We start from the raw sequence: 56,545 nt of genomic DNA, 5'->3' as shown, positions 1-56,545 counted from the left end.
TTTAATTATTAAAAAATTAATTACACAGGTGTTTTAATCCATGCAAAGCAAAGCAAAATCAACAAGTTAATGATAAGCCGGACTGCTTTCTTATTTACCTATAAAAGAAGAGGGATAGCCGCCCCCACCATCCGTTCCCCGGAAAACGCTCTCGCCACAAAAGCAGATGAAAATACTGCAAAAAACCGTTTTCTCGATATCGACACTGGAGTGACAAGCGACTTATCGATAAGTTCAAAAATAATCAATAAAATTGTAAAAATCGAATTTAACAACATCTTTACATAAGTTGACGCGGCATTTACGGAATAAAACGCCAAAAATATTCCATCAAGTGCATATTCCCATCTAATTCCCTCTACTGCCCCCATCCCCGCCGCTCCATTTGACGTCCATCACCAAACCTTGATAAGCCTTACGCACCGCTCCAACGAGGGCGGTAATGGAAGCAAACAATAAACAATCAGGAAGGATACTAGCGATGCTTAGGAAAAGCAGACTCTCTGCTGCCGTAGCGTTTGCCTTGGCGAGCGCGGCAGTTGTGGCCACCCCTGTCCTGGCCGAAGAGGGCCAGAACGTAGAAAAACTGCAAAAAATCAAGGTCACCGGCTCCCGGATCTCCCGGGTCGATGTGGAAGGCTCCACCCCGGTCGTCTCCGTGACCAAGGCGAAAATCGAGCAATCCGGTCAGCAGACCGTCGCCGATTACCTCAAGCAAGCCTCCTACAACTCCTTTGGCGGCGTCTCCCCTGCCTCCGGCAGCTCCTTCCAGTCCCAATCCACCGTCGGCCTGCGCGGCCTGGGTTCCGAGCGTACCCTGGTTCTGCTGAACGGCAAGCGGGTAGCGGGTTCCCCCACCATGGGCGGCACCTCCATCAACCTCAACACCATCCCCATGGCCGCCGTTGAGCGGGTCGAGGTCAACCTGGACGGCGGCTCCGCCATCTACGGTTCCGACGCCATTGGTGGCGTGATCAACGTGGTGCTCAAAGAGGGCTACGAAGGGCTGGACTTCCAGGGCCGCATTGGCTCCCCGAGCGAAGAGGGCGGCGACGAGAAGAGCGGCTCCATCGTGGCAGGGGTGGCCGGCGAGAAGGGCTCCCTGATGGCGGTCTACGAGCACGACAAGAAGGACGTCATCTACAGTCGCGATCGGGACTATCTTGCCAAGCAGGGCAACGACTCCCCCAGCCCCTACGGCCGCAACGTGGAGGGGATCACGGGTCTTGACGCCAACGGCGACCCCATCTGGAAATACGGCCCCCTGGCCGGCGCCACCAATGCCGACGGCTCATGCAAGGAGCCCTTCGTCGGCTTCGAGGGCGGCTGTAACTTCAACTACGGCCAGGTCGCGGCCACCACGGCCTCCCGCAGCCGTGACACCCTGTACGTAAACGGTCGCTACCACATCAACGACAACGTGGACTTCGTGCCGCAGATCATCGGCTCCCGGGTCGAGAGTTTCGGCCGCTTCGCCCCGGCCGCCGGTGCCTTCACCATTGACCCGGCCAACCCGAAGAACGCCCAGTTCTTCACCGACAACGGCCTGGATGCCGCCGCCACCCAGGGTCTGGGTGAGGCTGCCTACGCCTACTACCGCTTCAGCAACGTCGGTCCCCGTGACAACTATGTCACCGACACCACCGGCAGCATGAACCTCGGCTTCGAAGGCACCATCGCCACCGAAAGCGTCGGCGACATGCAGTGGAACGCCGGCTACATGTACTCCAAGACCGACAACAAGGAGAACGGCACCGGTTACGTGCTGAAGTCCGCCGCCCAGCAGGCGATCGCCGACGGCAAGTTCGTCGGTGGTGAGTTCGACCCCCAGAGCACGGCCTCCATGGCCGCCGACACCAGCCGCCGCGCCACCATGGACTTCTACCAGTGGTACGCCGGTGTCCAGTGGGACATGGGTGAACTGCCGGCCGGTCCGGTCAGCTGGTACGCCGGTGCCGAGTACAACGACTGGGTCTATGCCGACAAGTACGACGCCCAGTCCGAAGCAGGCAACATCATCGGCTCCGCAGGCAACTCCTCCGGTGGCGTGCGTGACGTGACTGCCGCCTACATCGAGTCCCTGGTGCCCATCACCGAGCAGATCGAGCTGAACGTGGCCGGTCGCTTCGACAAGTACAGCGACTTCGGCAGCGCCTTCTCCCCCAAGGCGAGCCTGCGTTACCAGCCGCTGGACAACCTGATGCTGCGCACCTCCTGGTCCCGTTCGTTCCGCGCCCCCAGCCTGAGCGATCTCTACTCGGCTGATTCCGAGTCCGCCGACTGGGCGAAGGATTACGTCTACTGCGAGGCCAACGGCATCTCCGCGGCAGACTGCCCGAACCGCCAGTACACCACCACCCGTACCTCCAACGAGGATCTGAAGGAAGAGACCGCGGACACCTGGAACTTCGGGGTGGCCTACAGCCCGGTGGATGACCTGAACCTCTCCCTGGACTACTACACCATCAAGATCGAGGACGTGATCCAGCTGAACTCCCTGCAGTCTCTCATCTATGACGAACTGAACAGCGGCAGCTCCAGCAGCATCACCCGCAACAGCCAGGGCAAGATCGGTAGCGCCATCGCTCCCATGGTCAACCTGGGGACCCTCGAGACCTCCGGCCTCGACCTGAAAGTGGATTACACCTACGACCTGAACTACGCCACCGTGCGTTATGACCTGGGCGGTACCTACATCCTGAAATACAAGGAAGGTCTGTACGCCGGTGGTCCCGTCATCGACAAGATCGGCCAAAACGGTCTGCCCCAGATGCGCTTCAGCTCCGGTGTGGGTGTCAACGTTCCCCAATGGTGGAACATGGATACCTACCTGAGCGCGAACTACATCGACTCCCAGAGCCAGGACTACATCGCCGATACCGGTGAGGAAGTGGGCCACATCGCGTCCCAGACCACCTGGAACCTGAACGTCGGCGTGGAAGCGCCCTGGAACGGCAAGATCCAGGTCGGCGTGAAGAACATGTTCAACGTGGGCCCGTCCCTCGAGAGCGATGGCTTCACCTATGACGACGAGCTCTACAGCATCGACGGTCGCATCTACTACCTCGACTACAGCCAGAAGTTCTAATCCACCAGCAAACCACAAGCCGGCCCGTTCGGGCCGGCTTTGCCCAAGGTCCCAAGGAAGTTACGGAGATAGGGTAATCCTATGAAAACAAGGACAATTACAATGAAGAAAGCGCTCCTCGGCAGCCTGATTTCGGCTGCCTTGCTGACCAGCTTCAATCTGAGTGCCGCCACCGCCGGTCAGGCCGTGGACGCTCAAGCCGCCACCGACAATGCATCCAAAGTTTCCCAGCAGAAGATCGACAGCTACGCCGAATCTGCCGAGTCTGCCCTGGCCCAGTACAAGGCCGCCCTGCGCCAGGTAGACAGCCTGCGCGCCTACAACGAGCAAGTGGGCAAGATGGTCGACTCCCAGAGCGCCGAACTCGCCTCCATGCAAAAGCAGATCGCCCAGATCGACCAGACCAGCACCGAAGTGGTGCCCTTGATGCTCAAGATGATCGACTCCCTCGAGCAGTTCGTCTCCCTGGACCTGCCGTTCCAGAAGGTGGAGCGTGAGGACCGCGTGGCGGCCCTGACCGATCTCATGAACCGGGCCGACGTCACCATCTCCGAGAAGTACCGCAAGATCCTCGAGGCCTACCAGATCGAGGAGGGCTTCAGCCGCACCATCGAAGCCTACAAGGCAAGCCTGGACAAGGATGGGGACGAGAAGACCTACGAGTTCCTGCGCGTAGGCCGCATCGCCCTGCTCTACCAGTCCCCGGATGGCAACGAGACCGGCATGTGGAACAAGAAGACCCGCCAGTGGGAAGTACTGCCCCAGGAGTATCGCAGTGCGGTTGAACAAGGCCTTCGCATCGCGAAGAAGCAGGCGCCCCCCGCCCTCATCAAGCTGCCGGTTCAAACTGCGGAGAAAGCATCATGAAAGGAATCAAACTTGCCATCGCCTCGCTGATCGCGGGCGCTACCCTGGTCACCCTGCCGGTGACCGCCGCCGAGAAGCCGGTGGATCTCAACGCCCTGCTCAATCAGGTCAAGGCCGCCAGCACCAGCGAATCCCAGCTCAACAAGGAGCGGGAAGCCCGCTTCCTGGCTGACAAGAACGAACAAGGGGCCCTGCTCGCCAAGGCCAAGGCGGATCTCGCCGCCGAAGTCGCCAGGGGCGAAAAGCTCAAGGCCACCTTCGATGCCAACGACAAGCAGCTCACCGAGCTGACCGAAACCCTGCGCCAGCGCTCCGGCAACATGGGCGAGATGTTTGGCGTGCTGCGCCAGTTCGCCGGTGAATTCAAGGGGATCTTCAATGCCTCCGCCCGCCGGGTCGAACATCCCGAGCAGACCGCCCTGCTGACTCGCCTGGCCGAGAGCAAGGAGCTGCCCTCCAGCGATGACCTGACCGCCTTCTGGACCACCACCCTCAGCCGCATGGTCGACGGTGGCAAGGTAAGCCAGATCCCGGCCACCGTGGTCTACGGCGAGGGCAACCAGGCCCAGAAGACCGTGACCCAGATAGGCGAGTTCAACACCGTCTCCGAAGGCAAGTACCTCACCTTCGTGCCGGAGACCGGCAAGTTCGAGCAACTCTCCCGCCAGCCCGAGAACGCGGTGCTGGAACCGGTCGCCAAGTTTGAACAGGGTGGCGGCAGCGTCGAACCCATCTTCATCGACCCGTCCCGCGGCGTGATCCTCTCCCTGCTGGTGCAGTCGCCAACCCTCAAAGAGCGCATCGATCAGGGCGGCTCCGTGGGTTACGTGATCCTGGCACTGGGGGTCATCGGCACCCTGCTGGCGCTGTTCTGCGGTGCCCGCCTCTCCCTCATCGGCGGATCCATGCGCAAGCAGCTCAAATCCGATCAGATCATCAAGGGCAACCCCATCGGCGAGATGCTGGGCGCCTACCAGGATCACCGGGGTGACAACATCGAGGATCTGGAGTCCAAGCTCGACGAGATCATCCTGCGCAACGTGCCCAAGTTCGAGAAGGGCATCAGCATCATCAAGCTGATCGCCTCGGTGGCACCGCTGCTGGGTCTGCTGGGTACCGTGGTCGGCATGATCGCCACCTTCCAGGCCATCACCCTGTTCGGTACCGGCGATCCCAAGCTGATGGCGGGTGGTATCTCCGAAGCCCTGGTCACCACCATGCAGGGTCTGGTCGTGGCCGTGCCCATGCTGTTCCTCTACACCATCGTGCAGACCCAGAGCCGCCGTCTGATCCAGGTACTGGAAGAGCAGAGCGCCGGTTTCGTTGCCCGTTATCAGGAACGTCTGCACGCCGCCAAAGCCGCAGCCTAAGGAGTCACCCATGTGGTTCTGGTTGATTGAAGAAGTCGAGTCGGTCCGCCGGTTTCTGGGATTGGGGGGCGACGTACTGGTCGCCCTGTTCTTCCTGACCCTGATGATGTGGGCCCTGCTGCTGGAGCGCTGGTTCTACTTCATGGCGGTCTATCCCCAGCAGGTGAAACAGACCAAGACGGCCTGGCTGGCCCGCACCGATCACCTCTCCTGGTCCGCCAGGCAGATCCGCCGCGAGCTGGTCTCCCAGGTCGCCATGGCGGTGGACAAGGGGATGCCGGTCATCAAGGTGCTGATCGCCCTTTGCCCGCTGATGGGGCTGCTCGGGACCGTGGTAGGCATGGTGCAGGTGTTCGATACCCTGGCCATCACCGGCACCGGCTCCCCCAGGGCGATGGCCTCGGGGATCTCCAAGGCGACGGTACCGACCATGGCGGGCATGATTGCCGCCCTTTCCGGCCTGTTTTTTGTCAGCCGGCTCGATCACAAGGCCAAGCTGGCCGTGCAGAAGCTGGAAGACAACCTGAAACACGGCTGATGCAGGATGCACATCCCCGGCCGGGCCATGCCCGCCGGGGCACAGAACAAGCAAGGAGTTTTTGCCATGAGAAAACGTCACAGCGACAGCGGTGCTGACGAGGCGGCCATCGATTTGACCCCCATGCTGGACATCGTGTTCATCATGCTGATCTTCTTCATCGTCACCACCTCGTTCGTCAAGGAGTCCGGCGTGGAGATCAACCGCCCGAGCGCCAGCACGGCCGAGACGGTGAAGAAGGGGAACATCATGGTCGCGGTCCGCGAGAACGGCCAGGTCTGGGTCGACAAGCGCATCGTCGAAGTGGGTGCCGTGCGTGCCAACATCGAGCGGCTGCGGGCGGAGAACCCGGAAAGCGCCGTGGTGATCCAGGCCGACAGCGAATCCCGTTCCGGTCTGGTGGTGCAGGTCATGGACCAGATCCGCATGGCCGGTGTCCAGAACATCTCCATCGCCGCCGACAAGAGCAGCTGATGCCGGAGCGAATGCCATGAGATACCTGATATCGTTAGCGGTCTCCTGCGTGGTGGTGTTCTTCCTGTTTCTGGGAATGAACAAGCTCATCACGCCGGATCACCGGGAGCTGACGGAGCGGGAGGACGTCACCATGACCGACTTCATCCGCCTCAAGCCTCAGGAGACCTTGCAAGAGAAACAACGGGAACTGCCCAAGCCGCCGCCCCCGAAACGCCCGCCGCCCCCGCCCGAGATGGAGGTGGCGAGCACGGACAGGCCGAAGATGGACAGCTCCCCCATGGACATGCCCAAACTCGACATCCCGGTCAACATCGGTGGCGGCAACGCCTTGGGTGCCTACAGCACCGGCGGCGGTGGCGGCGGCATGGGCGGCAACAACGGCGCCATCCCGATGGCGACCTTCGAGCCCATGATGCCCCGCAAGGCGGCCCTGGCCGGTCTTGCGTCCGGCAAGGTGCTGGTGGAGTTCACCGTCACCGAGCGCGGTACCGTGAGCAACATCCGCATCGTCAAGGAAGAGCCCCGCAGCTATGACCTCGGCAAGGCGGCGCGCCAGACCATCGCCAAGTGGACCTTCAAGCCGGCCATGGTGGACGGCAAGCCGCAGGCCAGTCGCATGCAGCAAGAGATCGAGTTTGCGACCAACTAAGGAGGGTGGCGATGAAAAAGTTACATACCCTGATCCTCGCCCCGGTGGCCATGGCGGTGCTGCTCAGCACCGCCACCTGGGCCGCCGAACAACCCGCCCTGTCTGACCGCGCCTACCGCGCGGTCAACAAGGCCCAGGCGTTGATCACCGAGAAGAAATACGGCGAGGCCAATGCCAAGCTGCAGGAGGCGCTGTCCGGCGCCGGCGAGCGGGTCTACGACAAGGGGGTCATTTTGCAGACCCTGGGCTTCGTGGCGGCGCAGCAGGAGAAGTACGGTCAGGCGACCAAGTACTTCGCCGACGCCATCGCCACCGGCGGCCTGCCGCCCCCGGTGGCCCAGCAGGTGCGCTACAACCTGGCCCAGCTCTACATGGCGGAGGGGAACTTCAAGGGTTCCATCAACACCATGAAGGAGTGGTTCGCAAACCTCGGCAAGGACGAGAAGCCGACCCCGCACGCCTACATCACCCTGGCCAACGCCCATGTGCAGCTCAAGCAGTACCGGGAAGCCATTCCGGCGGTGGACAACGCGATCAAGCTCTCCGCGGGCAAGGCGCCGGAGTCCTGGTACCTGCTGAAGATGGCGGCCCACTACGAGCTGAAACAGTACAAGCCGGCTACCGAGGTGCTGACCGCCCTGGTGGACCGCTACCCGGAGAAGAAGAAGTACTGGACCCAGCTCTCGGCCATGCACATGCAGGCGGGCAACGATGCCAAGGCCCTGGCGGCACTGGAAGGGGCCTACAACCTCGGCATGCTGACCGAGGCCAACGAGTTGCAGCGGCTCGCCAACTACCTCGCCTTCGCCGGCATTCCCCACCGCGCCGCCCGCGTGATGGAGAAAGCCATGAAGGAGGGGCAGATCGAGAGCACCGCGGCCAACTACAAGACGCTGGCCAACTACTGGCATCAGGCCAAGGAGCTGGACCCGGCCATCGACACCCTGGCCAAGTCCTACAAGCTGGCCCCCAATGCCGAGCTGCAGCTCAAGATGGCGCGCATGATGATCCAGAGCAAGCGCTACCAGGATCTGGTGGCCTTCGCCGCCAAGCCTGCCGCCAACGCCAGCGGCGAGCAGCGGGCGGATCTGAAGTTCCTGACCGGGGTCGCCTATTTTGAGCAGCAAAAGCCCAAGGAGGCGCTCTCCGCCTTCACTCAGGCCGCCCAGAATGGCAACGTCAGTGGTCGTGCTTCCCCCTGGATCAGCTTCTTGAAAGAGCAACAGGGCGGCGCCGTCACCCAATAAAGCTGCGCGGCCCGGCTGGCGGGGTGGGGATCTCCCCGACTCGGCATCCGGGCCGCGACACATCGACAAGGGGGTCACCCCGCAGATTGCCTTGGTGGCAATTGGCCGCTCTTCGGAGCGGTCTTTTTTTATGGCACCGCCCCTGCCCTTTTCCCCTCCTTCTCCTGATACAAGGCACAAAAAAATCCGGAGCCTGGGCTCCGGATTGGGTCATTGCCTTGCGAGAGAACAGGCCATGCAAAGTGCCGGCCTGCCGCTCAAACGGTCATCAGTAGCTGCACACCAGCTTCCAGCTGCCGTCGCCCACTCTGAGTTCGCTGCTGGTATAGCAGCCTGGACAACTCAGTAGCTGCATATCAGTTTCCAGCTGCCGTCGCCCGCCTTGGGCTCGCTGCTGGTCCACCAGTTGGCCTGCCACACCGCCTTGTCGTTGGTCATGCGGTCGTTGCCATTGGCGTGATCCCCGCGCGGCCAGGCCGGATAGGCATTGTAGTCCGCCGGGTTGACGTTCTGGCTGGCACAGGTGGTGCCACCGCTGCCGCCGTCACCACCGCCACTGCTGCCCAGCACCGCCTCGGCCAGGGCCGGGAAGTCGGACTTCAGGCCTATGGTCTGGCTGCCGGCAATCAGGCGCATGCCGCTCGGCACGCCGGCGGCCGGCAGGTAGTAGGTCATGGCCACTTCCACGTCGGTGCCCGGCGTCCAGGCTTTCCAGGCCGGCAGCGTCAGAGCCACCTTGTGGAAGTCCTTCTCATTGGCGATGCCGTCCGAGTTCTGGTTGCCACCGCTCTCCACCACTTTCAGTCCCATGCCGCTCTGGTCGGTGATGGTGTCTGAGGTGGAGGTGGGGACCAGGAACTCGATGCGGGTGCCGCCCGGAATGGTCTGGGTCGATTTGTTGGTGAGCTTGAGGGTCGGGTTGATCGGGTAGTTGGAGTCCCCTTCCTTGAAGCCGGAGAGGCTCACGCCGATGCCGAGCTGGGCAGCCGGAGCCGGCAGATCATTCTGCTTCAGGGCCGCCTTGTCGGCCTTGCTGAACTTCTCGTAGGCGAGGCTGGTGAGGGTGCTGCCCATCACGTACTCGTTCTTCGCGGCGTCGAAGTCATAGTCCCCCGCCATCTCCCAGAACATGACGCCCCCCAGGCCCCGCTTGACGATGTAGTCGAGCTTGTGACCCATGGACTCTTCATCTTCGGTGGAGAGGAACACCTTCTTCTGCTCGTTCCAGAGCCAGGGCGCATGAGCCTTGTCGTCGTAGTAGCGCACATACTGGCCTTGCATCACGTGGGCCGGGTTGTTGGGATCCAGACCCCAGGCCTGGCCGTAGCTCGGCAGGGTGGTGATGCCGAGGCTGGCCGCGTGCTCCAGGTTCTTGGCATGCCACATGGGCACGGCGCCGCCGCCAATCTCCTTGCCGTTCTTGTCAAGGTCATGCCAGATGTTGTCGATGCCCACCGCCCCGTTGCCGCACGGAATGGTGCTGCCACCGGTGCCAGGCTGGCAATCGCTCTGGCTCGGCAGCGCCGCCTTGCCACCCAGACCGTGGGTGCCACCGGTGACCCCCTGCCAGCCACGGGTGTAATAGGGCACCCCTATGTTGATCTTGCCCGCCGCCAGGGCACCACGGAAGTAGTGGGCCGCCCAGGCGGAGTTGAGATAGCCGATGCCGCCAAACTGGGCCTGGGTGTAGACACCCCACTGGGACAACTCGGGATCCGCCTTGTTGTCGAACAGGGCGGCGTTGTGACCGACGAAGTGGTTCCAGGCACCGTGGAAGTCATAGGTCATCAGGTTGACGTAGTCGAGGTACTGGGTGACCTGGAAGTTTTCCATGCCGCGCAGCAGGTAGGCCGAGGCCGGCGAGGCGATGGTCAGCATGTACTTGCGACCGTCCTCGGTGCCGGCGCTGTCGAGCTTGTTGCGCAGGGTCTTCATCAGCACTTCATAGTTCGCAAAGAGCTTGCCGCGACACTGGTTGGAGAGCGGGAAATCGTTGGGGTTGCCCGCATCCTTCATGGAGGTGGGGTACTCGTAGTCGATATCCACCCCATCGAAGCCGTACTGGCGGATGAAGCCCACGGCCGAGTCGGCAAAGGCGTTGATGCCGGCGGTGTTGACCGAGCAATCGCCCTTGGTGGTGGCGGCGTAGAAGCCGCGGGTATCGGCCCAGCCCCCGACGGAGATGAGGGTCTTCACGTCCGGGTACTGCTTCTTGTACTTGGACAGCAGGTTGAAGTGACCCTTGTAGGCAAACTCCGGATCCATCTCGGCGCCCGGCACCCCGTTCCAGGTCAGCTTGGTGGCGGCGTCATCCACCTTGATGGTGTGACTCTGCTCGTCCACCGCCGCGAAGGCGTAGTTGATGTGGGTGATCTTGTCCCAGGGAATGTCGCTCACCAGGTAGGCGGGCAGGCCGTTCTTGCCGGTGCGCCAGGAGGTGAAATACCCGATGACGCGGCGGCCGTGGTCATCCCCCATGCACTCGCTGCCGTCGGCGCGGTAGATCTGGCGCACGTCGCAGGAGAGGTTGCCGCCGGTGGGGGGCAGGGCCGCCTCTTCCACCTGCACGTCCACCTGGGCCGACTCGCCAGAGAGGTTGGTCTTGTCGGTCGCCACCAGCTTGAGGCCGGTCAGCCCCTTGTTCTGGGGCGTCCAGCTCAGCTGCCAGGGGGCGCTGGTGTCCTCGCCCACCTTCTGGCCATTCACGAAGAGCTCGACCTTGGCGACGTCGTCATTGGCGTCGGTGACATTGCCGCTCACGGTGAGGGCGCGGCCCAGGGTCACCCTGGCGCCGGCGGCGGGGCTTGCGATGCTCACCCTGGGCGCCTCCGGGGCCACCACGGCGGCGACCTTGAAGCTCGAATCCGCCTCGCTCAGCACCTTGCCGTCTTTATCCAGCGCCCGGGCCTTGAGGGCGTGATTGCCCGCACCGGCAGCAGACCAGCTGGCACTCCAGGGAGAAGCCGTGGCGGTGGCGACCAGGGTGCCGTCGATGAGGTATTCCACCCGGGCGAGCGCCGTGACCGGGCCGCTCAGCGTCACCGCCAGGGCCACACTGGCCCCCTCGCTGACGCTGGCACCCACGGCGGGGGAGCCGATGGCGACGACCAGGGCCGGCGGCGGCACCTCGCCACCATACAGCTTCCAGGCATCGGCCCAGACCACCCCCACCCCGGGGGCATAGTGATAGGGGGACGCGCCGCACCAACCGGAGTAAGGGAATTCCTTGCATTCATAGAGGGCGCCTGCGTTGCTGACGATGTCGCCAGCCTTGTAGGCGGTGCCGGCCTGATAGGCGGTGCCGGCCTGATAGGCGGGGTAAGCGGCCTGCGCCCAGGCAGGGACGGCCGCAAGGGCGACCAGCATGGCAAGCCTGCTGGGCCTCAAGATCTGTTGCATATTGTTATCTTCCTTGTTTTGTCTTGGCTTCAATACCGGGAAAAGCGCAATCGCAACAGGGAACAAGGGAGCGACAACAGGCCATGGACGGGCCACAAACCCTCAAGTCACCCTGGGTAACCCCGCTGTCTGGCCCGGATGGGACAGATCGGAGGCTTTGCGTCCCGGCATCACTGCCGGTTTGCCCTTTGCCTGGGTTCCGTGAGGAACGGCTCGAGTATAGGAAGCAAGTGACCACTGCTCAATCTTTATTCTCGAAGGAAAATATGTGAATGCTGGCCGCCTCACACTTTTCGCTCCCACCTGATGACAAATAGATCATCAATATCAAACTGTTAGCCACGTCAAAAAATGGCAGATGGGCTCCTTTGTCTCCTCATAATGTGCGTTGGTTCACTGGTCAGAGCTGCCAGAAATGTGACAATGCGCGCCCTTGGCCACGATGCCAAGGCTATGGAAACACTGGCAAGAATAAAAAAAGGAATACCCATGAAAGGAACACCTACCCTGCTGTCGCTGGCCGTGGCGCTCGCGCTCGCGTCCCCGTCTCTCTACGCCGCCGGCTTCAGTTGCCCGGCCGACAGTGCCCTCACCCCCATCCCCGCCATCCAGGGCAGCGGCGACAAGAGCCCCCTCGTCCCGGACGATCAGTTCGAAAGCGCCCAGAGCGTCTCGGTCAAGGCGGTGGTCTCGGGTCTGGGGGAAAGCCTCAACAAGGGCTTCTACCTGCTGGATGTGCAGGGGGACGGCAACCCCGAGACGTCGGACGGCATTTTCGTCTACCTCAATGACAAGAACTTCGCCAGCAAGTACCCGGACATCCAGCCGGGCGCCCTGGTCTGTCTGGAGGCCAAGGTCGAGGAGTATTACGGCCACACCCAGCTCAAGCCCCTGTTTGACGGCAGCACGCCGCGCCTGACGACCCTGGCCCAGGGCGACGCCCCGGCCGCCACGGCGCTGCGGGTACTGGAGGGGGAAACCCTGGCCCGGGCCCTGGAGCGTCACGAAGGGATGCGGGTGCGCCTTGACGCCGACAGCGCCCTCAAGATCAGCCGCAACTTCAGCTACGACTATGCCGCCCGGCGCAACAACCTGGTGCTCGCTCACGGCGCCCCGCTGATGAAGCCGACCCAGCTCCATGTGGCGAGCAGCCCCGAGGCCGTGGCGCTGGCCGAGGCCAACGCCAGCAACCGCGTCTTCCTCGAGTCGGACTTCAAGGCGGGGGACGGCAAGCTCCCCTGGCTGCCCGCCTGGGAGCCGGAGCAGGGTTACCTGCGCATCGGCGATGCCCCGGTCAATCTGGAGGCCATGGTCGGCTACAGCTACAACGAGTACCGCCTGATCGTGCCCCGGGATCAGACCATCACCGCGGGGGATCTGCTGCGCACCGGCGACAACGACCGCCAGAGCGCCCCGGCCCGGCTGGATGGCTCTGACCTTCGCATCGGCAGCTTCAACGTGCTCAACTACTTCACCAGCCACTCCAGCGTGGGGGGCGCCCTCAACGTGCTCTGCGCGGATCAGGCGGATGCGGACAGCGCCAAGGGCTGCAACCGCGGCGCCAAGAGCCTGGAGGAGTTCCAGTTGCAGCGCGCCAAAATCGTCAACGCCATCACCGAGATGGACGCCGACCTGCTCGGCCTGATGGAGATGGAGAACAACGGCTTTGACGAGCACGCCGCCCTCCACGATCTGGTGGAAAGCCTCAACGCCAGGCAGAAGGAGGCGAGCAAGCACTATGCCTTCGTCACCCTGCCCAAGGCCCTGCTCACGGAGGATCGCTTCTTTGGCGGCGACGCCATCATGGTCGCCATGATCTACCGCCCCGCCCTGCTCACCCCGAGCGGGGATGCCGACGTCATCCCCCTGCCCCAGCAGCGCTACACCACGGGCGGCGTCACCAAGAGCGCCGGTCAGCGGGACTCCCTGGTCCAGCGCTTCACCGTGGCGGGCAGCGACGCCCCCCTGACCCTGGTGGTCAACCACCTCAAGTCCAAGGGGTCGGGCTGCTATGAAAACGGAGATGGCAAGACGGAGCCTGCGGATCTGCAGGGCAAGTGCACCGAGTTTCGGGTGAGCGCCGCCAAGGTGCTGGGGGAGGCGGTGAGCAAGATGCCGGGCCAGGTGCTGCTGGTGGGGGACTTCAACTCCTACGCCAAGGAGGATCCCATCCGGGTGCTGACCGACTATGCGCCGGTCGCGGGGGAGCGCCAGATCCGCTCCGCTTCCCACACCTACATCGGCGACAAGCCCTATGAACAGATGGGCCAGACGGTGGCCAAGGGTTACGGCCTGGTGGATCTGAACGTCAAGTTCAACCAGGAGAAGGCCATCTCCTACAGCTACGAGGCCGAGCTCGGCACCCTGGACTACGCCCTCGCCAACCCGGCGCTGGCTGACAAGGTGGTGGCGGTGGCCGACTGGCACATCAACTCCTTCGAGAGCAACCTGTTCGAATATGGCAGCGCCTACACCGGCGATCTCATCAAGTCGGACAACCCCTTCAGCGCCTCGGACCACGACCCCGTCATCGTCGACCTCAAGCTCAAGGAAGCGAGCAAGGGGGGTGGTGGCGCCATGGGCGCCCTGCTGCTGGCCCTGTTGCCGCTCGCCTGGCGGCGTCGTCGCTAAGACTCGGCATCCTCGATGCCAAGTGCAAAGCCCGCGATGATCGCGGGCTTTTTTTGTGCCAGGGCCATTTGAAAAACAAATGCAAAGGGCCACATCATGGGATTAATAAATACCCTGTTGCCCCCGCCTCGCCCCTTTCCCGGGGGGCTGGCACCCTGCCGACGGGGAAACCCGGTGCTGACACCAGGGGCCGGATGGCGTATCCCGCGGGCTGCCGAACGAGCCAACCGCCACGCGGCAGAGGATGGCATCGCGCAGCCCGCGCCATGGCCATGGCGGCATCGGCGCCAATCCCCACCCTCACCCCCGTCAGCAGCGGCCAGAGCCGCTGATGCCCTCGCGGACAGGGTGAAGCGCCATCGCAGGCTACCGAACGAGCCAACCGCCACGCGGCAGAGGATGGCACCGCGCAGCCCGCGTCATGGCCATGGCGGCATCGGCGCCAATCCCCACCCTCACTCCCGTCAGCGGCGGCCAGGGCCGCTGATGCCCTCGCGGACAGGGTGAAACGCCATTTGCCAGACAAATGCAAAGGGCGAGATCATGGGAAATCCAAATGACAGGCAAACAAAAAGGCCACCGCGATGCGGTGGCCTTGGTGCTTTCTTGCGAAAGATGGTGGAGCTACGCGGGATCGAACCGCGGACCTCTTGCATGCCATGCAAGCGCTCTCCCAGCTGAGCTATAACCCCGATGTGTGTGAGTGACACTGAATCACTCTGAATTTGGTGGAGCTACGCGGGATCGAACCGCGGACCTCTTGCATGCCATGCAAGCGCTCTCCCAGCTGAGCTATAACCCCAAATTCGGTACTCAATGAATGGTTCTGGCGGCCATTCATCCTCAATAATGGTGGAGCTACGCGGGATCGAACCGCGGACCTCTTGCATGCCATGCAAGCGCTCTCCCAGCTGAGCTATAACCCCACAAAGGTCGGCCTGGGTGATACACACCGCACTGCCCTGGGTACTTCATATCAATCGAGAACCTGGTGGAGCTACGCGGGATCGAACCGCGGACCTCTTGCATGCCATGCAAGCGCTCTCCCAGCTGAGCTATAACCCCTTGGATTCCAGATTGTTCGAGGAGAATTTGGTGGAGCTACGCGGGATCGAACCGCGGACCTCTTGCATGCCATGCAAGCGCTCTCCCAGCTGAGCTATAACCCCAACTCACCTCGGCGCTACCAAAGTTATCTCTGGCAACGGAGGCGCATGATAGGCATCACCCGCTTTGCTGTCAACCCAAAATTCTCGCCCACTGGAGCGTTTAGTCAAAATTCAGGCAGTTAGCTGTTTTTACCGCCAACCTCGTCGCTATGTCGCTGTTTTACGTCGCAAATCCGCTTGAGGCCAAAATACGAAGGGCCCCCGTCAGGGAGCCCTTTTCATGCCATGGCCGATGTTTATTCAGCGGCCATGCGCGCTTCGATATACGCCAAAGCGCGGTCGATACGGGCGAGGACCCGCTCCTTGCCCACCAGCGCCATCACGGCATCGATGGCAGGGGAGAGATTACCCCAGACCGGTGACGGCAATGTGCGGCGGCAAGCTTACTCGGCGGCCATGCGCGCTTCGATATACGCCAGGGCGCGGTCGATGCGGGCCAGTACACGCTCTTTTCCGACCAGCGCCATCACGGCGTCGATGGCAGGGGATTGACCCAGACCGGTGACGGCCACACGCAGCGGCATGCCGACCTTGCCCATGCCCTGACCCAGCTCGGCGGCGGTCGCTTCAATCAGCTCGTGCAGCGCCTCGGTGGTCCAGGTCTCCAGGGCCGCCAGCTTGGTCTTGGCCAGAGCCAGCGGCTCGGCAGCCACGCCGCGCAGGTGCTTCTTGGCAGCCGCTTCGTCGATGGCCTCGTACTCTTCGAACAGGTAGCGGCTCTGGGCGGCCATCTCCACCAGGGTGTTGCAGCGCTCGGCCAGCAGGGTGACCACGTCGGCCAGCGCCGGGCCATTGCTGGTGTCGATCTGCTGGTGTTCCATGTGCCATGCCAGGTGCTTGGCAACATAAGCCGGATCCAGGCTGCGCATGTAGTGGTTGTTCAGCCACAAGAGCTTGTCGGTGTTGAAGGCGGAGGCGGACTTGGAGATGGCATCCAGGCTGAACAGCTTGATCATCTCGTCCAGGGTGAAGATCTCCTGATCCCCGTGGGACCAGCCCAGACGCACCAGATAGTTCAGCAGCGCTTCCGGCAGGTAACCGTCGTCGCGGTACTGCATGACGGAGACGGCGCCGTGGCGCTTGGAGAGCTTGGCGCCGTCGTCACCCAGGATCATGGAGACGTGGGCAAACTCCGGCACCGGCGCGTTCAGGGCCTTGTAGATGTTGATCTGGCGCGGGGTGTTGTTGATGTGGTCTTCCCCACGCACCACGTGGGTGATCTCCATGTCCCAGTCATCGACTACAACACAGAAGTTGTAGGTCGGCGCACCGTCGGTACGGCGAATGATCAGATCGTCCAGCTCGGTGTTGGCGAACTCGATGCGGCCACGGACGTGGTCATCGAACACCACGGAGCCTTCGGTCGGGTTGCGGAAACGGATCACGTGGGGCGCATCGGCCGGGTGATCGTGGGCGCCATCCCGGCACTTGCCGTCATAGCGGGGCTTCTCGCCGTTGGCCATCTGGCCTTCGCGCAGCGCTTCCAGACGCTCTTTGGAGCAGTAGCACTTGTAGGCGCGGCCGTCAGCCAGCATCTCGTCGATCAGTGCGTTGTAGCGATCGAAGCGCTTGGTCTGGTAGTAGGGGCCCTCATCCCAGTTCAGCTCCAGCCATTCCATGCCCTCAATGATGGCGTCGATGGCCTCCTGAGTGGAACGTTCCAGATCGGTATCCTCGATACGCAGCACAAACTCACCGCCCTGGTTCTTTGCAAACAACCAGGAATAGAGTGCGGTACGGGCACCGCCGACATGCAAAAAGCCGGTCGGGCTGGGAGCAAAACGGGTTTTGACTTTCATCTTTAAGCCTTGTGTAGAGGGCCTTGGGCCAATTCGTTAAAAAAACCGTCGCATTTTAGCACCGACAATGACGGATGGGAAAACCATGGCGAGGCAGAGGGGAAAATAGGGTCTATTCCCGCAAAAACCGCTGTTTTAGAGTGATGTCTCAGAATTTTCCCTTTTTTCCCGCTTAGCTAGGCGAGGTTGCTGGAGAGATCTCCCGCACAGCCGATACTTCAGTCACCCCGTCAACGAACCCTCAACGATACAAGGAACGCACGATGCAGTTTCGTTCTATCCAGAATCGTATCCTGGTACTGGCCGGTGTCGCCATGACTACGGCCCTGGTCATCCTGATCCTGCTCAACCAGTATTCAGGCCGGCAGACCCAGCAGCTCACCATCGACTCCAGTCGAGCCGCCCTGCAACAGGAGGCGTGGCAGAAGGTGAGCGCCAACGCCCGTGCCGAGGCCGCCACCATCACCCAGCTGCTGCAAAAGGGGCTCTCCTACACCCAGCAGATGGCCAGCGTCTTCGCCCGCCAGCAGGAGGGCAAGCTGCCGCTCGATCGCCAGCAAGCCACCGATCTGCTCAAGGCCCAGCTTGCCCTGGAGCCTCAGCTCTATGGCGCCTTCGCGGGCTTCGAGCCCAACGGCTTCGACGGCCAGGACGAAAGCTTCGCGGGACAGGCAGCCCTTGGCAGCGACGACAAGGGGCGCTTCGTTCCCTATTTCTATCGCGACAAGGATCAGATCGGCAGCGATCTGCTGCTCTCCATCGAAAAGAGCGATCCGGACGAGTTCGGCAACCCGGCCAACGACTACTACGCCTGCCCGAAACGGGAGGGGCGCCCCTGCCTCATCGATCCCTTCAAGGTGGACATCAACGGCCAGCTGGTGCTGGTGAGCACCATCACCACCCCCATCCTGGTGGATGGCCGGTTCAAGGGCATCGCCGCGCTGGATCTGGCGGTGGACTCCATCAGCCGCCAGGCCCAGTCCCTCAACAGCAACATCTATGACGGCAAGGGGGAAACCCTGATCGTCAGCGCCGCCGGCGTCATCACCGGTACCAGCGGCGACGCCAGCCTGCTCGGCAGCCGCGCCGACAAGGTGCTCGGCAACGGCTGGCAGCAGTACCTCAAACCGGACGTGCAGCGCCAGGAGCTCACCGACGCGTTCCGTATCTCGGTGCCCATCGCGGTGCCCGGCATGGCCCGCAACTGGGCCATCATCGTCACCCTGCCCTACAAGGTGGTACTGGCGGGAGCGGACGAGCTGGCACGCCAGCTCACCGACATGAACCGCGCCGCCATGACCCAGCAGCTCATCGGTGCCCTCATCGTACTGGCGCTGGCCCTTGGCACCATGCTGGTCATTGCCCGCAGCATCACGGGCCCCATCCGCCAGATGGTCAGCCTGGTGGATGACATCGCCGACGGCGACGGAGATCTCACCAAGCGCCTGGAGAGCCGCTCCCGGGACGAGCTAGGGGCCCTGGCCCGGGGCATCAATCGCTTCATCGACAAGCTGCAGGCCCTGCTCGGGGATGTGCAGAAGACCGCGAGCGAGGTCCATCGCCACGCCGGGGATACCGATCGCATCGCCGGCCAGACCGACAGCAACCTGCAGCATCATCAGGCCGAGATGGAGCAGATGCTGACCGCGGTACAGGAGATGTCCTATGTCAGCCAGGAGGTGGCCACCCACGCCAACAACACCGCCGACTCCGCCAAGCAGGCCCAGAGCGCGGCGGACGAGGGCAAGGTACGCTTCCAGCGGGTGATCCACTCCATGCACAAGGTGGCCGCCGAGGCGGGCAAGGGAGCCGAGGTGGTGGAAGGGCTGGCTCACGACAGCGAGCAGATCACCAGCATCCTCACTGTCATCCAGGGGATCGCCGATCAGACCAACCTGCTGGCGCTCAACGCCGCCATCGAGGCGGCCCGGGCCGGCGAGCAGGGGCGCGGTTTTGCGGTGGTGGCCGACGAGGTGCGCAAGCTGGCGGGCAACACCCAGCAGGCGGTGCAGAATACCCAGGAGCTGATCGACAAGATCCGCCACAGCTCCACCAACGCGGTCAACGCCATCCAGCAGAGCCAGCAGCTGACCCATCAGGCGGTGGGGGAAGCGGATCAGGCGGAGGCGGCCCTCGGCAGCATCTTCCAGGCCATCGCCACCATCAACGACATGACCTACCAGATCGCCTCCGCCGCCGAGGAGCAGAGCTCGGTTTCCGAGACCGTCTCCGGCAATCTGTCAAAAACCAGCGCACTGGCCAACGACATCGCCAGGGACGCCACCAGCACGGCCAACGCCAGTCAGGCCTTGCGTCAGGCGGCGGAACGTTTGCAGCAATTGTTGGGTCAGTTTCGTCTCAGCTGATAATTTTCATGCTCCGGACTCTCCCCCTCGGGGACGAGTCCGTTTACCATAGGCGGCATATTTGCCTGATGGCAGGCAATGTAGTGAGAGGTAAATGCCGTGCCCACCCCGGACCGTCGCCCACGTGGCCATAACAGACGAGCCCAGCAGCGTCGCCAAGACGAATCACAAGGAACCCTGCTCCAACGTATCAACGCGGCTACCCTGCCCCTGCGCCAGCGTCTCGGCCAGGGCATGAGTGGCCTGGGTCAGCGCAACAAGGAACCGAAGGCGGCCTCGTTCAAGCTGGCAAGCCCCCTGCCCCGCAAACACACCATAGGGTTGCTGGTGCTGATCCCGCTCTGGCTGCTGGTGCTGGCCTGGGAGCCCGCCCCCGCCGCCCCCACCACGGCGCCGTCAGGCTCTCTGGCGGTCCCCCTGGCCGTGCCGGCCCAGGCCCTGACCGTCGGCAACGCCGGTGAGCCCCAGGCCGCCAAGCCCGTCGAGGAAAAAGTGGATGGCACCTGGTTGCAGCACGACGTGCAGGCCGGTGAAACCCTCTACTCCATCTTCCGCAAGTTCGAGTTGCCGGGGGCCGAGCTCAGCCGGCTCATCGCCATCGAAGGGCCGGACAGGCCGCTGACCCGGCTGCAGTCGGGCAAGTCGGTGTTCATCCTGGTGGACACCAGCCGCCGCATCCAGCGGGTCGAGGTCCGCTCTCTCGGTCAGGTCAGCTACCGCTACGACCGCCAGGGGGAAGGGTTCGCCCTCAAGGAATAAGGGGGCTCGACCACACCCCCTTATGCAGACGGGAGGCCATGGCCTCCCGTTTTTTTTGATGTGAAGCATGAAACAAGCTGCTGACTTCACAATACTTTTAGCTCGCTCAAAAAATGAAAAGTGCCAAATTGACAAGGGATCGGGCTCCAGTACAATCGGTCAGGCTTTAGACAGGGATTGTGCTACATGCTACTGGGACAAAGAGACGTGGTCAGTCATGCTTCAACCCCTGACTTCCAGGCAAATGCTGCCCAACCAGGCTTAGTTTCATTTTGTTATAGATAGGACTTACCACATGTCTGACATTCGCACCGGCCAAGTAAAATGGTTCAACGAAACCAAGGGTTTTGGCTTCATCGAGCAATCCCAGGGACCGGACGTTTTCGTTCACTTCTCCTCCATCCAGAGCGCAGGTTTCAAGACCCTGGCTGAAGGTCAAAAAGTCCAGTTCACTGTGACCCAGGGCAAAAAAGGCCCTCAGGCCGAGAACGTCACCGTTATCTGAGCCAGCGCCAGTGAACCCGTAGGAGGAGCCATCGCCCCTCCTATTTTTTTGCCCGCGATTTCCCCTCCCCGATCGGCAGAGCTCTTGCCGGGCTTGCCATCCCCACCTGCAAGCCGTTTATGGCCGCCACAGCCGCTATAAATCAAAATGATGAGTTTTGGTTAAATGCCCCGGTTTTAACTTACACCGAGCCACTGTCTGTCATTCAGGCCCTGCCAAGCCTGTTAGCCGACCGCAAAGGGTTGTGCCCGATCTCCGGGAGGCTATTAGCAAGCAACACATCTTGGTCTTATGACTTGGGATGTGCGGGGAAGAGAGAAATCAGGCAAACGCCGGATACGACAAATCATCGCAGCGCGATGTGATGGGCAATTCAAAGGGATTATGAGAACGTCGAAGAGAGATTGGAGCGGGAAACGAGACTCGAACTCGCGACCCCAGCCTTGGCAAGCGCGGATCATGCTCTACCAACAGGACGCGGCAGTGATGGTACTGAGAAACTGGATTCGTGTACTTGGGGGAGAGATTGAATTCGAAGGGTTCGAAGAGAGATTGGAGCGGGAAACGAGACTCGAACTCGCGACCCCGACCTTGGCAAGGTCGTGCTCTACCAACTGAGCTATTCCCGCAACAGGATGTCATCTGCAAGTGATTGGAGCGGGAAACGAGACTCGAACTCGCGACCCCGACCTTGGCAAGGTCGTGCTCTACCAACTGAGCTATTCCCGCAACGGAATATCACTTACACATATCTACTGGACACTGCTTGGAGCGGGAAACGAGACTCGAACTCGCGACCCCGACCTTGGCAAGGTCGTGCTCTACCAACTGAGCTATTCCCGCAACAGAATGTCATCTGCAAGTGATTGGAGCGGGAAACGAGACTCGAACTCGCGACCCCGACCTTGGCAAGGTCGTGCTCTACCAACTGAGCTATTCCCGCATCGGAATATCACTTACATATTTTTGGAGCCAGCAACGAGAATCGCGCTCGCTACCCCGACCTTGGCAAGCACTCAACATGCTCTACCAACGCGGTGACTCCGGCACTGCATATTGGAGCGGGAAACGAGACTCGAACTCGCGACCCCGACCTTGGCAAGGTCGTGCTCTACCAACTGAGCTATTCCCGCAACATGGATTGTCTTGAGGCTGTGCTGATGATTGGAGCGGGAAACGAGACTCGAACTCGCGACCCCGACCTTGGCAAGGTCGTGCTCTACCAACTGAGCTATTCCCGCATCGGAACGTCATCAGCAAACATTTTGGAGCGGGAAACGAGACTCGAACTCGCGACCCCGACCTTGGCAAGGTCGTGCTCTACCAACTGAGCTATTCCCGCAAAACCTGAAAACAGACCGTACAGCATTTGGTTGCTTGCGCTACTGTACGGGAGCCGAATTATAAGAGCAGACATTCCAATTGCAAGGGCTTTTTTGTCTGGTTGCAGCCGTTCGCTCAAAAGCTGGCCGAACTGCTGATTTTAGCAACCGAACGACGGCAAACCCTTGCCAGCCACTCAGATTTTGAAGACGTGGGCGCGGTAGAACTGCAGTTCGGCGATGGATTCGCGGATGTCGTCCAGCGCCTGGTGAGAGCCGCTCTTCTTGAATTGATCCAGCAGTTCAGGCTGCCAGCGACGGACCAGCTCCTTGATGGTGCTGACGTCCACGTTGCGGTAATGGAAGAAGGCTTCCAGATCGCTCATGTGCTTGACCATGAAGCGGCGATCCTGGCCAATGCTGTTGCCGCACAGGGGGCTGGTACGCTCCGGCACCCACTGGCGAATGAAGGCGAGGGTCTCGGCAACGGCCTTGGCCTCGTCGTATTCACTCGCCTTGACCCGGGCCACCAGCCCGCTCTTGGTGTGGGTGTTGACGTTCCAGTCGTCCATCTTGCCGAGCTCTTCCTCGCTCTGGTGGATGGCGATGACCGGCCCTTCGGCCAGCACGTTCAGGTCCTTGTCGGTGACGATGGTGGCGATCTCCAGTACCACGTTCTCTTCGGGGTCCAGACCCGTCATCTCCATGTCGATCCATACCAGGTTCTGCGCGCTGACTGTCATGATTGCTCTCTCTATTGGGAGGAATGGCGGAATTTTGCCAATTTGCATGTATCATACTGGCTTTGAATCTGTTCATAAACTGGCAAACCCCGTGGCAAAGAAAGCAAAACTCAATCTGGGTCAACAAAGGCGCGTCCAGGCCAACCGCGAGCGGCGGCTGCAAAAAGAGCACACCACAGTGGTAGATGACACCCTGTTCGGCCCCGCCATCGAAGGGGTGGTGATCAGCCGTTTCGGCCAGCACGCGGACGTCGAGGCAAGCGATGGTGCCATCCACCGCAGCAACCTGCGGCGCAGCAGCATCAGCAGCCTGGTGTGTGGCGACAAGGTGGTGTGGCGCCCCGGCCTCAATGCCGCGACTGCCGGCGTCATCGAGGCGGTGCACCCGCGCCACTCGGTGCTGACCCGGCCGGACTTCTACGACGGGGTCAAACCCATCGCCGCCAACATCGACCAGATCATCATCGTCTCGGCGGTGATGCCCGAGTTCTCCACCAACATCGTCGACCGCTACCTGGTGGCGGCAGAAGATGTGGAGATAGCGCCCCTCATCGTGCTGAACAAGGTCGACATGCTCGATGACGCGGCCCGCGCCCGTATCGAGCACCAGCTCGAGACCTACCGCAAGCTCGGTTACGAGGTGCTGCTGGTGAGCTGCGAGAGCGGTGAGGGCATCGACGCCCTCAAGGCGGCGCTCACCGACAAGATCAGCATCTTCGTGGGCCAGTCCGGGGTGGGCAAGTCGTCCCTCACCAACGCCCTGATGCCGGGGCTGGACGTGCTCACCGGCGAGATCTCCGAGAACTCGGGGCTCGGCCAGCACACCACCACCACGGCGCGGCTCTACCACTTCCCGAGCGGCGGCGATCTCATCGACTCCCCCGGGATCCGCGAGTTCGCCCTCTGGCACCTGGAAGCCGACCGCATCACCTGGTGCTTCGTCGAGTTTCGCGACTACCTGGGTGGCTGCAAGTTCCGCGACTGCACCCACAAGGATGATCCCGGCTGCGCCCTGCGCGCCGCGGTCGAAGCGGGCGCCATCAGCGCCGATCGTTTCCACAACTACCACCGCATCCTGGAAACCATGCAGGAAGCCCGCCACGGTCGCCAACAGGCGCGGCTGTGACCCGTTCAACTCATTCCCAGATGAAGATCATGAGCATCACTGACAACCTGAAAATTGCCGGTCAATACTGCCTGCCCAAACACGCCCTCTCCCGCCTGGTGGGCAAACTTGCCGCCGCCGAAGCGGGCAACCTCACCACCAGGGTGATCGAGGCCTTTATCAAGCAGTACCAGGTCGACATGAGCGAGGCGCTGCACGAGAGTCCGGCCCACTACAAGAGCTTCAACGAATTCTTCACCCGCGAGCTCAAACCCGGCATCCGCCCCGTGGTGGAAGACGCCATGACCCTGGTCCTGCCGGTGGATGGCACCGTCAGCCAGCTCGGGCCCATCAGCCAAGGTCGCATCATTCAGGCCAAGGGCCACGACTACAGCGCCCGCGAGCTGCTGGGGGGCTATGAGGATCTGGTGGCCCCGTTCAAGGATGGCGACTTCGCTACCATCTATCTGGCACCCAAGGATTACCACCGCATCCACATGCCGCTGGACGGCGTGCTGGAGAGCATGGTGTTCGTGCCGGGGGATCTCTTCTCCGTCAACCCCCTCACCGCCGAGAACGTGCCCAACCTGTTTGCCCGCAACGAGCGGGTGGTGGCTACCTTCCGTACCCCCCACGGCCCCATGGCCCTGGTGCTGGTCGGTGCCACTATCGTCGCGAGCATCGAAACCATCTGGGCCGGCAACATAGCGCCGACCAAAGAGAAGAAGGTGGTGCGCTGGGACTACACCGGCGATGAAGCCATCACCCTGCAAAAGGGGGCCGAGATGGGCCTGTTCAAGCTGGGCAGCACAGTCGTCTGCCTGTTTGGCCCGGGCATGCTGGCCGGTTTCGAGCCGCACCTGGCCAACGGGGTCACCACCCGCATGGGTCAGCCCTTTGCCACCCTGGCGGCGCAGGTATGAGCGATCAACCCGCTTCCCAGAAGAACAACCCGCTGCACGGGCTGACCCTGGAGGCCATCGTCACCGCCCTGGTCGCGCACTATGGCTGGGAAGCGCTGGGGCAGCAGATCAATATCCGCTGCTTCACCGATAATCCCAGCATCAAGTCCAGCCTGAAGTTCTTGCGCAAGACCCCCTGGGCCAGAGAGAAGGTCGAAAGCCTCTATCTGTACGTCCAGCGCAAGCAGGCCAAAGAGAAGGAGTGACGCCATGGCGTTCAAGATTACCTACACCTACAAGAAGCAGGCCAGGGAGATTGGCTACGCCAACGACAAGTTCAACAGCATCTATGATGCCGTTGCCGCCGCCGAGGGGATCGATCTGACCCGCTTCCACGCCATGGAAGAGCAGCTGGCCCAGGTGTGCCGCCGCGACAAGAAGAGCGTGAAGGATTACCGGGAGAACTACTTCAAGGAGCTGGGCTTCTCCAGCATCGTCATCGAACGGGACGCCAAGGAGTAACCATGCGCACCCTGACCCTGATGGCGGCCACCCTGCTGCTGGCCGCCTGCAACACGACACCGAGGGAGCCCCTGGTCGGCGCGGATCGCGACGAACATGGCTGCATCGGCAGCGCGGGCTATCAGTGGTCGGCGCTGGCAGGCCAGTGCGTGCGGCTGTTCGAGCAGGGCATTCGCCTCAATCCGACCGATGCCGGTCAGACCGTCAGCGCTTTCGTGCTGTTCAATGCCGATCAGAGTCAGGCCGAGCTGACCCTGCCAGAGGGCGAGCCGATCCGGCTGATCCGCCAGGGCGAAGAGGGCAACTGGTCCTGGCAGGGCGGCGGCTATCAGCTCTTCCCCTGGAAGGGCTATGTGCTCAAAGCCGGCGACCATGTGCTCTATCACGGCGATCTGACCCCCTGATCCTCGTCATCCCTCCCCTCACGCCCTGATGGGCGCAGAGCAGGCATAAAAAAACCCCGTTGCATGCAACGGGGTTTTTCATGATACCCGGCAGGATCAGTTGCCGAGGGTGGAGAACAGGCTCTGTTCCAGGCTGCCGCGGGAGACGCACACCGGGGTGATGGAGGGAGCCAGTACCCGCTCGCCGGAGGACTCGACGAAGTAGAGCTGGGTATTGCCCTTGACGTTCACGGTGGCAACGCTGTTGTTGCCGCTCTGGGTGATGATCAGGTTGATCTGCAGGTTGGGGTTGCCCAGCGCCACCTTGGACCCCATGGTGCCGCAATCCAGCCACTCCAGACCATCGGCCGAGTTTTCCACGTTGGCGGTCATCAGACCGGCACCACGCTGGCTGTTCTCGATGTTCAGACCGTGATCGCCGAACCACTTCTCGGCACGGGCCCACACCAGATCCACCGGGATAGCCATCTCCTGGGTGTTGTTGGTTGCCTTGGCAACCGGCGGGGTATAGCGATACTGCTCGCCGCCGTTGTTGTCGCTCGCACAACCCACCATCAACAGGGCCAGGGCGCCCCCCATTATCTTCTTCATGCTGCTTCTCTCATCCATAAGGCCATAGGCCAACCGGCGGCTATTATGGCGATCGCGACACAGGCTGTCAGCAGGGATCCGCACAAATGGCGTACTCTTAACCCAGGCTTTACAAAACCCACCTGTTATCATAGATTTGCTCGAAGTCTCCCCCGTGAGTGCTCTCGTGACTTCTTCGCTCTCCCTGGCGCTGCTGCAGCAGATCATCGACCAGTTACCCATGAATATCTTCTGCCGGGACAAGCACGGACGGTACCTGTTTGCCAACAAGGCATTCGCCAGGGAAGCCGGCCTGCAAGACCCGAGCGAACTCATTGGCAAGAGCGATGCCGAAATGCCCTGGGGGGATGTATTCCGGGAGGAAGATGACCGCCTGCTGGCCGACGGCAAACCCCTGCTGCACCAGCAGCTCCATTGCCACAGCGGCGAAGGCGCCAGCTGGATGGAGATCAACAAGGTTCCCCTGTATGACGAGCACGGCGATCCCATCGCCCTGTTTGCCATGGTCAGCGCCATCGATCAGCGCAAGGAGCTGGAGCAAACCTTCCGCCAGCAGCAGTTGCTGCAACGCCGCCTGCTGGATGCCATTCCCGACCTCATCCGTCTCGAGGATCACCAGGGCGTGCTCATCGACTGCAACCAGGCCTTTCTCGACTTCATGGGGCTGGTGGCAAGCGAGGCTCTGGGTCGGCGCGTCCCGCCCCGGCTGCCCGTCGAACAAACCCTGGGTCAGGGGGAGTATTGCGTGGTGGATGCTCAGGGCAGAGGCCGCCATCTGGAGGTCACCCGGGTCGAGGTGCCGGATGACGAGGGCAACTCCCTCGGCATCCTTACCCTTAGCCGCGACATCACCGGGCTGCGCACCACCCAGGCCCAGTTGCAGCAGGAGCAGCACTACGACAGCCTGACCGGCCTGCTCAAGCTCTCCCACTTCCTCCAGACCAGCCGTCATCTGGGCGCCCGCAAAGCCAGCCTGCTGCTGGTGGATCTGCAACATTTTCGCGAGATCAACGATCGCTTCGGCATCCGGGTCGCCGACCGCCTGCTGAGCCAGGTGGCCCGTCGCCTGCAACGACTGGCGCCGCCCCAGTCCCTGCTCTGCCGGGTCGCGGCGGATGACTTCGCCCTGCTGCTGCCCGAGCTCCCCCTCTCTCTGGATACGTGGAGCCGCAACCTGCAGCAGGAGCTGATGACGCCCTATCAGGTCGAGGAGCACAGGATCCAGATCCCGGTGTTCCTCGGCATCGCCCATGGCAAGGCCAAGGATGCCGAGCGTCTGCTGAGCCACGCCGAGGCCGCCCTGGCCCAGGGCAAGCGCCAGCAGCAGCACTGTACCCTGTTCGACCCCGCACTCGATGCCAAGCTCAAACGCCGCCAGCTCATCGCCGCCCAGTTGCCACTCGCCATCAAGTCCGCCGAGCTGACCGCCGTCTACCAGCCCATCATCTGTACCCACAGCAACCGGCTACACGGGGCTGAGCTGCTCTGCCGCTGGCCCCATCCCGAATTCGGCATGATCTCCCCCGACGAGTTCATCCCGCTGGCGGAGGAGCTGGGGCTCATCGGCCAGCTCGGCCAGCTGATGCTGGAGCTCGGCTGTGCCCAGCTTGCCCGCTGGCAGGTGGCGGCCCCGGATCTGGTGCTCTCCATCAACCTCTCGCCCCTGCAGTTCCGCGATCCCGAGCTCTGCCCGCAGATCTTCGACTGCATCGCGCGCCACGGGCTCGCCCCCTGGCAACTGGAGCTGGAGATCACCGAAGGGGTGCTGATGGAGAATGCCGACGAGATAGAGAGCAACCTGGCCAGCCTCATCGAGGCGGGCTTCCAGCTCGCCATCGACGACTTCGGCACCGGCTACTGCTCCCTCGCCTACCTTCCCAGGCTGCAAGTGGCGACCCTCAAGCTCGACAAGAGCTTCACCCAGGGGCTGGCCACCAACCAGGCCACCACCGCCATCGTGCGTTCCGTCATCGGGTTGGGCCATGAACTTGGCATCAAGATCACCGCCGAAGGGGTGGAGACACCGGAGCAGCAGGCCTGGCTGGTGCAGGTCGGTTGCGATCGGCTGCAAGGCTATCTGTTCAGCCGCCCCCTCCCACCGGCCGACTTTGCCCGCAGCTACCAGCTGCCGGAGCAGTAAGCCAGCAACAACAAGGCCACCCGAGGGTGGCCTTGTTGTTTTTGCAAAGCGTACGTGATCTGACGCACTTACTCCTGGAAGTAGGTGCCCCAGCCGTCGTAGTCCACCCCGTATTTCTCGAGGATGGGCAGCATCTTCTCGATGTCGGCGACGATGGTGTCGATGTCCAGCTTGCACTCCACCATGGCGTCGAAACAGAAGATGGTGGCGCCGTCGTCCAGCTCCATCTCCTCGGCGTCGGTCACTTCGAAACCGGCCTTGAACAGATCGACCGCCGCCTTCTCCAGCAGATCGAACTTCTGGCAGGCAAAGTGGTGCTCAATCTCGTAATCCAGATCCGGGTTGCTGCCATCGGCCAGCAGCTCGTTGACGATGGCGGCGGTCTCTTCGCGCCACTCTTGCATATTGGTATTCATATAAACCCCAGGCGGTGTTGAATGGATGTCACCCCTGCCAGCCGCGTCGGCCCGGACCATGGCCAGGGGATGAGTGCGGCAAAGCATACCCGCAGAGCGCGGCAGGCTCAATCGATGGGCCAAGATAACTGGCGCCTCTCCCGGCTTGGCGCCAGCGGGCAGCCCTCGGCACGTCAGGCAGCTCGCCCCCCTTCATGATGTTCTGCTGGCCGTCGGCCCACCCTGCCCCGCAGGCGCCCCTCTTTTCATGGTTAAAACGGGGAAACCGGTCCAATCACGGGAAGATTGCTCGGATATCGAGCGAACGGTACATCAATCTGCGGCCTGTGGTTGACACCTCAGTCCAGAAAGGGTTTAATGCGCGCCATTGCCCAGATAGCTCAGTCGGTAGAGCAGGGGATTGAAAATCCCCGTGTCGGCGGTTCGATTCCGTCTCTGGGCACCAACTATTCCTCCTTAGTTCAGTCGGTAGAACGGCGGACTGTTAATCCGTATGTCACTGGTTCAAGTCCAGTAGGAGGAGCCAAATTCGAAAGGCCCGCTCAGATGAGCGGGCCTTTTTGCATCTGTCATTTACTCACATGCCGGGGCTAGTAGTGGTTTTCGTCCCCATGCCATACGTGTCCGGCCGAGCAGGCCCGGGCGACTTCGTGGCAGGGGTCGTCCGCATGGCGGCGGAAGAAGTGCTGATCCTGTTGCAGCAGGAGCGAACTCATCGAGTGGCTCATGCCAGCCAGTGCCTCGCCAGCGGTCAATCCTGCAACCCGGTGATCTGTGGCCAAATGAGCCAGGACTTTTTCACGACTGTTCATGATCGCCTCCCTCTGTGGATCCGGTCGTAAATTGACCATAGCAGCCGTGCTCTGCATACAGCAAACCCGCGCCAGCAAAGGGCTACAGGCAGGTCCTGACCTTCTGCTCTGGCATGAAAAAACCCGCTCATGACAAGCGGGTCTGTTTCACTCAGCTAACCGCCGTTGCAGGCCGCCAGCAACAGAGTGGCACCACAGGTGGCGCTGAACACCAGCAAACCCGCCTGCAGCACCCCCTCCGGATCCCTCTGTGTGCGTCTCTTGCGAACACGTATCCATCTCGGCTTCATCGAGCCAACTCCATCCAGTTTCCTGCACCCGGGGTGCTGACCTATCCCTGCTCGTCCCGGCAGGCGGCTCATCTTTGTCCAGTTGCAGCCCGCCGTCAACTGCGGCGAAACCACACCTTGTACGGCACCGACCTCAGACTCCATCTCTGTTAACAATCTGGAAAACCGGCGTGACCCGCTCCTGCGCCAGGGCTATGATGAGGCCGACGATTTTCCTACCCTCAGGGAGACCCCAGATGAGCAGCCCCTTGCACTATGTGCTGGATGGCATCCATTGCGAGCCACACTTTTTTACCGTGCCCCTCGACCACCAGCATCCCGACGAGGAGGCGACCCTCACCCTGTTTGGCCGCACCCTCTGCCGCAAGGACAAGCTGGATGATGACCTGCCCTGGCTGCTCTATTTGCAAGGGGGCCCGGGCTTTGGCGCTCCTCGCCCGACCGCCGATGGCGGCTGGATCAAGCGGGCCCTGCAGGAGTTTCGGGTGCTGCTGCTCGATCAGCGCGGCACCGGCCACTCCACCCCCATCAGTGCTGACGCCCTGGCGGGGATGACCCCAGGTGAGCAGGCGGACTACCTCGGCCATTTTCGCGCCGACAGCATAGTGCGCGACGCCGAATGCATTCGCGAGGTGCTGAGCCCGGGGCGCCCCTGGAGCCTGCTCGGCCAGAGTTTCGGCGGCTTTTGCAGCCTCACCTACCTCTCGTTGTTCCCGCGGAGCCTGCACGAGGTCTACCTCACCGGCGGCGTGGCACCCATCGGGCGCAGCGCGGATGAGGTCTACCGCGCCACCTACCAGCGGGTGGCGGACAAGAACCGCGCCTTCTTCACCCGCTTCCCCCATGCCCAGGCCCTGGCCAACCGGCTGGCCAACCACCTGCACCACTACGACGTACGCCTGCCCAACGGCCAGCGCCTGACGGTGGAGCAGTTGCAGCAGCAGGGGCTGGATCTGGGGGCCAGCGGCGCCTTCGAGGCACTTTACTACCTGCTGGAAGACGCCTTCATCGGCGAACGCCTCAACCCCGCCTTCCTCTATCAGGTGCAGGCCATGCAGCCGTTCAACACCAACCCGGTGTTCGCCATCCTGCACGAGCTCATCTATTGCGAAGGGAGTGCCAGCAACTGGGCGGCCGAGCGGGTGAGAAGGGAGTTCCCTGCCCTGGCCTGGGCGCCAGGCAAAGATTTCGCCTTTACCGGCGAGATGATCTTCCCCTGGATGTTCGAGCAGTTCCGCGAGCTCATTCCCCTGAAGGAGGCAGCCCACCTGCTTGCCCAGAAAGCGGACTGGGGTCCCCTCTACGACCCGGCGCAGCTGGCCCGCAACACTGTGCCGGTGGCCTGCGCCGTCTATGCCGAGGACATGTACGTGGAGTTTGACTACAGCCGCGACACCCTGAAGGGGCTTGACAACAGCCGCGCCTGGATCACCAACGAGTTCGAACACAACGGCCTGCGGGTCGATGGCGAGCGGATCCTGGATCGGCTCATCCGCATGAACCGGGATCGCTGATCCCGCCGGGCGCACGCCCGCAGCAAGACAACAAGTTCGAGGGCGGCCCATGAGCCGCCCCGCCCATGGAAGCAACACAAAACAACAAGGACACCCATTGGATCATCCGGAAATCTCGGCCGGCTGGCTGAGTCGCCTCTTCTATCGCTGGACCGGCCCGCTGCTGCGCAAGGGGCTGACCCAGCCCCAGGTCAGTCTCGACGATCTCTATCCCCTGCTACCGGAAGACAGGCGCGACGGCCGCGCCGACGCCTTCCTCGCGCTCACCGCCCGCCAGCCAGTGCGCCCCTGGCCCTTGACCGCCTTTATCTGGCGCCATTACAAGGGACGGATTGGCCTGCTCACCCTGCTGCAACTGCTCGGCATGCTCGCCACCCTGACCAGCCCCTGGCTGCTCAACCACAGCATGACCCAGCTCGGCACCGATGCCACCACCGGCCACAAGCTGCTGCTGGCCCTGGCCCTGTTCGCCTCCGTGCTCGCCGCCGGCATGCTGGCGGAGCACTCCCTGCAACTGGCCCTCAAGATGCACGTGCCCATCCGCCGTCTGCTGGCCGAATCCCTGCTCGCCAAGGTGATGAAGCAGGGTGGCAAGAGCTTCGACGACAGGGCCGGCGGCCGGGTTCAGAACCTCATCAACCGGGACGTGTGGGACATCACTTGGATCCTGGCTGACCCCGCCATGCCGGTCACCATGGCGCTGCAACTCATCGGCACCATCGCCCTGCTGGTGTGGCAGGTGGGCAGTGCCGGTCTGGTGGGCTTCGCGGTGCTGGCCCTGCTGCTGCTCATCTCCACCCGGGTGGTACGGCGCATGAACCAGCAGGAGCAGCAGCTCAAGCGTCAACAGGACGAGCGCAACGGCATCCTGGCGGAATACATCAAGAAGCTGCGGCTGGTGCGCCAGAACGGGCTTGGCCCCTTCTTCACCCGGGCGGCCAACACCAAGCGCCAGCAGGAGTTGGGAGTGCTGGGCAGGGTGCTCAGGCTCGATGCTATCAACGAAGGGCTGATGCTGAGCACTCCCCTGCTGGTGACCCTGGCCACCTTCACCACCTACCTGGCGTCGGGCAACACCCTCACCCTGCCCCAGGTGTTCACCACCATCGCCCTGTTTACCGTGCTGCGCATTCCCATGATGCGACTGCCCTACCTCATCCGCACCCTGATCAACTTCAACACCGGCTTCAACCGGCTGTGCGAGTTCCTGAACAGCCCGGAGCAGCATCGGGATCTCACCGATCCCAGCTTGCCGGTGGGCAGCCTGCGGCTCGACAACGTCACCGCCCTGCACCAGCAAAAACCGGTGCTCGAGGGAGCCAACCTCGCCATCGCACCGGGGGAGCTCGTGGGGATCACCGGGGCCACCGGGGCGGGCAAGAGCTGCCTGCTGCATCTGGTTGCCGGCTTTGACAGCGAGTTTGCCGGCAGCATCCGTCGCCACGGCCGGGTTGCCCATCTGGGCCATAACCCCTGGCTGATGAACGACACCATCCGCAACAACATCCTGTTCGGCCAGCCCTGGCACGCCGAGCGCTATCGTTGGGTGCTCGGCGCCTGCGCCCTCACGGCCGATCTCGCGCTGCTCAGCCACGGGGATCAAACCCTGGTGGGCGAGCTCGGCACCCGCCTCTCCGGCGGCCAGCAGCAGCGGGTCGCCCTGGCTCGCGCCCTCTACGCCCGGGCCGATATCCTGCTGCTGGACAACCCCTTGTCTGCGCTCGACCCCATGGTCGCGGCCCAGGTACTGGAGCAGGGGCTCGCCTTCAAGCCGGGGCCAACTCGGCTCCTGGTAAGCCACGACCCGGATGTGCTGGCCAGGTGCGATCGGGTGATCCGCATCGAGCAGGGGCGCCTGGTGGAGCTCGATGCCCACCAGTTGGCGGATCTTGTCCAGCATCCCCAGCCCGCCCCGCCGGTGCCCCCTCAGGAGGCGGAGCAGTTCAGCGAGGAGAAAGTGGTGGAGGGCAAGGTGGACTGGGGGCTGTTTGGCTTCATGTGGCAGCGCCTCGCCGCCCCCGGTGCCATCCTGCTCGTCCTGCTGCTCACCCTGGGCCAGGAAGGGCTGCGCATCGCCTCGGATCTCTGGCTCGGCGGCAAGGCCGAGGTGAGCGACGTCAAGACCCTGCTCGGCATCTATGTGCTGCTGGGGGCGGGCTCCCTCGCCTGCATCATGGCGGTGCGGGTCATCAACTACAAACTCGGCCTCAAGCTGGCCTGGACCCTGTTTGACGGCATGCTGGGGCGCATCAGCCGCGCCCCCATGGCCTTCTTCGACAAGGTGCCCCAGGGGCGCATCCTCAACCGCTTCGACCGGGATCTGGGGGAGGCGCAAGAGATGCTGCTCTCCATGCTGGTGGGACTGTTCGGCATGCTGGTGTCCGTGGCCTTGCAGGTGGTGGTGATCGGCATCAATATTCCCCTGCTGCTGCTCATCGCCCCCCTGGTGGGATGGGCGCTCTATGTGTTGCAGCGCCGCTACCGGGCGGTGCAACTCAAGCTGCGGCGCCAGTCCTCGGTGCTGCGCTCCCCGCTCTACATCAGCATCAGCGAGACCATCCGCGGCGCCCCCGCACTGCGTCTGGCCGGGGCCGAACGCTTCGCACTGGATCAGGTGCTGCATCACTATGACAACAACTTGCGCAGCTGGTACACCACCACCTCCATCAACCGCTGGCTCGGCATGCACCAGACCCTGCTCTCCGCCGCCCTGGTGGGGGCCGTGGCGCTGATGGTGGCCTTTGGCAACAGCCCGCTGCTGGGGGCCGTGGCCATCACCTACGCCTTCACCGCCTCGGCCATGCTCAACTCCCTGATCCGTACCTTCGCGGAAGTGGAGCAGGTGATGAACGCGGTGGAGAGGGTACGGGAATACAGCGAGATAGAGAGCGAACGCCAGGATGGAGAGGCCCTCGCCACCCCTCACCCCGCAGTGCGCTTCGACAACCTGGGGCTGCGCTACCCCCAAACCAGCCAGTGGGCGCTGCACAAGGTGAACTTCGAGCTGGCCCCAAGTGAAAAGGTGGGTGTGTGCGGGCGTACCGGGGCAGGCAAAAGCTCCCTGCTGGGGGTATTGCAGGCCATGTATCCCGCCTCCCAGGGAGAGATCTTCTACGGCAATCAGCCACTGTCACGACTTGCACCGGAGGCGGTGCGCGATCTCTACGACACCGTCTCCCAGATCCCACTCACCTTCTTTGGCTCCTTGCGGGCCAATCTGACGCCCCTGACCGAGCATGACGACGCCGTGCTTGAGCAGGCGCTGGCCCGGGTGGGCCTCGCCGAGCGCTGCGCCGGGCGGCTGGATGAGGATCTCGACAGGCTGCAACTCTCCGCCGGCGAGACCCAGTTGTTGGTGATCGCCCGCATCCTGCTGTCGCGCCGACCGCTCATCGTGTTGGATGAAGCCACCTCGGACCTCGATCACGGCGGCATGCGCAAGATGGCCGAGCTGCTCTACCGCTACCGGCCGGAGGCCAGCTATCTGGTGATCGCCCACCATCTGGAGCCGCTCTTGTCGGTGGACAAGGTGGTGGTGATGGAGGCCGGCACCGTGGTGGAGCAGGGTTCGCCGGTGAGCCTGCTGGCCAACCCCCACTCCCGCTTCCACCAGCTGTTTGCCGGCCAGGTCAACCGCCAGGTGCCCCAGACGGTGTGAGGGCTGAAAATGACAAGGGCTGCCCGCGGGCAGCCCTTGTTGCTTGAGGAGAGCCTCAACGCTCCATGATCTGGGTGATGTCGTCCTTGTTGATATGCACCTCCCTCCCCTCTTCATCGTAATAGCGATACATGCCTGTGGTCTCGTCCAACCTGGGTTTGCTGTCGGTGGCAATCATCTTGCCATCCTTGGTGCTCATGATGTATTGGGAGCTGCACCCCGCCAATCCCAACAGACAAACCAGCATCATCACAGCTTTCATCACTCTCCCCTTCTTCACGCTCACCCTGGCGGTGATAGATGAAGCCTAGCTCAACCGGATGGCCCGTTTACCTTGATTGCAGCAACAGGATTCACAGAAAGAATCCACCTGCTATAGCCATTGAAAATGATCTATCAAGAAAAGAAAGACCGGACATCTGTCCGGCCTGCTCTGGATTATTAGTTACTTGCCCGGCTTGCGCTCGCCGGTGACGGTGGGGTTGGCCGGATCCATGCTCCACTCGAACCATCCGCCGTCGTAGACGCTGATCCGCTTCCAGTCCATCAACCAGGCGTAGAAGAACGCCTCGGAGGCGCGCCAGCCGGTGCCGCAGTAGAAAGCGGCCTGCTGGGTCGGCTCGATATTCCACTCATCCCACATGGCGAGGATCTCGCGGGCGGGCTTCATGGTGCCGTCCGGGTTGTGGAAGTCGCTCATGCTGTTGGCATCCACCCCGCCATGACCCCATCTGGCCCCGGGAATGTCCCCCTTGGGCTTGATGTAGCTGTAGCCCGAGGTATTGCCCACGAACTCGTCCCAGGTGCGCACGCTGACCAGGGCGCCGTCCGGCTGCTTGAGCAGGGCCTTGGCCTGGTCAAGGGTGGTGTAGAACTCGGGACGGGCGGGGATGACCACGCCAAACTCCCTGGCCGGTTTGAAAGTATTGGCCAGACCGGTCTCGGTGCGCAGATGCTGCACGAACCAGGCCTCCAGCCCGCCATCCAGCAGCCGCACATCCTCGACCCCCGCATACATCATCAGATGGGCCGCACGGGCCGCCGCCATGGTGTTGCGGCCATAGAGGATGACGGTGGTGTCATGACGGATGCCGTTCTCCAGCAGCAGCGCCTTGAGCGCCTCGTCAGAGACCTTGTTCCACAGCGGCTCCCCTTCCAGCCGGTTGGTGTCGATGTAGCCGGCTCCCGGAATGTGGCTCAGCAGATAGGCCTTGGGGGATCCCCAGTCCACCTCGAACACCTTCCACTCCCCCTTGGGGGCGGCGATGACCGGCTTGCCTGCCTGCAAGTCTGCCAGCCAGAGCGGATGGACCAGCTGCTGCCAGCGTGCCAGGTGCTCCCGGGGCGCATCTTTCCATCCCTGCAGCTCGAACAGCTGCTTGATGCCCTGCTGGCGCAGCAGACGGGCCACCTCGGCCACCTCGCGAGGGGTGCCATAGAGGGCGACGGGTTTGTCGGCCTTCAGCCCCTTGCTCGCAAGCGCCACAGGCCACTCCTCGTCACTGTATTTCCACTCTGCGGAGAGCAGCTCGGCACCGGCCACATGGCCCCCCTGCTTCTCCCCGTCCATGGGCCAGCCCTGGTAGAAATAGCTCGGGCGGGTATCCAGGATCACCGCCTCCTTGCCCTTGGCATCCGCCAGGGAGAGCGGGGGCAGCTCAGCGGCCAGCGCGGGCCAGGCACACCAGAGCAGCAAGGCGGTCAGGCAGCTTCGCCACAGTCCAGTCATTCGTTTCATGATGTCGTCTCGATGCATAGTGAAGAGAGTTAAAAAATGGAGCGGCCCAGGCGCTCGGCCAGCAGCTCCAGCGCCGCCGTCCCGGCCAGGGAGTTGCCCGCCTTGTTGAGCTCGGGTGACCAGACGCAGATGGAAAGCTCTCCCGGGATCAGCGCCATGATGCCGCCCCCCACTCCGGATTTCCCCGGCATGCCGACCCGGTAGGCGAAGTCGCCCGCCTCGTCATAGAGGCCGCAGGTGGCGAGCAGGGCATTGACCTGCTTGGTGGTCCGGGCCGGCAGCAGGGGCGTGCTCTCGCCAAGGGGGACGCCCCGGTTGGCCAGATAGACGAAGGCTCGTGCCAGATCGACGCAGCTCATGCGGATGGCGCAGGCATTGAAGTAGCTCTGCAATACCTTGTCCACCTCGTTCTCGAAGTTGCCATAGGCCTTCATCAGATAGGCGATGGCGGCATTGCGGGCGGAGTGCTGGTACTCGGAGCGCGCCACCACCTGATCCGCCATGATGGCCGGGTTGCCGCACAGGCGGCGCACCAGTTCCAGAGTGCGTTGGCGGGGAGCGGTGAGCCGGGTTTCCAGCAGATCGCTCACCACCAGGGCACCGGCGTTGATGAAGGGGTTGCGGGGAATGCCCTGCTCGAACTCCAGCTGGACGAGGGAGTTGAACGGCTGACCGGAGGGCTCCTTGCCCACCCGGGCCCAGATCTCCTCCTCCTGATAGAGGGTCAAGGCCAGCGTGAGGCTCAGGGCCTTGGAGATACTCTGGATGGAGAAGGGCTCGAAAGCGTCACCTGCGGTGAACAGTTCCCCTTCAACGGTACAGACCGCGATCCCCAGCCGGTCGGCAGGCACCTGGGCCAGGGCGGGAATGTAATCGGCCACCTTCCCCTGCCCGAGCAGCGGACGCACCTCTTCCAGGATGCCGGCCAGTAATTCGGATGACAACACCATTGGCTATTCCATGACGTGAAACGAGGCGGGGCCAGCCCACCGACAAAAATCCCGCCGGCGGCGGGATTTTCTATCTGCCCGGGAGGCAGTCAGATATCAGGCCGGCTCGCCGTACCAGAGATCGAACAGCTCGGTGACCACCACAGCCTCCAGCCCTTTGCCTTGCAGCCAGGTCTGAACGGCGGAACGGTCTTCGTCGGTGCACTTGCCGAGCTGCTGGGTGCAGATCATCCCTTCCCAGGCCAGGTGACCCGAGCCGGCGAAGGCCAGCTTGCGAGGCTCAATCACCTCGTCGATCAGCGCATCGACCACGGCATCAATGGTCTCTTCGGCGGTGCCGACCGGGAAGTTGAAACTGATGTCGAACCCCATTTCCTGGAATTCATCGACGCGCAGTTTCTTGCGCAGACGGCGGCTACGGTTGGCCATGATAGCTCCTTAGTTGATACGTTGACTCAGTTGACTCGTTTGAAAATCAGATCCCAGACACCGTGGCCCAGACGATGGCCACGCTGCTCGAATTTGGTCAGGGGGCGCCAGTCGGGACGGGGCACCCAGTTGCCGGTGGCGGAGGTGTTCTCGTACCCCTCGGCGGCGCTCATCACCTCCAGCATGTGCTCGGCGTAGTTCTCCCAGTCGGTGGCCATGTGGAAGACGCCACCGATGGCAAGCTTCTGGCGGATATCCTGGGCAAAGGCAGGCTGCACGATGCGACGCTTGTGGTGGCGGCTCTTGTGCCAGGGGTCAGGGAAGAAGAGCTGCAGGCAGGAGAGAGAACCGTTCGGGATCATGTGCTCCAGCACTTCCACCGCATCGTGGCAGATGACGCGCAGGTTGGTGACGCCCGCCTCCTGGGCGGTGCCAAGGCAGGCGCCCACACCCGGAGAGTGCACCTCGATGCCGATGAAGTTCTTCTCGGGGGCGTTCTTGGCCATCTCCACCAGGGAGGCGCCCATGCCGAACCCGATCTCCAGCACCACGGGTGCCTCGCGGCCAAACAGGGCCACCATGTCGAGCGGCTCTGGTGCGAAATCGATGCCCATGACCGGCCAGAGCTCTTCCAGGGCCTTCTCCTGCCCTTTGGTCAGGCGGCCTTCGCGACGGACGAAGCTGCGGATCTTGCGCATGAACTTGCCGTCTTCGTTAAACACATCTTGGGTCACAGACATAGTAAATTGCTCGTTATTGCATCGCTCTGGAACAGAGCCGACATAAATGGATCGCTCGTTATTGCATCAGTTCGCAAAAACAGGGGAGCGAATTATCCCAAGATAGGCACAAGGCGCAAGTGTTTCCCACAACAAATCCCCCGGGACTGCCCACTTCCACCGGCAAGGTTGACAAATGCCACCCCCTTCACAGAATCTGCCGGGCGTCGGGTTCATCCTGACGCGGAAAAATAAAACCATATACAACAAAGGATTGCAGTATGAAGAAAACCCTGTTGGCCCTTGTCCTGCCTGCCTTGCTGGCCGGTTGCAACCCCTCTGACAACGACTCCCAACCCCCTGCCCCCGCAGCTCAGGCCCATGAATTTCTGGTGCAACTGAGCTCTGGCGCAGAAGGGATAGGCGCTCGTCCCACGGGCACAGAGGCCGAAACCCGCGCCGCCGCCTGGATCCAGGATCATCTGGCCGGCTGGGGTTACGAGGTGCAGAACCAGCCATTCACCTACACCCGGGGCGGCACAGACCGAACCTCCCAGAACATCGTCGCCGAGCTCAAGGGTCAAAGCGACAAGGTGATCCTCATCGGTGCCCACTATGACAGCACCGGCGAGAAGAAAGGATCCGAAGGCGCCACCGACAACGGGGCCGGCGTCGCCGCCCTGCTGGCGGTTGCCGAGGCACTCAAGGGAGAGACCCTGCCCTACACGGTGCGCTTCGCCTTCTTCGGCGCCGAGGAAAACGGCCTCAACGGCTCCAGAGCCTATGCCGCCAGTCTCGACACCGACGCCGTCGCCAAGCTGCTGGCCATGGTGAACTACGACACCATCGCCGGGGGTGACATCGTCTATGTCCACTCGGCCCACTCCGACGTGGCCGAGTACAACTGCGCCGACCCGAGCCGCTACAGCTTCGATCCCAAGGTGCGCGATCGCCTGCTGGCCATCTCCCAGCAGACCGCCACCCCGTTCGCCATCCACCCCAGCTACAGCGGCTACCCGGAAGGGGAGACCGGCAGCTGGTCCGATCATGCCCCCTTTGCCTGCCTGGGGGTGCCCATCGCCTACGTGGAGGCCACCAACTTCACCATCAACGGGGAAGATGGCTATGACGGCTACTCCCAGAGCACCAATCCGGCGCTGTGGGACTGCTACGACGACGCCACCAAGAGCGCCTGCGACCGGGACAGCGAGACCCAGTGGGGCAAGATTTGGCACACGGAGCATGATCGCCTCGACAAGATGGCCGAGCTCTTCCCGGGCCGGATCGAGCAGCAGCTCGGGGCCAATACCGACCTGATGATCCGCTTCCTCAAGGCGCCGGGGCTCTGACCCCCATCCCGCCCGATGCCCCCCTGACAGGGGTTTTTGCGCCCCTGACCGGGGTCGGGACGATAAAATTCGGGCAGGTGCCAAACCTGCCCTTTTTTATGGATTTTTGTGACAGCCATTGCCTCATTTCTGAAATCTGATACAAACGGATAACCTGGCGGTTGAATGGAGCGACCGCCACCTAGTCAGAGAGAACCCTATGCAGCCGTTTTTTGCCCAGCGCTTCGAGAAGGTCGAGCCTTCCTTTATCCGCGAAATCCTCAAAGTTGCCGCCAATCCGGAGATCATCTCCTTCGCCGGCGGCCTGCCCAACCCCCATCTGTTCCCGGTCAAGGCCATCGAGCAAGCGTGCCAGGACGTGCTGCGCGAGCAGGGAGCCGCCGCGCTGCAATACGCCACCACCGAGGGCTTTGCCCCGCTGCGCCAGTTCATCGCCGACCGCTACCTGAGCCGCCACGGCATGGCCGTCAATCCTGACAACATCCTCATCACCAGCGGCTCCCAGCAGGCGCTGGATCTGCTGGGCAAGGTGCTGGTGAACGAGGGGCAGGATCTCATCATCGAAGAGCCGGGCTACCTTGGCGCCATCCAGGCGTTCTCCGTCTATCAACCGAATTTCAAGCCCATTACCCTGGCGGAAGAGGGGCTGGATCTGGCCGCGCTGGATGCGCTGCTGGAGCAGGGGTCCAGCGCCAGGCTGCTCTACGGCGTGCCCAACTTCCAGAACCCGAGCGGTGTTTCCTACAGCCGCGCCAACCGGGAAGCCCTGGCGGAGCGCCTGGTGCGCCACGATCTGCTGATGGTGGAAGACGACCCCTATGGCGAGCTGCGCTTCGAGGGGGAACACCTCCCTCCCATCGCCAAGCTGGCCCCCCACAACACCGTGCTGCTCGGGTCCTTCTCCAAGACGGTGGTGCCCGCCTTCCGCCTGGGATGGATGGTGGTGCCGGACTGGCTGCGCAAGAAGGTCACCATCGCCAAGCAGGCCACCGACCTGCACAGCAACGCCTTCAGCCAGCAGGTGCTGCACCGCTTCCTGACCGACAACTCCCTCGACGCTCACCTGGAGAAGATCAAGGAGGTCTATGGTCGCCAGCGTGCCGCCATGGAAGCCGCCCTCGCCCGCCACTGTCCGCCCGGCGTCAGCTACACCCGTCCCGAAGGGGGCATGTTCCTCTGGCTGACCCTGCCGCCCAGCGTCAGTGCCATGGCCCTGTTCGACGAGGCCATCAAGGAGAAGGTGGCCTTCGTGCCCGGCGCCCCCTTCTATGTGCGCCCCGAGATCCAGAATACCCTGCGCCTGAGCTTCTCCTGTGTGGATGAGGCGACCACGGAAGAGGGTGTTCAGCGTCTGTGCCGCGCCCTGGCCCGCATGCTCTGAGCCATCCGGCCATAAAAAAACCAGCGACCCGGTCGCTGGTTTTTTTTGCCTCGCGCTTTCCCCTCAGCGCCCCTGCCCGGCCAGCTGGCTGACAAACTCCTTCATGGGCATGGGCCTGCCAAACAGGTAGCCCTGCAGGAAGGTCACCTCGCGGGCCTTCAGATAGTCGGCCTGCACCTGATTCTCCACCCCTTCCGCCACCAGTTGCAGACCGAGCCGGGTCGCCAGATCGATGACGTTCTCCACGATGTGGCTGGAGAGCGCGTCCGACCCAATCATGCCGACGAAGCTCTGATCGATCTTGAGGAAGTCGACCTGGAAGGTCTGCAGGTAGGTCAGGCTGGAGTGGCCGGTGCCGAAATCGTCGATGGCGATGAAGACCCCGAGGGCATGCAGCTCGGCAAAGAGCCGGTCCGTCGTCTCGTCCGCCACGATGAGCTCGCGCTCGGTCAGCTCCAGCACCAGCTTGATGGGATTTCCCTTGAAGGCGTTGATGAAATCCCGGCAATCTTCCACCAGGCTCAGATCCTTGCAGTGGCTGGCGCTGATGTTGAAGCCGAAGTGGAACCCTCGCGGCAGATGGTGCGCCTTACCCGCAAACTGTTCGCGCACCTGCGCCATCAGCAGCCGGGTCATGGGCACGATGAGGCCACTGTCCTCTGCCAGGGGAATGAAGCGATCCGGCGAGATCATCCCCTGACGGGGGTGTTGCCAGCGCATCAGCACCTCGCAACCGCTCCATTGGCCGTCCTCCCCGTTCACCACAGGTTGCAGATAGGGGATGAACTCCTGCTGGGAGAGTGCCCGTTTCAGCTCCTGGGCCGGCGAAGTCGAACGGCCCATCAGCCAGAAGACCGCCACCCCGAGCAGCAGGCTCAGCAGAGGATAAATAATGACGCCCACCTTGGAGTAGTCCCAGATGTGGGCACGGTACTCATCCACCGACACCGTGGTCACTACCTTGAACGGGTACCTGTTCGAGACCTGTTCTAGATAGCCACTGCGGTCCTTGGGGATCAGCTTGTCGGTGAGCTCGCTGTTTCGCAGCAGCATCTCGTTGCCGACCACCAGCCCCAGTGGGGAGTTGCGGCTCAGCATGTCCAGGATGTTGAGCAGGTAGTAGCCGTCGACCCCCACCAGCACGCTGAACTCGCCCACCTCTTCCCGGTAGGCGATGAGGGGGCGATTCGGGGTGACCGGGTTGCCCTTCATCAGGTCGAGCCTGCCCCCGACATAGTCTTCCAGCTTGATGCCGCCATCGACCGGGCCATAGAGGGAAGAGCAGTAGATCCGATCTCCCCTGGCCAGGTTGACGCTGCGCACATCCGGCACCGTGGCCACCTGATCCCTGAGCCCCTGCACCACCTCGAGACAGGGCCTGCCCAGGCTGCCGGTGAGGGCCGACGCCGCCAACTGGGCATTGTCCAGAGTGCGGTCGAACATGACCCTGGCATGTTCCAGGCGCGCCACCGCATCCTGTTTCACGCCGGTGGCGGTCTGCCAGATGACGATGACGAGCCCAAGGAGCATGGGCAACAGACCGGCCAGCAAGGCACAGAGCAGCCGGACATAGAATTGACGCACCTTCAAACGTCGAAATGGCATAACGGCCCTCATGAACATGGCGAAAAAGCGCTCGAGTTTACCCGCTGGCGCCCGTTTGGCAAGCCGGAATGAGCCCCTGATACCGCCGCGCCACGGCGCCCCCCGTGGTCGCAAAGCCCGGCTGCCCCGTGAACAAAGGGGGCGGCGTCTTGGGAGACAAAAATCATAATGCTCATAAAAACAGGAGCTTGTCCATCGGGCACCCAGGCTCTAGAGTAGACCCTAGAGCGTCAGGGAGGCAGGACATGAAGATACTGATCACGGGGGGCACGGGGTTTATCGGCCGCCGTCTGGTGGCACACCTCAAGGTGGCGCACGAAGTAGTCGTGCTGACCCGTCAGGGCAGCCGGGCCTACGAGCTGCTCGGCCACGATGTCACCCTGCTGGACAGCCTGGACAGGCTGGATCACCTCAATGACGTGGACATCGTCATCAACCTGGCCGGCGAACCCATCGCCGCCGGACGCTGGAGCGAGCCCCGCAAGCAGTTGCTCTGCAACAGCCGCTGGCTGCTGACCGAACAGCTGGTGGATCTCGTCAAACTCTCCAGCACGCCCCCCAGATTGCTGCTCAATGCCTCCGCCATCGGCTGGTATGGCCGCCAGGATGACGCCCCTCTGGATGAAACATGCCAGAGCCCTCACGACGAATTCACCCACCGTCTCTGTCAGCAGTGGGAGCAGCTTGCCCAGCAGGCCCGCTCGGCCCAGACCCGGGTCTGCATCCTGCGCATCGGCCTGGTACTCGGCATGGAGGGGGGCGCCTTGCCCAGGATGCTGCCCCCTTACCGCCTCGGCCTCGGCGGCCCCATGGGCAGCGGCACCCAGATGATGAGCTGGATCCACGTGCAGGATCTGGTGCGGGCCATGCTGTTTCTCATCGAGCACGGCGAGTGTGACGGCATCTTCAACGGCACGGCCCCGCAACCGGTCAGCAATCGCCGGTTCAGCGAGACCCTGGCCGCCACGCTCCATCGCCCGCACCTCTTCTTCGTACCGGCCCCCCTCCTGCGACTCCTGATGGGAGAGGCCGCGGATCTGCTGCTCACCGGACAGCACGTGCTGCCCGCCCGCTTGCAGCAGGCCGGTTTTCACTTCAGCTTCCCGGCCCTGCCCGGCGCTCTGGACAATCTGCTGCACTCACCCCGTTGACCCAATGACACATCCCGACCGAGGTCGGGATGTGTCGAGCCATCAGAGCAGCCCCTGCCCCAACCCCCTGAGCCGGTCGCTCAGGGTACCCGCCAGCAGTTGGCGGCGCATGCCTTGTCCGGCCAGGGTCACCAGCACGGCCCCAAGCAGGGGGAGTGCAGCCCAGATGGCCCAGTGGAACTGCCACTGCGCCCCCTCCCACCACCACTGCAGACCGAAGGAGCAGAGCTCCACCACCATGGCGGCGCAGAGCCCTGCTAGGGCACCGCTCGCCACCAGCTCCCAGCGCAGCATCTTCTCGAGCAGGGCGCTGCCCGCCCCCAAGGTGCGCATCAGCAGCAGCTCCCGGCGCCGATGGGCCATGCCGGCCTGGGTCTGGGTCAGCAGCACCAGCAGGGCGGCTACCGTCACCAGCCCGAGCATCAACCCCAGGGCGCGGCTCACCTGATCGGAGACCAAAGTGAGGCGGCCTATCAGATCCTCCACATCGATGAGGCTCACCGTGGGGTGGCGGCGGATGAGTTCCACCTCTGCCCCTCGCCCCTCAGGCGGCAGACGATAGCTGCCGAGCCAGGTCTGGGAGAAGGGGGCCAGCACGTCCGGCGAGAAGATCATGTAGAAGTTCGGCCTCATGTTGTCCCACTTGATGGACCTCAGGCTGGTCACCCTGGCCTCGAACGCCCGCCCCTCTATGGTGAAGCCGAGCACGTCGCCGAGTGCGATGCCGAGCCGTCCCGCCAGTGCCTCGTCGACGGAGACCTCCCCCTTGCCGGCCAGCCATTGACCGGCAGTGACCTTGTTGTCGGCGGGCAGGGCCGATGTGGTGGTGAAGTTGAGCTCTCTGTCCACCCCCTCCCGCGCCGCATCCTCCCCCACCGCCTCACCGGCGATACGGGTCAGGCGCCCGCGCACCATGGGGTAGAAGTCCGAGGTGATGGCCCCGGCCTGGTGCAGATCGGCCAGGATCCCTTCCCGTTCGCTGTCCGCCACATTGACCAGGAAGCGGTTCGGGGCGTCGGCAGGCAACCGGGTGGAAAAATCCTCCAGCAGATCGACCCGCGCCGCCCACAGCAGCCCGAACAGCATCAGGGCCAGGGCGAAGCCCGCCAGCTGGAACAGACCACTACCCCGCTCACGGGAGAGGTGATTGATGGCCAGGCGCAGGGCATGGGGCCCCTTGAGCCGACTGCCAAGGCGCAGCAGCACGGAGGCGAGCAGGGCCAGCAGCGCCATCAACACCCCCATGCCGCCGATGAGCCCGCAGGCCAGCCTGATGTCGGCGGTAAAGCCCCACACCAGGGCAAACAGCCCGATGAGCCCCACGGGCACCGTCAGCCAGGGAGGGATCCCCGCCTCCAGCTCCCGGCGCAGCACCCGCAGCGGCGGTACCTTGAGCAGCCTCAGGAAGGGGACGAACGCCAGCATCAGGGTGATGAAGAAGGCGACCGCGAGGCCCAGGGCGAAGGGTCGCCAGGAGGGGGGCGGCAGATCCGCAGGCAGCAGATCCCCCAGCAGGTTCAGGGTCAGCCACTGCATGGCGCTGCCCGCCACCAGCCCCATCAGGGCCCCCACCAGGGTCAGGGAGAACAGCAGGGTGCCCATCAGTTGCCACAGGGTGCGCCGCGAGGCCCCCAGGGTCTTGAGCAGGGCCACCATGTTGGTCTGGCGCTCGGCGAAATGGCGCACCGCTATCCCCATGGCCAGGGCGCCGAGCAGCACGCCGGCAAGGGATGCCACACGGAAGAAGCGCTCGGCATTGCCCAGGGATTTCCCCACCTGGGTACCCTGATCGTCGGGTTTGACGAGCTTCTGCCCGGCGCTCAGCCTGGGGTTGAGCCAGGCCTCATAGCGGGCGATGGCGTCACGGGGCCCCTTGACGAGATAGCGCCACTGCTGGCGACTGCCCGGCAGCAGGGCCCCGGTCGCCTCGATATCGGCGCTGTGGATCAAGGCCCTTGGCGCCATCTGGAAGGGACTGAACCCCTGATCCGGCTCCTGGCCCAGCTCCCCAGCCACCGTCAGCCGGGTGTTGCCGACCTCGAGTGCCTCCCCCACCTTGGCGCCGAGCAGCTGCATCACCCTGGCGGAGAGCCAGATCTCGCCGGGTGCCGGGGCGCGCTGGGGAGTGAGCTCCAGCTTGCCGTAGAAGGGAAAATCCCCGGGCACGGCGCGGATGGAGGCCAGTTGCAGGGTATCGCCGTGAAACAGCATGCTGTTGAAGCTGACCGTGGTCTGCACGGCCAGCCCCTCCTGGTGCGCCTGCGCCAGCCACTCTGCCGGTGCCGGCGTCGCGGAGCGCAGCACCCTGTCCCCTCCGATGAAATCCCGCCCGGAGGCCTTGAGCCCCGCGTCCAGCCGATCCGCCACCAGAGCCACGCTGAGCACGCAGGCGACGCTCAGCGCCAGCGCCAGCACAAACCAGCGCAGCTCGCCGCTGAACCCTTCCCGACGCAGCAGCTTCAATCCCAGTCGCCACTGACTCATGACAGCTCTCCCACCCTGGCCGCCATGACAGCCTGTGCCTCCAGCCGCCCGGCTGACATCACCAGCTGCCGCTGGCAGCGCTGGGCCAGCTCATGGTCATGGGTCACCACCACCAGGGTGGTGTTGTGCTCGCGGTTGAGACGAAACAGCAGTTCGATCACCGTCTCCCCCGTTTTGCTGTCGAGGTTGCCGGTGGGCTCGTCCGCCAGCAGCAGGCTGGGGCGGGTCATGAAGGCACGGGCAATGGCGACCCGCTGCTGCTCGCCGCCAGAGAGGCGCGGCGGCAGGTGGTGCAACCGCTCCCCCAGACCGACCTGGGCCAGCAGCTCCCGGGCACGGGGCTCGCTGTCGGTCTCCCCCCGCAGCTCGGCCGGCAACATGACGTTTTCCAGGGCGCTCAGGGTGGGCAGCAGCAGGAACGACTGGAACACGAACCCCACCTGCTCGGCCCGCAGCCTGGCGCGTCCCTCCTCGTCCAGCCGGGTGAGGGAGTGGCCGAGGATCTCTATCTCGCCGCTGCTCGGCAGATCGAGACCGGCCAGCAAACCGAGCAGAGTGGACTTGCCGGAACCGGACGCACCGACCAGCGCCAGCGTCTCGCCGGTATTGACTTGCAGATCGATCCCTTCAAGGATGGTGAGGCTTTCCTGACCGAGGCGAACGGTTTTACCGAGTCCCCTGACGGCGATAATGGGCGTTGAACTCATCTTGGGTATCCTGTTTGCCTGAACCTGTAATGACAATAGAACGTGGGAGTTGACTGCATGATGCGTCTCTTGTTTGCCGTGAGTTGCCTGTGCTGCTGGGCAGCGTCCGTCCAGGCCCAGACCCTGCTGGTACTGGGCGACAGCCTGAGCGCCGGCTACCAGATGCAGGCCGAACAGAGCTGGCCTGCCCTGCTCAATGAAAAGTGGCGGCAGCAGGGGGGAGAACACACCCTCATCAATGCCAGCATCAGCGGTGAAACGACCCAGGGCGGCCTGGCCCGCCTGCCCGCCCTGCTTGAAACCCACAAACCGGACTGGGTGTTGATCGAACTCGGCGCCAACGACGGGCTGCGGGGCTTTGCTCCCGCCATCACCCGGGCCAACCTGACCAAGATGATCGAGCTCACCCGGGCGCACCAGGCGAAGACGGTGCTGACCCAGATCCTGCTACCCCGCAACTATGGGGCGCGCTATCTGCAGCAGTTCGAGCAGATCTTCCCGGATCTTGCGAAGGCCAACGACCTGCCGCTGATGCCCTTCTTTCTGGATGATATTGTGCTGCGCCCTGAACTCATGATGAACGATGGACTGCACCCGACGGCCGCCGCCCAGCCCCGGATCCGCGACAAGGTCGCCCGCTTTGTCGAGCCTCTGCTGACACAATAACCCGGTGGCCGGGCCCATGGCCCTTCCCCTTGCCCATGAAAAAGCCCCCGCATGGCGGGGGCTTTTTCATGGTTCGGCGTGCCGGGTTCAACGGCCCAGGATCTGCCGCATCCGCTGCTGGGCCACGTCCACCAGCAAGTCGGGCTGGAATTTGGAGATGAAGCGATCACACCCCACCTTCTTGACCATGGCCTCGTTGAAGTTGCCGCTCAGGGAGGTATTGAGGGTGATGAAGAGATCGGACATGCGCGGATCGCTGCGCACTTCGTGAGTCAGGCGATAACCATCCATCTCCGGCATCTCGGCATCCGTGATCATCAGCATGATCTCGTCGGTCACCTTCTTGCCCGCATCGCACCACCCCTTGAGCAGCTTGAGGGCCTGCAAGCCGTCCTGGCACTCGATGACCTCGAGCCCAAGCTGGGCGAGGGTCTCGCGCACCTGGTTGCGGGCCGTGCTGGAGTCATCGACGATGAGCACCCGACGTCCCTGCATCTGGGGCAGGATCTCTTCGTCCAGCACCTCGGACGAGATGCGCACGTCATAGGTGATGATCTCCGCCAGCACCTTCTCCACGTCGATGATCTCGACGATCTGGTCAACGCCCCCTTCCGGGATGCGGGTGATGGCGGTGAGGTAGTTGGCACGACCCGCCGAACGGGGCGGCGGCAGTATGTCCTTCCAGGTCATGTTGACGATGTGGGCCACCTGCCCCACCAGGAACCCCTGAATGGTGCGGTTGTACTCGGTGATGATGAGGTTGGACTCCTGATCGATGGCCATGGGACGCATCCCGATGGCACCGCGCAGGTTGATGACGGGGATGGAGACGCCGCGAATGTTGGCGACGCCGCTGATGTTGTGGTGGGACCCCGGCATCTTGTTCAGATGAGGCAGCTTGACCACTTCCCGCACCTTGAAGACGTTGATCGCAAACAGTTGCTGGGCACCCAAACGGAACATCAGCAGTTCCAGGCGATTCTCCCCTACAAGCTGGGTACGTTGATCCACTGAATCCAATATGCTCGCCATATAACGCCCTTACGTCCATTTCCCGAAATTGCCCCGCACCGGAGCTGCGACATGCCAACCAGCCCCGCTTTCCCTGTCGGGACAACGCAAGCCTATATAGAAATAATGAAAAGCGTCGAGGAAAGATAGGATCTTGACCACGGGGCGTGATCATCGCCCCATCACTGCCTCATGGCAAGCACAGCCACGCACCGGCCCCGACAACAAGGGTATCGACCACACAGGGCCATTGCTGAACCCCGGCGTGCCGCTCTTGTCATCCAGCGCGGTCCGCCAGCAACAAAAAGACCGGCCACATGGGCCGGTCCTGAGATGTGCAGTGCGTCCGGGACGACTTAGAAGTTGTACTGCAGGGCCACGGCGACGATGTCGTCGGTGGACTTGTTCAGGCTGTTCTTGCCGGTGGAACCCACTTCGTCCAGCAGGTTGATCTTGTAGTCCACGTAGGCATTGAAGTTGTCGGTGAAGTTGTACCAGGCACCCACGGAGACGTATTCGGTCGCGGTGTCATCGATGCCGTGAGCGCTGTCCTTCACGTCGGTACGCAGGTAGGCCAGGGAGGGCTTGAACTTCGGCGTGATGTTGTACTGCACGACCGCTTCGTAGCCATCCATCTTCTCGGCGTAACCGCGCATGGAGCCGGTGTCCACGAAGAGGTGATCTTCACCGTGGGAGTAGGTGGCGGCCATGTAGAGGTTGCCGACGGCATACTTGGCGCCCACCCCGAACAGCTTGGCGTCGTTGTCGCCGCCGAAGCTCACGTTCTCGGCCTGTTCGTCGGTCTTGCCTGCCTGGTTGTAGGCGGCACCCAGGCTCAGGCCCATGTTGAAGTCATAGTTGGCAGAGAGGGCATACCCCTCGGAAGAACCTTTCGGGCTCCAGGTGCTGTTCGGACCGACGCGCTCGCTGCGGCTCGCGTTCTGCGGGTCGTTGTTGCCGGTGAACTGGGCACCCAGGGTCAGCCCCTGCCAGTTGTACATGTACTGGGCCAGGCCGTTGGTACGACCGGTACCGAACACCTCGGTGTCCTTGCCCAGACCATCACCACCCCACTCCGGCAGCACGTCGGTGTAGTTGTTCACCGCCTTGGTGAACAGACCGTCCTGGCGACCGTAGCTGAAGGCACCGAAGCGATCGTGCTTGATGCCCGCATAGGCGTAACGCAGCTCGTCGTTGTCAGAACCGGAAACCGGCAGGTTGTACTCGGCGAAGCCGAACGCGGTCAGATCCTCGTCAACCTTGGTTTCACCTGCGATGTGCAGACGCAGGTAGCTGGCATCGCCTTCGGTGGCGTTGTCATCGGTGCCGTAGTACATGCCGTTGACGCGGCCGCCGATGTCCAGTTTGGTACCATTCTGATCGTAAACGTTGGCGGCCTGTGCACCACCGGCCAGCAGCAGGCTGGAGATGGCCATCGTCAATGCTGTCTTTTTCATTGTTCTTTCCTCAGGTGTAAGCACTCTCTGTCAGACCAGAGTTCGGTCGTGATGATCGGTTGATGTGCCGATGGCCTAAGGTAGATCCGGAAACCTTGATGGGAACTGAAGCGGCGAACGATTAATTATAAAAGCATCAATTCCGCCTGACGCCGCGACACATAGTGTCACGCGAAATAATTCTTGCGGAATTTATGACCAAGAAAATCAAAATAGCAATACAAGTGATCTATAAAACGGGATAAATGCAGTTTAATACTTCAACAAGGCGAGAAGCAGGGGCCCTGCCGGGCGACACGGGCTCCCCGCACACCTTCCCCGCCCCGTCAGACCGGCTGCCAGCCGCGCATCACCCTCAGCAGATCCTTCCAGCTCACTATGCCCACCAGGGCGCCGTTTTCCAGCACAGGCAGGCAGGAGATCTGGTGCTCCAGCATGAGGCCGGCGGCCTCTTTCAGGGAGCGTTCGGGGGAGACGGTGATGGGTTCACGGCTCATGATCTGGTGGGCGCGCCGGTTGAGGGTCTCGGTGTCCCGGTTCATCTCGGCATCCGTGTCCAGATAGGGGCTGATGGCACGCAGCAGATCCCGGTCCGAGATGACCCCCACCAACTCCTCTTCTTCCACCACCAGGAGGTGGCGGAAATGGGCCTGCTCGAAGATCTCCTTGATGACGCTCAGCCTGTCATCCATGGAAACGGTCGCGACCCGGGTCGTCATGATCTCTTTAATCAACATGGTCAGCCTCCTGCCCCCCAGATGTCTCTGTTATGACACGTTTTTCCGGCGGCAGCCATCCCCCCCGCCCTCAAGTGCAAATTTGTGTCATTTCACGTAAGATCCGCGCCAGTTTCTCTCCTTCAATCGAGCCAAGCAGACCCATCCATGATAGTTGCCAGTCAAATCGAACTGATCCGCGGCGGCCGCACGCTGCTGGACAACGCGTCCGCTACCATACACCCCGGCCACAAGGTGGGCCTGGTGGGCAAGAACGGCTGTGGCAAGTCCACCTTCTTTGCGCTGGTGCGGGGCGAGCTGGCCATCGACAACGGCAGCTTCAGCCTGCCCGCCGGCTGGCAGATTGCCGGCGTGGCCCAGGAGACCCCGGCGCTGGACTGCTCCGCGCTCGAATACGTGATCGACGGCGACAAGGAGTTCCGCGCCCTGGAGGCCGAGCTCACCCGGGCCGAGGCGGATGACAACGGTCTGCTGGTGGCCGAGCTGCACGGCAAGCTCGATACCATAGGTGCCTACAGCATTCGTGCCCGCGCCGCCGAGCTGCTGCACGGTCTGGGTTTTGGCGGCGATCAGCTCGACTCGCCGGTCAGAAGCTTCTCCGGTGGCTGGCGCATGCGCCTGAACCTGGCCCAGGCGCTGCTCTGCCGCTCCGATCTGCTGCTGCTGGATGAACCGACCAACCACCTGGATCTCGACGCCGTCATCTGGCTGGAGAAGTGGCTCAAGGGCTATCAGGGCACGCTGGTGCTCATTTCTCACGACCGCGACTTCCTCGACTCCGTGGTGAATCGCATCATCCATATCGAGAACGGCAAGCTCAACGAATACAGCGGCGGCTACTCCGACTTCGAACTGCAACGGGCCGAGCACCTGGCCCAGCAGCAGTCCATGTACGAGAAGCAGCAACGGGAGATGGCCCACATGCAATCCTATGTGGACCGCTTCCGCTACAAGGCCTCCAAGGCCCGTCAGGCCCAGAGCCGCTTGAAGGCCATGGAGCGGATGGAGAAGATCCTGCCCGCCCACGCCGACTCCGAGTTCAGCTTCGAGTTTCGCGAGCCCTCCGCTCTGCCGACCCCGCTCATTGCCATGGAGAACCTCAGCGCCGGTTACGGCGACAAGGTGATCCTGGAGAAGATCAAGCTCAACCTGGTGCCGGGGTCGCGCATCGGCCTGCTCGGTCGCAACGGCGCGGGCAAGTCCACCTTCATCAAGATGCTGTCGGGCTCCAACCCGCCCCTCTCCGGCAAGCTGGAGGTGAGCGCCGGGGTGAGCATCGGCTACTTCGCCCAGCATCAGCTCGAGACCCTGCGCCTCGATGACAGCCCCCTCGATCACCTGGTGCGCCTGGCCCCGGACAAGACCGAGCAGGAGCTTCGCAACTACCTCGGCAGCTTCGGTTTTCACGGCGACAAGGTACTCGACAAGGTGGCCCCCTTCTCCGGCGGTGAGAAAGCGCGTCTGGTGCTGGCCCTCATCACCTGGCAAAAGCCCAACCTGCTGCTGCTGGATGAACCGACCAACCACCTGGATCTGGAGATGCGCCACGCCCTGACCATGGCCCTGCAAGGGTTCGAGGGAGCCATGGTGGTGGTCTCTCACGACCGTCATCTGCTGCGCACCACCACGGATGACTTCTATCTGGTCCACGGCGGCCGGGTCGAGCCCTTCGATGGGGATCTCGACGACTACCACAAGTGGCTCGGCGAGCAGGAGAAAGAGGCCAATGCCAAGCCGGCAGATGGCCCCGTTTCCGCCAACTCGGCGGTGGCGCGCAAGGATCAGAAGCGCCTTGAGGCCCAGTTCCGGCAAGCAACCCGGCCGCTTCGCCAGAAGCTGGAGAAGCTCGAAACCAGCATGGAGAAGCTGCAAGGCAGGCTCGCCGACATCGAGCACCAGCTCGCCGATCCCGCCATCTATGAAGAGAGCGCCAAGGGCAAGCTCTCCGAGCTGCTCAAGTCCCAGGGCCCCCTCAAGGAGGAGCTGGAGCACGTCGAGCTGGAGTGGATGAGCCTCTCTGAAGAGCTGGAAACCATGGAGCAGGCCTTCTTTGCGTGATGAAGCCTTGATGGCCAGCGAGCGGGTCAGCCCCGACGCCTTGCCCACTCCTTCCGAGTTCTGGACATGGAGCACAGGCGCCTATGGCCAGCGCAGCCAGGACTGGCTCCACGTACAGAGCCAGGGGGGCAACGTCAACCTGGCGCTCCTGCTGCACCACCTCGACCTGCTCCGGATCCCGGTCGACCTCACGGACTTGCAACCGGCCCTGGTACAGACCGAGGCGGTGCTGCTCCCCTGGCGCACCCTGCGCCAGCAGGCCAAGTCACGGGTGGGGGCCGAGGAGTACCAGACCATGCTGGCCCACGAACTGGAGCTGGAGCGGCTGCAACAGGGGGTCTTGCTGCAGACCCTGCGCACCCTCGCCCTGTTTCGCGGCGACAGCCGCAACCTGTTTCACTATCTATCGTTACTGGGTGCCCAGCAGGGCCCCCTCAGAGATCTCATATGCTGAGCTACCGCCACGCCTTTCACGCCGGCAACCACGCCGACGTGCTCAAACACGCCGTCCAGGCCCTGATCATCGAGTCCCTCAAGAAGAAGGAGAAACCCTTCATCGTGCTGGACACCCATGCCGGTGGCGGTCTCTACGACCTGCGCGGCGACTGGTCCCAGAAGAAAGCGGAATACGCCGACGGGATCAAACGCCTCTGGGATGAGCGGGCCCAGTGGTCCGCCATGGCCCCCTATCTGGGTGTCATCGAGGAGATGAACAGCGATGGTCAGCTGCACTACTACCCCGGCTCGCCGGAGCTCTCCCGCCGCCTTATCCGCGATCAGGACAAGCTGGCGCTGATGGAGCTGCACAACAACGAGGTGGAGGATCTTCGCGCCAACATGGGGTACGACCCCCGCGTCGCCGTCCACCATCGCGACGGCTTCGAAGGGCTGGTCGCCCTGCTGCCCCCCACCCCGCGCCGCGGCCTGGTGCTCATCGACCCCCCCTATGAGCTGAAGGAAGATTACTTCGCCGTGGTCGATACCCTTAAAAAAGCGCAAAAGCGCTGGGCCACCGGCATCTACGCCCTCTGGTATCCCATCCTCGGGCAAGAGGCGGACAAGTCCCGCGACATGCTCAAAGCGATCAAGCGCGAGAACTTCGGCAACGTCCTGGTGGCCGAGCTGGAAGTGGCCGGCCAGACCAGCGATTGGGGCATGAACGGCTCCGGCATGCTCATCGTCAGCCCCCCCTGGATGCTGGACGAGCAGATCGAGGCCTTCTTGAAACCCCTGTGCGCCAAGCTGGCCCAGGGCGCCGGCGCCCAGTACAGGGTGGAGTGGCTGAACAAGGCCGAAGCCTGACCCTCGGAACCACAGAAAATGAAAAAGGGCCTGTCACAGCAGGCCCTTTTTCATTGGGGCTGATGACTCGGCTCGTTCACGCTGGCCAGCCGCTCGGGCAGGCGGCTCGCCAGCCAGTCGATGGCAAGCCGGGTCTTGAGGGGCAGATGCGGACCATGGGGCCAGAGGGCGTTGATGGGATAGCGCCGACCCGGCAACCGGGCCAGCAGCTCGCGCAGCTCGCCCCGCTCAACGTGTGGCCGCGCCAGCCAGGTCGGCAGCCAGGCGAGACCAAAGCCCGCGATGGCCGCCTGGGTGATGGCGTTGAGATCGTCCATCTGCAACCGCCCTCTGGGCTGGACTTCGCGCCATGCCTCGGCCTCCTGCCACCACCACGACAGCACCCGCCCCTGGCGCAGATAGGCGATGCACTCGTGCTCCGGTAACTCGGCCAGGGTCACAGGTTCCCCCCGCTCGGCCAGATAGGCGGGCGAGGCACAGAGCGTCATGCCGTGCTCCCCGAGCCTGCGTGCCGCCAGATCCAGGCTGTCCGGCGGCTCTGCGTTGCGGATCACCAGATCCACCCCCTCCTCCACCAGATCCACCTTGCGATCGCTGAACGACAGCTCCAGGGCCAGCCCGGGATGCGCCTTCGCCAGCGCCAGCAAAATGGGGGCCACGCACTGCTGGCCGAACAGCACCGGCATGGAGACCTTCAATCTGCCGTTGAGGGTGAGCTTGTTGCTGGCCAGCGCCGCTTCCCCAAGACGCACCTCCTCCAGCGCCCGCAGGCAGTGGCGATAGAAGAGCGCCCCCTCCTCGGTCAGGCTCTGACTGCGGGTGGTGCGATGAAACAATTGCACGCCGAGACGCAGCTCCAGCCGCGCCACCCCCTTGCCCACCGCCGAGCGGGTGAGGTGAAGCCGCTCCGCCGCCTGGGCGAAGCTGCCCGCCTCCACCACGGTGGCGAAGAGATCGATGCCGTTGAGCGTGTTTGCCATCTATTGCATACCTTTTGGAACCAATATGGCGAAATACTATCAGCACTGCGGAAAAAAATGACTGGTAAGCTCCCTTCATTCTTCACACGTTTCAGATGGAGTTCCCCTCATGAGCCAGATCCTGCTGCTGCAATCCAGCCTCAACGGCCCCGCATCCCGCACCAACCAGTTGATGGAGCGCTTCCTGCAAACACGCCGGGAGCAGGGCCATCAGGACCAGGTGGCGGTGCGCGACCTGACCGCCCTCGACTTGCCCGCCCTCAACAGCCCGTTGTTTCACGCCCTGCGCGGGGCTGAACCGGCCAATGAGGCCATCCGGCAGGCGGTGGCGCTGTCGGATCGGCTGATTGCCGAACTCAAGGCCGCCGACCTGCTGCTGATCGGCGCCCCCATGTACAACCTCAATGTACCGACACCCCTCAAGAACTGGTTCGATCTGGTGGCGCGGGCCAGGGTGACCTTCCGTTACACCGACACCTACCCCATGGGGCTGGTGGAGGGGGTCAACGCCCTGGTGTTCAGCAGCCGCGGCGGCGTG

47 protein-coding genes, 14 tRNA genes and 1 riboswitch (1 of these 62 cut by a window edge) are annotated in these 56,545 nt (G+C 62.9%); of the genes, 29 read left to right on the top strand and 32 right to left on the bottom strand.

What is annotated here, in order from left to right:
• Positions 1–98: 98 nt before the first annotated feature.
• Positions 99–371: a hypothetical protein gene (locus tag I6L32_RS11420; protein ID WP_216943902.1), complete on the bottom strand. Its 273-nt coding sequence runs from the start codon at positions 369–371 to the stop codon at positions 99–101.
• 110 nt (positions 372–481) lie between these two features.
• Here I6L32_RS11420 and I6L32_RS11415 point away from each other — a divergent pair, with 110 nt between their 5' ends.
• From I6L32_RS11415 to I6L32_RS11385, 7 genes are all read left to right on the top strand, one after another.
• On the top strand, positions 482–3,088 hold the full coding sequence (locus I6L32_RS11415) for a TonB-dependent siderophore receptor (RefSeq protein ID WP_045525716.1): 2,607 nt from the start codon (positions 482–484) through the stop codon (positions 3,086–3,088).
• A gap of 102 nt (positions 3,089–3,190) precedes the next feature.
• On the top strand, positions 3,191–3,955 hold the full coding sequence (locus tag I6L32_RS11410; protein WP_010675473.1) for a DUF3450 domain-containing protein: 765 nt from the start codon (positions 3,191–3,193) through the stop codon (positions 3,953–3,955).
• The gene (locus I6L32_RS11405) at positions 3,952–5,325 is read left to right on the top strand and encodes a MotA/TolQ/ExbB proton channel family protein (RefSeq protein WP_216943901.1); all 1,374 of its coding nucleotides are present in this window, start codon (positions 3,952–3,954) and stop codon (positions 5,323–5,325) included. Before I6L32_RS11410 ends, I6L32_RS11405 begins: the two co-directional genes overlap by 4 nt.
• Positions 5,326–5,335: 10 nt before the next feature.
• The gene (locus I6L32_RS11400; RefSeq protein WP_045525714.1) at positions 5,336–5,863 is read left to right on the top strand and encodes a MotA/TolQ/ExbB proton channel family protein; all 528 of its coding nucleotides are present in this window, start codon (positions 5,336–5,338) and stop codon (positions 5,861–5,863) included.
• A 66-nt stretch (positions 5,864–5,929) separates the two neighbouring features.
• Entirely contained in the window at positions 5,930–6,337 is a 408-nt protein-coding gene (locus I6L32_RS11395; RefSeq protein ID WP_010675476.1) for a biopolymer transporter ExbD, read from the top strand.
• A gap of 16 nt (positions 6,338–6,353) precedes the next feature.
• Entirely contained in the window at positions 6,354–6,989 is a 636-nt protein-coding gene (locus I6L32_RS11390; protein ID WP_010675477.1) for an energy transducer TonB, read from the top strand.
• A gap of 11 nt (positions 6,990–7,000) precedes the next feature.
• Entirely contained in the window at positions 7,001–8,236 is a 1,236-nt protein-coding gene (locus I6L32_RS11385) for a lipopolysaccharide assembly protein LapB (RefSeq protein WP_042014300.1), read from the top strand.
• Positions 8,237–8,578: 342 nt separating this feature from the next.
• Here the strand turns inward: I6L32_RS11385 and I6L32_RS11380 are convergent, their stop codons facing one another.
• Positions 8,579–11,602 (bottom strand): glycosyl hydrolase family 18 protein, encoded by a 3,024-nt coding sequence (locus I6L32_RS11380; RefSeq protein WP_216945159.1) that lies wholly within the window; start codon positions 11,600–11,602, stop codon positions 8,579–8,581.
• 145 nt (positions 11,603–11,747) lie between these two features.
• Positions 11,748–11,831, bottom strand: a riboswitch (cyclic di-GMP riboswitch).
• Between the two features lie 293 nt (positions 11,832–12,124).
• On the opposite strand from I6L32_RS11380, the gene I6L32_RS11375 reads away from it, so the two are divergent.
• Positions 12,125–14,266: an ExeM/NucH family extracellular endonuclease gene (locus I6L32_RS11375; RefSeq protein WP_216943900.1), complete on the top strand. Its 2,142-nt coding sequence runs from the start codon at positions 12,125–12,127 to the stop codon at positions 14,264–14,266.
• A gap of 616 nt (positions 14,267–14,882) precedes the next feature.
• Here the strand turns inward: I6L32_RS11375 and I6L32_RS11370 are convergent.
• From I6L32_RS11370 to gltX, 6 genes are all read right to left on the bottom strand, one after another.
• A tRNA-Ala gene (locus tag I6L32_RS11370) sits at positions 14,883–14,958 on the bottom strand.
• Between the two features lie 34 nt (positions 14,959–14,992).
• A tRNA-Ala gene (locus tag I6L32_RS11365) sits at positions 14,993–15,068 on the bottom strand.
• A gap of 48 nt (positions 15,069–15,116) precedes the next feature.
• Positions 15,117–15,192 (bottom strand) — tRNA-Ala (locus tag I6L32_RS11360).
• A gap of 63 nt (positions 15,193–15,255) precedes the next feature.
• Positions 15,256–15,331, bottom strand: a tRNA-Ala gene (locus I6L32_RS11355).
• Positions 15,332–15,359: 28 nt separating this feature from the next.
• Positions 15,360–15,435, bottom strand: a tRNA-Ala gene (locus tag I6L32_RS11350).
• A 383-nt stretch (positions 15,436–15,818) separates the two neighbouring features.
• Positions 15,819–17,234 (bottom strand): glutamate--tRNA ligase, encoded by a 1,416-nt coding sequence (gltX, locus tag I6L32_RS11345; RefSeq protein ID WP_198497895.1) that lies wholly within the window; start codon positions 17,232–17,234, stop codon positions 15,819–15,821.
• A 263-nt stretch (positions 17,235–17,497) separates the two neighbouring features.
• On the opposite strand from gltX, the gene I6L32_RS11340 reads away from it, so the two are divergent.
• From I6L32_RS11340 to I6L32_RS11330, 3 genes are all read left to right on the top strand, one after another.
• On the top strand, positions 17,498–19,600 hold the full coding sequence (locus I6L32_RS11340; RefSeq protein ID WP_198497896.1) for a methyl-accepting chemotaxis protein: 2,103 nt from the start codon (positions 17,498–17,500) through the stop codon (positions 19,598–19,600).
• A 99-nt stretch (positions 19,601–19,699) separates the two neighbouring features.
• On the top strand, positions 19,700–20,359 hold the full coding sequence (locus tag I6L32_RS11335; protein WP_010675484.1) for a LysM-like peptidoglycan-binding domain-containing protein: 660 nt from the start codon (positions 19,700–19,702) through the stop codon (positions 20,357–20,359).
• A gap of 295 nt (positions 20,360–20,654) precedes the next feature.
• A complete protein-coding gene (locus I6L32_RS11330; protein ID WP_005297820.1) occupies positions 20,655–20,864 on the top strand; it encodes a cold-shock protein in 210 nt (69 codons plus the stop codon).
• A 553-nt stretch (positions 20,865–21,417) separates the two neighbouring features.
• Here the strand turns inward: I6L32_RS11330 and I6L32_RS11325 are convergent.
• The 8 genes from I6L32_RS11325 to orn form a co-directional block, all read right to left on the bottom strand.
• Positions 21,418–21,493 (bottom strand) — tRNA-Gly (locus tag I6L32_RS11325).
• Positions 21,494–21,517: 24 nt separating this feature from the next.
• Positions 21,518–21,593 (bottom strand) — tRNA-Gly (locus tag I6L32_RS11320).
• Between the two features lie 38 nt (positions 21,594–21,631).
• Positions 21,632–21,707 (bottom strand) — tRNA-Gly (locus I6L32_RS11315).
• A 24-nt stretch (positions 21,708–21,731) separates the two neighbouring features.
• A tRNA-Gly gene (locus I6L32_RS11310) sits at positions 21,732–21,807 on the bottom strand.
• 114 nt (positions 21,808–21,921) lie between these two features.
• Positions 21,922–21,997: transfer RNA gene (locus I6L32_RS11305), tRNA-Gly, on the bottom strand.
• Between the two features lie 32 nt (positions 21,998–22,029).
• Positions 22,030–22,105: transfer RNA gene (locus I6L32_RS11300), tRNA-Gly, on the bottom strand.
• 25 nt (positions 22,106–22,130) lie between these two features.
• Positions 22,131–22,206: transfer RNA gene (locus I6L32_RS11295), tRNA-Gly, on the bottom strand.
• Between the two features lie 177 nt (positions 22,207–22,383).
• Positions 22,384–22,929 carry an oligoribonuclease gene (gene orn, locus I6L32_RS11290; protein WP_042014296.1) on the bottom strand — a complete coding sequence of 182 codons (546 nt, stop codon included), beginning with the start codon at positions 22,927–22,929 and terminating at the stop codon, positions 22,384–22,386.
• 91 nt (positions 22,930–23,020) lie between these two features.
• Between orn and rsgA the strand changes: the two genes are divergently transcribed.
• The 5 genes from rsgA to I6L32_RS11265 are packed head-to-tail and all read left to right on the top strand — an operon-like array spanning position 23,021 to position 25,862.
• Positions 23,021–24,055, top strand: coding sequence for a small ribosomal subunit biogenesis GTPase RsgA (gene rsgA, locus I6L32_RS11285; RefSeq protein ID WP_039040203.1), 1,035 nt, complete (start codon positions 23,021–23,023; stop codon positions 24,053–24,055).
• 29 nt (positions 24,056–24,084) lie between these two features.
• Positions 24,085–24,957, top strand: coding sequence for an archaetidylserine decarboxylase (gene asd / locus I6L32_RS11280; protein ID WP_202154952.1), 873 nt, complete (start codon positions 24,085–24,087; stop codon positions 24,955–24,957).
• The gene (locus tag I6L32_RS11275) at positions 24,954–25,202 is read left to right on the top strand and encodes a VF530 family DNA-binding protein (RefSeq protein ID WP_041212447.1); all 249 of its coding nucleotides are present in this window, start codon (positions 24,954–24,956) and stop codon (positions 25,200–25,202) included. The genes asd and I6L32_RS11275 overlap by 4 nt, the downstream gene beginning before the upstream one ends.
• 4 nt (positions 25,203–25,206) lie before the next feature.
• Complete coding sequence (locus I6L32_RS11270) at positions 25,207–25,458, top strand: DUF2960 domain-containing protein (protein ID WP_042865041.1); 252 nt, start codon at positions 25,207–25,209, stop codon at positions 25,456–25,458.
• 2 nt (positions 25,459–25,460) lie between these two features.
• Complete coding sequence (locus I6L32_RS11265; protein ID WP_134997894.1) at positions 25,461–25,862, top strand: hypothetical protein; 402 nt, start codon at positions 25,461–25,463, stop codon at positions 25,860–25,862.
• 96 nt (positions 25,863–25,958) lie between these two features.
• Here I6L32_RS11265 and I6L32_RS11260 read toward each other — a convergent pair whose 3' ends face one another.
• Positions 25,959–26,453: a hypothetical protein gene (locus I6L32_RS11260; RefSeq protein WP_029314787.1), complete on the bottom strand. Its 495-nt coding sequence runs from the start codon at positions 26,451–26,453 to the stop codon at positions 25,959–25,961.
• Positions 26,454–26,619: 166 nt separating this feature from the next.
• Between I6L32_RS11260 and I6L32_RS11255 the strand changes: the two genes are divergently transcribed.
• Positions 26,620–28,593 (top strand): EAL domain-containing protein, encoded by a 1,974-nt coding sequence (locus I6L32_RS11255; protein ID WP_069652056.1) that lies wholly within the window; start codon positions 26,620–26,622, stop codon positions 28,591–28,593.
• 68 nt (positions 28,594–28,661) lie between these two features.
• Here I6L32_RS11255 and rraB read toward each other — a convergent pair whose 3' ends face one another.
• Entirely contained in the window at positions 28,662–28,997 is a 336-nt protein-coding gene (gene rraB / locus I6L32_RS11250; protein WP_010675493.1) for a ribonuclease E inhibitor RraB, read from the bottom strand.
• Between the two features lie 381 nt (positions 28,998–29,378).
• On the opposite strand from rraB, the gene I6L32_RS11245 reads away from it, so the two are divergent.
• A tRNA-Phe gene (locus tag I6L32_RS11245) sits at positions 29,379–29,454 on the top strand.
• 5 nt (positions 29,455–29,459) lie between these two features.
• Positions 29,460–29,535 (top strand) — tRNA-Asn (locus tag I6L32_RS11240).
• Positions 29,536–29,599: 64 nt separating this feature from the next.
• Here I6L32_RS11240 and I6L32_RS11235 read toward each other — a convergent pair.
• Together I6L32_RS11235 and I6L32_RS23525 are read right to left on the bottom strand one after the other, a co-directional pair.
• Positions 29,600–29,821 carry a hypothetical protein gene (locus tag I6L32_RS11235; protein WP_010675494.1) on the bottom strand — a complete coding sequence of 74 codons (222 nt, stop codon included), beginning with the start codon at positions 29,819–29,821 and terminating at the stop codon, positions 29,600–29,602.
• Positions 29,822–29,976: 155 nt separating this feature from the next.
• Positions 29,977–30,111, bottom strand: a complete 135-nt coding sequence (locus I6L32_RS23525; protein WP_081000980.1) for a hypothetical protein — start codon at positions 30,109–30,111, stop codon at positions 29,977–29,979.
• Between the two features lie 236 nt (positions 30,112–30,347).
• Here I6L32_RS23525 and I6L32_RS11230 point away from each other — a divergent pair, with 236 nt between their 5' ends.
• Together I6L32_RS11230 and I6L32_RS11225 are read left to right on the top strand one after the other, a co-directional pair.
• The gene (locus tag I6L32_RS11230; RefSeq protein WP_216943899.1) at positions 30,348–31,625 is read left to right on the top strand and encodes an alpha/beta fold hydrolase; all 1,278 of its coding nucleotides are present in this window, start codon (positions 30,348–30,350) and stop codon (positions 31,623–31,625) included.
• A 97-nt stretch (positions 31,626–31,722) separates the two neighbouring features.
• Positions 31,723–35,283: an ATP-binding cassette domain-containing protein gene (locus I6L32_RS11225; protein WP_216943898.1), complete on the top strand. Its 3,561-nt coding sequence runs from the start codon at positions 31,723–31,725 to the stop codon at positions 35,281–35,283.
• 55 nt (positions 35,284–35,338) lie between these two features.
• Here the strand turns inward: I6L32_RS11225 and I6L32_RS11220 are convergent, their stop codons facing one another.
• From I6L32_RS11220 to trmB, 5 genes are all read right to left on the bottom strand, one after another.
• Positions 35,339–35,545: a YgdI/YgdR family lipoprotein gene (locus tag I6L32_RS11220; protein ID WP_041215736.1), complete on the bottom strand. Its 207-nt coding sequence runs from the start codon at positions 35,543–35,545 to the stop codon at positions 35,339–35,341.
• A gap of 183 nt (positions 35,546–35,728) precedes the next feature.
• The gene (locus I6L32_RS11215; protein WP_043156003.1) at positions 35,729–37,021 is read right to left on the bottom strand and encodes a sulfurtransferase; all 1,293 of its coding nucleotides are present in this window, start codon (positions 37,019–37,021) and stop codon (positions 35,729–35,731) included.
• Between the two features lie 29 nt (positions 37,022–37,050).
• Positions 37,051–37,971: a glutaminase B gene (gene glsB / locus I6L32_RS11210; RefSeq protein WP_010675499.1), complete on the bottom strand. Its 921-nt coding sequence runs from the start codon at positions 37,969–37,971 to the stop codon at positions 37,051–37,053.
• Between the two features lie 96 nt (positions 37,972–38,067).
• Entirely contained in the window at positions 38,068–38,400 is a 333-nt protein-coding gene (locus I6L32_RS11205; protein WP_039040181.1) for a YggL family protein, read from the bottom strand.
• Between the two features lie 26 nt (positions 38,401–38,426).
• Complete coding sequence (trmB, locus tag I6L32_RS11200) at positions 38,427–39,140, bottom strand: tRNA (guanosine(46)-N7)-methyltransferase TrmB (RefSeq protein ID WP_010675501.1); 714 nt, start codon at positions 39,138–39,140, stop codon at positions 38,427–38,429.
• A 260-nt stretch (positions 39,141–39,400) separates the two neighbouring features.
• Between trmB and I6L32_RS11195 the strand changes: the two genes are divergently transcribed.
• Both I6L32_RS11195 and I6L32_RS11190 read left to right on the top strand, forming a co-directional pair.
• Complete coding sequence (locus I6L32_RS11195) at positions 39,401–40,468, top strand: M28 family metallopeptidase (RefSeq protein ID WP_049636588.1); 1,068 nt, start codon at positions 39,401–39,403, stop codon at positions 40,466–40,468.
• Positions 40,469–40,667: 199 nt separating this feature from the next.
• Complete coding sequence (locus I6L32_RS11190) at positions 40,668–41,849, top strand: PLP-dependent aminotransferase family protein (RefSeq protein ID WP_041215746.1); 1,182 nt, start codon at positions 40,668–40,670, stop codon at positions 41,847–41,849.
• Between the two features lie 63 nt (positions 41,850–41,912).
• Here the strand turns inward: I6L32_RS11190 and I6L32_RS11185 are convergent, their stop codons facing one another.
• A complete protein-coding gene (locus tag I6L32_RS11185; protein WP_043156005.1) occupies positions 41,913–43,454 on the bottom strand; it encodes a cyclic diguanylate phosphodiesterase in 1,542 nt (513 codons plus the stop codon).
• 245 nt (positions 43,455–43,699) lie between these two features.
• On the opposite strand from I6L32_RS11185, the gene I6L32_RS11180 reads away from it, so the two are divergent.
• Positions 43,700–44,605, top strand: coding sequence for a TIGR01777 family oxidoreductase (locus I6L32_RS11180; protein WP_201972650.1), 906 nt, complete (start codon positions 43,700–43,702; stop codon positions 44,603–44,605).
• Between the two features lie 42 nt (positions 44,606–44,647).
• Here I6L32_RS11180 and I6L32_RS11175 read toward each other — a convergent pair whose 3' ends face one another.
• Positions 44,648–47,089: an ABC transporter permease gene (locus I6L32_RS11175; protein ID WP_216943897.1), complete on the bottom strand. Its 2,442-nt coding sequence runs from the start codon at positions 47,087–47,089 to the stop codon at positions 44,648–44,650.
• Positions 47,086–47,796 carry an ABC transporter ATP-binding protein gene (locus I6L32_RS11170; protein ID WP_042016058.1) on the bottom strand — a complete coding sequence of 237 codons (711 nt, stop codon included), beginning with the start codon at positions 47,794–47,796 and terminating at the stop codon, positions 47,086–47,088. The genes I6L32_RS11175 and I6L32_RS11170 overlap by 4 nt, the downstream gene beginning before the upstream one ends.
• A 57-nt stretch (positions 47,797–47,853) precedes the next feature.
• Between I6L32_RS11170 and I6L32_RS11165 the strand changes: the two genes are divergently transcribed.
• Complete coding sequence (locus tag I6L32_RS11165; protein WP_201972651.1) at positions 47,854–48,462, top strand: arylesterase; 609 nt, start codon at positions 47,854–47,856, stop codon at positions 48,460–48,462.
• Between the two features lie 87 nt (positions 48,463–48,549).
• Here the strand turns inward: I6L32_RS11165 and I6L32_RS11160 are convergent, their stop codons facing one another.
• The 3 genes from I6L32_RS11160 to I6L32_RS11150 all read right to left on the bottom strand — a co-directional run bounded on the left by I6L32_RS11160 (position 48,550) and on the right by I6L32_RS11150 (position 51,667).
• Positions 48,550–49,494, bottom strand: coding sequence for a chemotaxis protein CheV (locus I6L32_RS11160; protein ID WP_041212426.1), 945 nt, complete (start codon positions 49,492–49,494; stop codon positions 48,550–48,552).
• Positions 49,495–49,829: 335 nt separating this feature from the next.
• Positions 49,830–50,930, bottom strand: a complete 1,101-nt coding sequence (locus I6L32_RS11155; protein ID WP_039040188.1) for a porin — start codon at positions 50,928–50,930, stop codon at positions 49,830–49,832.
• Between the two features lie 326 nt (positions 50,931–51,256).
• Entirely contained in the window at positions 51,257–51,667 is a 411-nt protein-coding gene (locus I6L32_RS11150) for a CBS domain-containing protein (protein ID WP_010675511.1), read from the bottom strand.
• A gap of 147 nt (positions 51,668–51,814) precedes the next feature.
• On the opposite strand from I6L32_RS11150, the gene I6L32_RS11145 reads away from it, so the two are divergent.
• The 3 genes from I6L32_RS11145 to I6L32_RS11135 are packed head-to-tail and all read left to right on the top strand — an operon-like array spanning position 51,815 to position 55,027.
• Entirely contained in the window at positions 51,815–53,725 is a 1,911-nt protein-coding gene (locus tag I6L32_RS11145) for an ABC transporter ATP-binding protein (protein ID WP_216943896.1), read from the top strand.
• Positions 53,718–54,179, top strand: coding sequence for a DUF2390 domain-containing protein (locus tag I6L32_RS11140; protein WP_045525673.1), 462 nt, complete (start codon positions 53,718–53,720; stop codon positions 54,177–54,179). The genes I6L32_RS11145 and I6L32_RS11140 overlap by 8 nt, the downstream gene beginning before the upstream one ends.
• Entirely contained in the window at positions 54,173–55,027 is an 855-nt protein-coding gene (locus I6L32_RS11135; protein WP_109113305.1) for a 23S rRNA (adenine(2030)-N(6))-methyltransferase RlmJ, read from the top strand. The genes I6L32_RS11140 and I6L32_RS11135 overlap by 7 nt, the downstream gene beginning before the upstream one ends.
• Before the next feature lie 50 nt (positions 55,028–55,077).
• On the opposite strand, the gene I6L32_RS11130 is transcribed toward I6L32_RS11135, so the two are convergent.
• Positions 55,078–56,007, bottom strand: a complete 930-nt coding sequence (locus I6L32_RS11130) for a LysR family transcriptional regulator (RefSeq protein ID WP_216943895.1) — start codon at positions 56,005–56,007, stop codon at positions 55,078–55,080.
• Between the two features lie 109 nt (positions 56,008–56,116).
• On the opposite strand from I6L32_RS11130, the gene I6L32_RS11125 reads away from it, so the two are divergent.
• On the top strand, positions 56,117–56,545 hold the 5' portion of the coding sequence (locus tag I6L32_RS11125) for an FMN-dependent NADH-azoreductase (RefSeq protein ID WP_216943894.1). The gene runs 171 nt beyond the window's last position; 429 of the gene's 600 nt are visible here — the first part of the coding sequence; the start codon lies at positions 56,117–56,119; its stop codon lies off the right edge, out of view.

It is taken from the genome of Aeromonas sp. FDAARGOS 1402, assembly GCF_019046925.1.
Lineage (GTDB): Bacteria > Pseudomonadota > Gammaproteobacteria > Enterobacterales > Aeromonadaceae > Aeromonas > Aeromonas caviae.
This window is presented reverse-complemented; position numbering and strand designations above follow the sequence as displayed.

Bases quoted from the DNA above. Each gene is read 5' to 3' on its own strand.
- orn (WP_042014296.1), bottom strand. From the start codon at position 22,929: ATGACAGTCAGCGCGCAGAACCTGGTATGGATCGACATGGAGATGACG.
- I6L32_RS11330 (WP_005297820.1), top strand. From the start codon at position 20,655: ATGTCTGACATTCGCACCGGCCAAGTAAAATGGTTCAACGAAACCAAG.
- asd (WP_202154952.1), top strand. From the start codon at position 24,085: ATGAGCATCACTGACAACCTGAAAATTGCCGGTCAATACTGCCTGCCC.
- trmB (WP_010675501.1), bottom strand. From the start codon at position 39,140: ATGTCTGTGACCCAAGATGTGTTTAACGAAGACGGCAAGTTCATGCGC.
- I6L32_RS11165 (WP_201972651.1), top strand. From the start codon at position 47,854: ATGATGCGTCTCTTGTTTGCCGTGAGTTGCCTGTGCTGCTGGGCAGCG.
- gltX (WP_198497895.1), bottom strand. From the start codon at position 17,234: ATGAAAGTCAAAACCCGTTTTGCTCCCAGCCCGACCGGCTTTTTGCAT.
- I6L32_RS11190 (WP_041215746.1), top strand. From the start codon at position 40,668: ATGCAGCCGTTTTTTGCCCAGCGCTTCGAGAAGGTCGAGCCTTCCTTT.
- I6L32_RS11170 (WP_042016058.1), bottom strand. From the start codon at position 47,796: ATGAGTTCAACGCCCATTATCGCCGTCAGGGGACTCGGTAAAACCGTT.
- I6L32_RS11400 (WP_045525714.1), top strand. From the start codon at position 5,336: ATGTGGTTCTGGTTGATTGAAGAAGTCGAGTCGGTCCGCCGGTTTCTG.
- I6L32_RS11375 (WP_216943900.1), top strand. From the start codon at position 12,125: ATGAAAGGAACACCTACCCTGCTGTCGCTGGCCGTGGCGCTCGCGCTC.
- I6L32_RS11175 (WP_216943897.1), bottom strand. From the start codon at position 47,089: ATGAGTCAGTGGCGACTGGGATTGAAGCTGCTGCGTCGGGAAGGGTTC.
- I6L32_RS11205 (WP_039040181.1), bottom strand. From the start codon at position 38,400: ATGGCCAACCGTAGCCGCCGTCTGCGCAAGAAACTGCGCGTCGATGAA.
- I6L32_RS11195 (WP_049636588.1), top strand. From the start codon at position 39,401: ATGAAGAAAACCCTGTTGGCCCTTGTCCTGCCTGCCTTGCTGGCCGGT.
- I6L32_RS11405 (WP_216943901.1), top strand. From the start codon at position 3,952: ATGAAAGGAATCAAACTTGCCATCGCCTCGCTGATCGCGGGCGCTACC.
- I6L32_RS11340 (WP_198497896.1), top strand. From the start codon at position 17,498: ATGCAGTTTCGTTCTATCCAGAATCGTATCCTGGTACTGGCCGGTGTC.
- I6L32_RS11390 (WP_010675477.1), top strand. From the start codon at position 6,354: ATGAGATACCTGATATCGTTAGCGGTCTCCTGCGTGGTGGTGTTCTTC.
- I6L32_RS11235 (WP_010675494.1), bottom strand. From the start codon at position 29,821: ATGAACAGTCGTGAAAAAGTCCTGGCTCATTTGGCCACAGATCACCGG.
- I6L32_RS23525 (WP_081000980.1), bottom strand. From the start codon at position 30,111: ATGAAGCCGAGATGGATACGTGTTCGCAAGAGACGCACACAGAGGGAT.
- I6L32_RS11270 (WP_042865041.1), top strand. From the start codon at position 25,207: ATGGCGTTCAAGATTACCTACACCTACAAGAAGCAGGCCAGGGAGATT.
- I6L32_RS11395 (WP_010675476.1), top strand. From the start codon at position 5,930: ATGAGAAAACGTCACAGCGACAGCGGTGCTGACGAGGCGGCCATCGAT.
- glsB (WP_010675499.1), bottom strand. From the start codon at position 37,971: ATGGTGTTGTCATCCGAATTACTGGCCGGCATCCTGGAAGAGGTGCGT.
- I6L32_RS11230 (WP_216943899.1), top strand. From the start codon at position 30,348: ATGAGCAGCCCCTTGCACTATGTGCTGGATGGCATCCATTGCGAGCCA.
- I6L32_RS11185 (WP_043156005.1), bottom strand. From the start codon at position 43,454: ATGCCATTTCGACGTTTGAAGGTGCGTCAATTCTATGTCCGGCTGCTC.
- I6L32_RS11155 (WP_039040188.1), bottom strand. From the start codon at position 50,930: ATGAAAAAGACAGCATTGACGATGGCCATCTCCAGCCTGCTGCTGGCC.
- I6L32_RS11275 (WP_041212447.1), top strand. From the start codon at position 24,954: ATGAGCGATCAACCCGCTTCCCAGAAGAACAACCCGCTGCACGGGCTG.
- I6L32_RS11380 (WP_216945159.1), bottom strand. From the start codon at position 11,602: ATGCTGGTCGCCCTTGCGGCCGTCCCTGCCTGGGCGCAGGCCGCTTAC.
- I6L32_RS11420 (WP_216943902.1), bottom strand. From the start codon at position 371: ATGGGGGCAGTAGAGGGAATTAGATGGGAATATGCACTTGATGGAATA.
- I6L32_RS11415 (WP_045525716.1), top strand. From the start codon at position 482: ATGCTTAGGAAAAGCAGACTCTCTGCTGCCGTAGCGTTTGCCTTGGCG.
- I6L32_RS11160 (WP_041212426.1), bottom strand. From the start codon at position 49,494: ATGGCGAGCATATTGGATTCAGTGGATCAACGTACCCAGCTTGTAGGG.
- I6L32_RS11150 (WP_010675511.1), bottom strand. From the start codon at position 51,667: ATGTTGATTAAAGAGATCATGACGACCCGGGTCGCGACCGTTTCCATG.
- I6L32_RS11180 (WP_201972650.1), top strand. From the start codon at position 43,700: ATGAAGATACTGATCACGGGGGGCACGGGGTTTATCGGCCGCCGTCTG.
- I6L32_RS11260 (WP_029314787.1), bottom strand. From the start codon at position 26,453: ATGAAGAAGATAATGGGGGGCGCCCTGGCCCTGTTGATGGTGGGTTGT.
- I6L32_RS11220 (WP_041215736.1), bottom strand. From the start codon at position 35,545: ATGAAAGCTGTGATGATGCTGGTTTGTCTGTTGGGATTGGCGGGGTGC.
- rraB (WP_010675493.1), bottom strand. From the start codon at position 28,997: ATGCAAGAGTGGCGCGAAGAGACCGCCGCCATCGTCAACGAGCTGCTG.
- I6L32_RS11410 (WP_010675473.1), top strand. From the start codon at position 3,191: ATGAAGAAAGCGCTCCTCGGCAGCCTGATTTCGGCTGCCTTGCTGACC.
- I6L32_RS11145 (WP_216943896.1), top strand. From the start codon at position 51,815: ATGATAGTTGCCAGTCAAATCGAACTGATCCGCGGCGGCCGCACGCTG.
- I6L32_RS11385 (WP_042014300.1), top strand. From the start codon at position 7,001: ATGAAAAAGTTACATACCCTGATCCTCGCCCCGGTGGCCATGGCGGTG.
- I6L32_RS11215 (WP_043156003.1), bottom strand. From the start codon at position 37,021: ATGAAACGAATGACTGGACTGTGGCGAAGCTGCCTGACCGCCTTGCTG.
- I6L32_RS11265 (WP_134997894.1), top strand. From the start codon at position 25,461: ATGCGCACCCTGACCCTGATGGCGGCCACCCTGCTGCTGGCCGCCTGC.
- I6L32_RS11130 (WP_216943895.1), bottom strand. From the start codon at position 56,007: ATGGCAAACACGCTCAACGGCATCGATCTCTTCGCCACCGTGGTGGAG.
- I6L32_RS11135 (WP_109113305.1), top strand. From the start codon at position 54,173: ATGCTGAGCTACCGCCACGCCTTTCACGCCGGCAACCACGCCGACGTG.